Origin of the sequence: Acidisphaera sp. S103 (assembly GCF_009765975.1) — a bacterium.
Lineage (GTDB): Bacteria > Pseudomonadota > Alphaproteobacteria > Acetobacterales > Acetobacteraceae > Rhodopila.
This window is the reverse complement of the sequence record NZ_LMUJ01000063.1, coordinates 112,662-161,995: the sequence shown is the minus strand read 5'-3', so window position 1 is coordinate 161,995 and position 49,334 is coordinate 112,662. Positions and strand designations below refer to the sequence as shown.

Below are 49,334 nucleotides of genomic sequence, written 5' to 3'. Positions count from 1 at the left end.
CATCCACGCCTTGCTGTGTAGGTCTCGGAAAAGGCGTGGATGGCAGGCCTGCGCCTGCCATGACGGGACTGGGCGACAGTGCCAACATCAAAGCATTTGTTTATGCACGAAGCCTTAGACCGCCGGGACGGTGACGCCGATCATGTCGCCTTCCCGTACGATCGCGGTCAACCGCGCTTCGTCCCAGCCGTCCGTGCCCGGCGGCCGCATCGGCAGCACCATCCAGCGGTAGTCCGCTGTCGAATCCACCACCCGCAATTTTATCGTGTCCGGAACGACCGTCTTCCATTCCGATGCCAGCAATTCCCTGGGATCACGGATCGCGCGGGCGCGAAATGCGGCGGATTTGTACCAGAAGGGCGGGTAGCCCAGCACCGCGCGCGGATAGCAACTGCACAACGTGCAAACCACCAGGTTGTGCACCTCCGCGGTGTTCTCCAGGACGCCTAGCGGCGGCATGCCTCGCATCGGTATGCCCAGTGCTTCGGCCGCTTTCGCCCCGTCCTCCAGCATCAGGTCCCGATACTTCGGATCGACCCAGGCACGCGCCACCATCCTGGCACCTTGTCCGGGACTGGCGGCGTCGGTGATCGCCATGCGCTCCATAACCTCGGCCGTGGAAACGATACCCTTCCGTTCCAGCAGCGTCCGTACCGCGACCAGCAACCGCTCGCCGTCTGTTTCAAGAATATTCATGGCCGCTCCAGCCAATGTTCGAAAATCTCGATCAGCAGCTCGTCATCCGGCTTCGCTTCCGGCCAGATCGCGCCCTTGCGGAAGCGTACGTGGTACAGGGGCCGGGATTCGGCGGGGCGGGCGAAGGCGAGGTCCTCGGGATTGGGAAAATCGCCCAGATGGCGGACGACCTCGCCGACGACGCCGCGCACGTAATGCGGCGTGCGGATATGCACCGGACCGGAGGCTTCCGGCCATGCGTCCTTCACCCGCACCGGGGTTCCCGCCGCGAACATCACGACCCCTCCAACGCGGCACGCAGCTCGGTTTCCGTAATGACACCGTGGCGCAGCAAGGTGTCGGTGATGGAGCGGATCCAGCGCTGGTAGTAGCTTAGCCGGTGGTATTCGGCCTCGGGGATCGCCTCGATTCCGCGCCGCAGTTCATCCACCGTCATCAGCTTCTTCGCCGCCAGCATCTGGCGCAGGGCGTCCACCTCACGGTCGAACCCGGTGGGGGCGTGCGGCTCGATATCCACCGGCTCGCACATGAATTTCGAGGCACCGCCCAGGTCGTGGTGTGCCCGCTGCACTTCCTTGTCCATGGCGGGACGTTAGCGCATTGTGGGGTTGCTGCAACAGGGATGCCGATGCTGCTCACCGCCGAAGATCCAGCCCCCGTCCGTGTGCTGCGCGAAGCCGGCAAATCGGATTTGTTCCTGACCGCCGACCACGCCGGGCGGGTCTTTCCGGCGACCCTGAAGGACCTGGGCGTATCCGAGGCGGAGCGTCAGCGCCACATCGCCTGGGACATAGGCATCGCCGGCGTCACCGAATATTTATCCGGGATGCTGGACGCGACCGCCGTGTTGCAGACTTATTCGCGCTTGGTCATCGACTGCAATCGCGATCCGTCGTGGCCCTCGGCGATGCCGGCGGTCAGCGAATACACCCCGATTCCCGGCAATCAGGCCCTGTCGGCGGAGGCACGGCAGGCACGTGTCGCGGCGATTTTTACGCCGTACCACGACCGTATCCGCACACTGCTGGATGCGCGTGCCGGCCGCCGCACCGTGCTGGTCGCGATGCACAGTTTCACGCCGTCGTTCAAAGGCGAATCCCGAGCGATGCAGGTCGGCATGTTGTATAACAAGGACGCTCGATTGGCGCGGATCCTGTTGGATCTGTTGCGCCAGGAGGGCGACCTGACGGTGGGTGACAACGCGCCGTATGCGGTCACCGAGGAGAGCGACTACGGCATTCCGACCCATGGCGAGAAGCGCGGGCTGCCGCATATCGAGATCGAGATCCGCCAGGACCTGATCGCTACCCCGGAGACCCAGAAAGCCTGGGCAGGACGCTTCGCCGGATGGCTTACGCAAGCCGACAGCCTGCTGAAAGGTCGCTGACGTGCCGCGACCGCCACGCAAAACGCCGCCGATGACCAGGGCCGAGGTGCATGCGTTCATCGATGCCCTGGCAACACGCAATCCCGCGCCGGAGACCGAACTCAGCTTTGCCGACCCGTTCACCCTGCTGGTGGCGGTGGTGTTGTCCGCCCAGGCCACCGACGTTTCGGTCAACCGCGCGACGGAGACCCTGTTCCAGGTCGCCCCTACCCCGAAAGCCATGATCGCGCTGGGTGTGGATGGCGTCGCGTCCCACATTCGTTCGATCGGGCTGTGGCAGACCAAGGCGAAGAACGTCGTGCAACTCGCGCGGGACCTGGAGGACAAGCATGGCGGCCAGGTGCCGCCCGACCGCGAGTCGCTTGAAGCCCTGCCGGGAGTCGGGCGCAAGACCGCCAACGTCGTGCTGAACGTGGCGTTCGGCGAGGCGACGATGGCGGTGGATACCCATATCTTCCGGATTGGCAACCGCACCGGCCTTGCCCCGGGCATGACGCCGCGGGAGGTGGAGGACGGGCTGCTGAAGCGCATTTCGCCGGCGCGGCTGCGGGATTCGCATCACTGGCTGATCTTGCACGGGCGCTACGTCTGCAAGGCGCGACGGCCGGAGTGCTGGCGCTGCGTCGCGGCGGCGCCGTGCCGTTACCGCGACAAGACGCCGTCTCCGCAACCCGAGCTTCAGGCCACCTGACGCAGGCAGGGACGTGCGACGCGGGAGACGCTGCGGACGCCGATCACCTGCGAGAGATTGCCCTCGACCAGGTGAACGACCTCGGCGGGCATCGCTTCCATGGCGATTTCCACGTGGATGGTGTCGCCGGCGCGGTGCGACCACATTCGGTCGGGCACCAGGTCGCGCTTGGCATAGGGCTGCAGCAGCCGGGACAGCAGCCCCGGCGAGACATCGGCATCCAGCAGAAATCGGACAAAAACGACGCACGGTTGTTCAGGTGTCAGGTCGGCGGACATGGGAGGACTCTCCAGGCAACAGGTCGAAAAAGCGGGACAAACCCCGGCTGCTAGGCAGCCGGGCCGCTAATTCGCGTGCTCTGGAATCCGCGTGACATAGCCCCTTGTAGCACTATCGCACCGGCCAGTCTACTTCCGGCAACCGCAGCAGCGGTATTTGTCGCATCGACAGCGTGCGGTATTGCAGGGTCAGCGGCACATCCACCGACGACGGCTCATCCGCATCGCTGGTTCCGGCCATCAGCGACAGCACCGCCTTGGCCGCCGTCGCCGCGGATTTCGTCAACGTCCCGGCCGCCGCCAGCCGATCCAGAGTGTCAGCGTACCCGACGATACGAGCATTGCCGCTGCCCATCGGCTGAAGCTGGTCATCCAGCGCCAGCGTCGCCGAGGCGGTCAGCCCCAGCGGTCCCCAGCCCGTCGCCAGATGGGTGATCTCCAACGACCCGCCACCGTCCCGCCAAGCCTCGGCCGAACGCTTGATATCGCGGACACCCGGCAGCGGCCCGTGCAGCCGCCCGTCCATCGAGAGCGACGATATATTGGGACCAAGCGGCCACTTGATGCCGGCGGGAAGGGCGATGGCCTCCGAACTGATGGAGAATGTCGCCGCCGGTTGGGGTTGATGGGCGGGGGTAGCGGCGGCAACCGACGCGTCGGCGTTCAACAATCCGATCGTCACGTGCCAGGCCCCGGTGGCGGCCTCCAACCGCAGGTTTCTCGCAAACAGGACGCCGGACAGCGCATCGGTCTGCTGCAACGGCATGGACACCGAGGTCTCATCGCCGGTCACGATAACGTCCGGCATGTCGCCGACCCGCACGTGCATCGGGCCCGTCAGCAACAGATGCAGGGTGTAGGGATCGAACAGGGACACCGACAGTGTGATGCCGGCCGACGCCACATTCACGTCCCCGGGCACGGTTGGTCCGGCATGGCGCAACGTCAGGTTCGGCACGGTCACCGTCGCTGCCCGCGGCCAACCGCCGATGGACAGCGGGCCCGATCCCACTTGCCACCCCTCGGCGACGCGGTCAGCCGCCCAGTCGCGATACCCCGTTCGCAATTGTTCGGCGGCGATTCGCCAGTAGACGACCTCGGCCGCGACCAGAAGGAGGGGGATGGCGACGGCAATGACCCAGTATCTGCGGCGCATCATTCTTCTGTTCGGACGGTGGGATTTTCTACACGCATCGGGACCTCATGGCGAATCGCCGGCGGCCGGAGAAGCCGTCGCGCAACTGTTGTGGGTCAGATTTATCCCCAGGTCCGAAAAACCGATGTGAATATGTCATTTTTTTCACGAACTCTGGTCTTTTCAATATGTTGCAGGGCGTGATTTATGTGCTCTCGGAGCCGCGAACGTGAAGCGCGCACAGAGTTTTCCACAGCGTTATACGGTGCGGAGCGCCTCGCCTTCGGGGCTGCGATCGACTGCCTGCATAGCGTGTTCCAAAGCCTGCATGAGCGTCTTTCGGTCTGTCCGAGCGGGGATCGGCGATCCGATCACGATCCGGATGGTTCCCGGCCGCTTGCGAAACGCCCGGCGGCCCCAGAAGCGGCCTGAATCGGTGGATACCGGGATTACCGGCAGGCCGGTGCGCGATGCCAGGGCGGCGATTCCCGATTGCAGGGTCCCCGGACGGCCCGGCTCGCTTCTGGTGCCCTCGGGGAAGATGACGATCTGCCGCTGCTCCCGCACCGCTCGTTCCGCCTGGCGCAGCAAGGCGCGAATCGCGGCGCCGCCGGCGTCCCGATCCACCGCGATCATGCCGGCCACGCTGATCAGCGGCCCGAACAACGGGATCCGCAGCAATTCGTCCTTGAACACATAACAGCAGCGCGGCAGCAGGGTCAGCCACACGAAGGTGTCGAATGCCGACTGGTGGCGTGACGCGATCAGCGCGGCGCCCGGGGGGATGTGTTCAAGCCCGCTGACCTCCAACCGGATGCCGCAGATGACCCGTACCATCACGATCAGGATGCGGGCCCATAGCATCGCCACGTTGATCACGCGGCCGGGGGCCACGACACGCACGACGGCCGCAAACAGGGCCAGCGCGAAGCCGATGGTGAAGAATACGATATTAAACAAGGCGGAACGCAGAACGATCATCCTCCGGCACTCGACAGCGTGCCGGACGCGGAAACCGGCTCCCGGGACGGGAACCAGGCGGACAGCCCTGACGCGGTGAGAAGATACTTTGTGTACTCCTCCGCCTCCAGCCGCAATCCCAGCCCATTTTCGGTGCCACCCGGATGCACCGGCATCGGATAGAGGCGGACGTCCGGCAACGCCTGCTGCAGTTCGGCCAGGGCCCGCGGCATGTGATAGGCGGCGGTCACCACGATCAGGGTATGGATGCTGTTCTGCTCCGCCCAGGCCGCCGTCTCGACCCCGTTGCCGCGGGTCGAGGCGGCGTAGCGGCCCAGCGTGATGCGATCCTGCAAGTCCGTGGTGCCGATCCCGGCAAGGTGGCCGAGGGTGGCGAGTTCGGTGCCGCCGCCGATGCCGCTGAGCAGCAGCTTGTCCGCGCGGCCGCTCGCCAGCAGGTGCAATGCAAGCTCCACCCGTCCGCCTCCGCCGGTCAGGGCGACGATCCCGTCCACGTGCGGGGGCGCTGGTGCGGCAGGGCGGCGGGTGACCTGCAGGAACCAGAGAAAGCCGCCGATCCAGCACACGGCGCCGGCGACAAGAATCGCCGCCACCAGGCGCGCGATCGATCGGCGCCGGGTCATGGCAACCGCCGCAACCAGCGGCGAACCGCGCTGTGGGCGGTGGCGAAGCCGATCGCGCCGGCGCTGACCGGCAGGCACGGCAAGGCCAGCCACAGCGCGACCGGCAAGGCCCCCAGCGCATCCTGCAACGTGTCGCCCGCCGTCCCCGCCGGCTGGCCCACGAACGGCGCCGCCAGCCGGGCGAGCGCCAGCAGCACCGGCAATGCGACCAACGCGCCGCCCGCCGCACCGGCCGCCGCCAGCAATGTCGCCCTAGCTGCGAACCGGCCGGCGATGTAGGCATCGGTGGCGCCGAGACCGTGGACGATCTCGATCGCCTCCCGCCGGGTCGAAAGTCCCGCCCGGGTCGCCACCGCGATGACCGAGGCGGCCACGCCGGCGACCAGCAGCAGCGCCAGGCCGGCACAGGCTTGCAAGCTGCGGACCAGCACCGCCAGACGCCCGATCCACCGGTCGTGATCCTCGACCAGCGTGCCCGGTGCGGCATCGTCGAGGCGGTGTGCCAGCGGTGCCAGATCGGATGCAGTGCCGGTCAGGCGAACCGCGATCACCGCTGGGATGGGGATCGCCAGCCGATCCGCCCCCTGCCCCAGCCACGGCTTGAGCAGGTCGGCGAGTTCCTGGTCGGACAGCGCGTGCGCCGAGGCGACTCCCGGCGTGCCGGTCAGCAGAGCCAGCACCGCCGCCAGCCGCGTCTGCCCGCCACTGGCCGCGGGGTCGGTCGCCTGCGGCACCTGAACGGTCAGGGATGCCCCCGCGCCCTGCTGCCAATGCCGCGCCAGGGCCGCCGTCCCGAACCATCCGGCCATGGCGAGGGCCGCCAGGAATGTCATCGCCCCCACCAGCACCGGCAGCATCCGGTCGGACAGCGCCCGCCGCAAACCCAGTTCATCGAAACCCGACGGACGCAGCGAGATCACGAGACCCACCCGTCGTCGCGTCCGTCGCTGGCGGCGAGACGGCCGTTGGCGATGTGCAGCGTCGGGGCGGGATGCCGCTCGACCAGCATTTCATTGTGGGTGGCGACGATCACCGTGGTGCCGATGCGGTTCATCTCCTTGAACAACTGCATCAGCCGTTCCGCCTGGCCGTCATCGAGGTTGCCCGTCGGCTCATCCGCCAGCAGCAGCGCAGGGCGAGTGATCACCGACCGGGCGATGGCGACGCGTTGTTGCTCGCCGCCCGACAACTCGGCGGGACGGGTGTCGAGGTGTTGGGACAGGCCGACCCAGCGCAGCAATTCGCCGACGTCGGCTCGTATCTGGCCTTCCGGCCGGCCGGCGATGCGCAGCGGCAGGGCGACGTTGTCGAACGCCGACAGATGCGGCAGCAGGCGGAAATCCTGGAACACCACGCCGATGCGGCGGCGCAGCACCGGCAGCGCACGGCGCGGCGCGGTGGCGACGTCGGTGCCCATCAGGGTCAGCCGCCCGCGGGTCGGCCGCACGGCGAGGTAAAGCAGCCGCAGCAGGCTGGTCTTGCCGGCACCCGACGGCCCCATCAGCCAGCGGAACGCGCCCGGCCTGAGGTGAAAGCTGATGTCATGCAGAACCTCCGGCCCCGCGGATGCGTCCGTTCGGACGCCGCTTCGCTCATAGCGCAACCCGACCGCTTCGAATCGTAGCATGGTGGCAATTTACCCGGACTGGACCGTTCTTGCCATTTCGCCGGGTCCGCCGAAAGGCTTTTGCCGGTGCGCCTGCCGTGGCGCGGGACACTGATGTCATATTACAGGTCCGGGACACTGAAAGGCTTTTGCAACACAAGCCGTCCGTCGCATTATGATCCGTGCTTTTTGATAACGGGTTTTCATGCGAATCACCTGCCCAAGCTGCGCCGCCACCTATGACGTGCCGGAATCCCGGCTGACACCACGCAAGAAGGTTCGTTGCACGCGCTGCCAGGGCGAGTGGGTCCCCGTTCACACGGATGATGACGCCGGATCGCTGCCGGAGACTGTCCAGCACCCCTCATTGGACTCGCTTGCCGCATCCTTGCCGCCGGTGACCGCCATGGACCGGCTCGCGGCCGCGGCGCCGCCTGACCGGCCATCGCACGCCCTTCTGGCTGCCTGGGTGCTGACGGTCGTCGTGCTGCTGGGCGCGGTGGCCGCGACGGTGACGTGGCGGGAGGCGGTCATGCGGGCCTGGCCGCCAAGCGCGCTTTTGCTGGCGCCGTTCGGGCACACGACGCCGGAGCCTGCTCGGATCACGGGCAAAACGACCGGACGAGCCGCTGTGAGGCACCGTACCGCCCTTATTTTGGCCACATCGATTTGCGATTGGGGTCAAATCGCTCTGGAAACTCGTTCCTGTTCGTCACTATTCGATGCAAACCGTTGAATCCGACGGTTCAAGCGTGCTTTCGTGACGGGAATCGGGATCGCGAAAGGGTAATGCAGCGTGGAGCTTGAAACGGACGTGACGGGCCGGGTCGCTTATGAGACGGATCACCATGAGCCGGAGCGCAACGACGACGACGTAGCAGCGTTGCAGGCCGCGATCCTCGGTAAGCTCACCTATCGTGTCGGCAAGCGGCGGACGATCGCCACGGATCACGACTGGCTGATGGCGACATCGCTGGCATTGCGCGACCAGATTGTCGATCGCTGGCTGGCCGGGATCGATGCGGCGTACCAGAACGGGTCCAAGCGCGTCTATTACCTGTCGCTGGAGTTTCTGATCGGCCGCCTGCTGTTCGACAACCTGAACAACCTCAACAAGCTGGACACGATGCGGGCGGCACTGGCCGGCCTGGACGTCGATCTGGACAAGCTGCGCGCGCTGGAGCCTGACGCGGCGTTGGGCAACGGCGGCCTGGGCCGGCTGGCGGCATGCTTCATGGAGAGCATGGCAACGCTCGACATTCCCGCGCACGGCTACGGCATCCGCTATGAGCATGGGCTGTTCCGCCAGAGGATGAAGAACGGCTGGCAGCACGAATACCCCGAGGACTGGCTGGCCCTGGGCAACCCGTGGGAATTCTATCGGCCGGAGGTCAACTACGAGATCGGCTTCGGCGGTGCGATCGAGGCCGTGGCGATCTCCGAAGCCGCGGTGCGGCATGTCTGGCATCCAGCGGAAACGGTGGAGGCGGTGGCTTATGATACGCCTTCGGTCGGTTGGCGCGGCCGCCGGGTGAACACCCTGCGACTGTGGTCGGCACGAGCACCCGACCCGCTGCGGCTGGATGCGTTCAATCATGGCGACCATGCGGGTGCGTTGGCTGCCCAGGTCAAGGCCGAGTCGATCTCCAAGGTGCTGTATCCGTCGGATGCCACGCCGGCGGGCCAGGAATTGCGGCTGCGGCAGGAGTATTTCTTTGTTTCGGCGTCGTTGCAGGACCTGGTGCGCCGGCACATCAAGGCGTTCGGGCATGTCGCCAGCCTGCCGGACAAGACCGCGATCCAGTTGAACGACACCCATCCGGCGATCGCCGTCGCCGAACTGATGCGCATCCTGCTGGATCTCCATCAGGTTCCCTGGGAGGACGCCTGGCGGATGACGCGGGCGACGCTGAGCTACACCAATCACACCCTGCTGCCGGAGGCGCTGGAAGTCTGGCCGGTGCCGCTGATGGAGCGTCTGCTGCCGCGGCACATGCAGCTTATCTACCTGATCAACGCCCTGCATCTGGAGCAGGTGCGGAAGGCACATCCGGGGGACGACGAACTGCTGTCGAGCGTGTCGTTGATCGACGAGCACCAGGGCCGGCGGGTGCGCATGAGCCACCTGGCGTTCCTGGGATCGCATCGGGTCAATGGCGTCTCCGCGCTGCATACCGGGCTGATGCGGGAAACCGTGTTCCACGACCTGCACAGCCTGTTTCCGGATCGGATCGTCAACGTCACCAACGGGATCACCTTCCGCCGCTGGCTGCACGAGGCCAATCCGCGGCTGACGCGCCTGCTGGTGGAAGCGGCGGGGCCGGAGGTGCTGGACAACGAGAACGCCCTGACGAAATTGCGCCCGCTGGCGAACGATCGCAGCTTCCAGACCCGGTTCGCCGCCGGGCGCTATGCCAACAAGCTGGCGCTATCCAATTTGATCCGGCGGGACCTGGAAATCCGCGTCGATCCGTCCGCCTTGTTCGACGTCCACATCAAGCGCATCCATGAATACAAGCGCCAGTTGCTGAACATCCTGGAAGCCATTGCGCTGTACAATGCGATACGAGCGCGTCCGACGGACAACTGGACGCCGAGGGTGAAGATTTTCGCTGGGAAGGCCGCGGCCAGCTATCAGCAGGCCAAGCTGATCATCAAGCTGATCCACGACGTGGCAAAGGTGGTCAACAGCGACCCCACCGTGCGCGACATCCTGAAGATCGTGTTTCTGCCGAACTACTCCGTCAGCCTGGCGGAAGTGGTCATTCCGGCGGCGGACGTCTCGGAGCAGATTTCGACCGCCGGCATGGAGGCGTCGGGCACTGGCAACATGAAGTTCGCGCTGAATGGCGCGCTGACCGTGGGCACGCTCGACGGCGCCAATATCGAGATCCTGGAGCGTGTCGGGGCGGACAACATGTTCATCTTCGGGCTGACCGCGGAGCAGGTCGCCGCCAAGCGTAGCCTGGGGATTGATTCGGCCGATCTGATCGCAGGGTCGCCGATCCTGGCGCAGGTGTTGTCCAGCGTCGAGGATGGGGTGTTTTCGCCGGATGAGCGCGACCGGTATCGCGGCCTGGTGGATTCGCTGCGCCACCACGACTACTTCCTGGTCTGTGCCGATTTCGACGATTATTACGCGACGCAGCGGCGGATCGCCGATCTGTGGCGCCGGCCGGAGGCGTGGTGGCAGGCGTCGGTGCTGAATACCGCGAATGTGGGATGGTTTTCATCCGACCGGTCGATCCGGGAGTATGCCGATCTGGTTTGGAACGTGCCTACGTATGTAGCGCCTTAGGCTTCGTGCATAAACAAATGCTTCGATGTTGGCACTGTCGCCCAGTCCCGTCCTGGCAGGCGTAGGCCTGCCGTCCACGCCTTTTCCGAGACCTACACAGCAAGGCGTGGATGGCGGACCTTCGCCCGCCATGACGATGAGAGGCCGGCGGCGTTCGCCGGACAATTCGCTTATTCCCCGGCGAGCCCTAAGGGTGGGGGCGATCCTCGATCAGCACCTGTCAGAGTAATTTATCCTGGGGCCGTGGCCGGTCTTGTCCAAATGCCGGTGGGGCGTCGTCGGACTTCGTAGCCGGTGTCCGGACATAGTCCGCTTTTGACGCAGAGCGCGCAGGGCGGAGCGCAGGGTGCACAGAGAAGAGCCTTTGCGGCATTTATGGGGATTTTCGGGTAAAAATTATATTTATCGTGTTCATTGTTGTTCGTGTTCCGAACGCACGGGGCGACCGGTTCGGTCAGACAATTCTCCGCCCATCGCACATCCTGATGCATATGGGGACACGCCGGGCCTTGGCGGTGAGAGCGGCGGTATGCGCATCACAACGCCTCGTGATTGGCGGCTTTTGGCCCGGGAGTGTTCTGGCGCGTTCTTGAACGCGTGCGTATTGTGACGGAATAACAAGAACCGCCTATGTGGGAGACGGCTCGATGCCCCAACGCCCCGGATTGCAGGCCCCGATCGTCCGCGATGCAATGGCTTACGTCCTGGCCGGCGGACGTGGGTCGCGGTTGTTGGAACTGACTGACGTACGGGCCAAGCCGGCGGTGTATTTTGGCGGCAAGAGCCGGATCATCGACTTCGCGCTGTCGAACGCGGTGAATTCCGGCATCCGCCGCATCGGCGTGGCGACGCAATACAAGGCGCACAGCCTGATCCGCCACCTGCAGCGTGGCTGGAACTTCTTCCGCCCGGAACGGAATGAGGGTTTCGATATCCTGCCCGCATCGCAGCGGTCCGGCGACAGTTGGTATGCCGGCACGGCCGATGCGTTGTTCCAGAACATCGACATCATCGAGGGCTACGACCCGGAATACATCGTCATCCTGGCCGGCGACCATGTCTACAAGATGGACTACGCCCGTATGCTGGTACAGCACGCCGAACAGGGCGCCGACGTGACGGTGGGCTGCATCGAGGTCCCACGGATGGAGGCGACCGGCTTCGGCGTCATGCATGTCGATACCACCGACCGGATCATCGCGTTCGTCGAAAAGCCGGCCGATCCGCCAGCGATGCCCGATAACCCGGCGATGGCACTGGCCAGCATGGGCATCTACGTGTTCAAGACAAGCTTCCTGATCGAACAGTTGAAGCGAGACGCCGCCGATCCCGCATCCAGCCGCGATTTCGGCAAGGACATCATTCCGTATCTGGTCAAGCACGGCAAAGCCGTTGCCCACCGCTTCACCACCTCCTGCATCACCTCCGGCGCCGAACGTGAGGCATATTGGCGCGACGTCGGCACGCTGGACGCGTATTGGGAGGCCAATATCGACCTGACGGCGATTATTCCGGCGCTCGACCTGTACGACCGGGACTGGCCGATCTGGACCTATGCGGAAATCACGCCGCCCGCCAAATTCGTGCATGAAGAGGTTGGCCGCCGGGGGGAAGCGATTTCCTCCCTGGTGTCCGGCGGGTGCATCGTTTCCGGGGCGTTCCTGCGCCAGTCGCTGCTGTTCACCGGTGTGCATGTTCACTCCTATTCGCGCGTCGAAAATGCGGTCATCCTGCCGGACGCCAATATCGGCCGCGGCGCCAGGCTGCGGAATGTGATCGTGGAGAAGGGCGTGCGCATACCGGCCGGACTGGTGGTGGGTGAGGATGCCGTGGACGATGCCCGCCGGTTCCGACGGACCGAACGGGGGATCTGCCTGGTCACCCAACCCATGATCGATCGCCTGGACCTCTGATTTGATTCGCATCCTGGCTGTTGCGTCGGAGATTTTCCCGCTGGTGAAGACCGGCGGGCTTGGCGATGTCACGGGCGGCCTGCCGCCGGCACTCAACGCGGCCGGCGCCCGAACCACGACGATCGTGCCAGGGTATCCGGCGGTGCTGGGCGCCCTGCCCGATGCCGTCGCCGTGCATCGCTTCCCGGACCTGTTTGGCGGACCGGCCACGATACTTCGCGGCACGTTCCCACAAGCCGCCGGCGCCTCGCTGGATATACTCGCGGTGGATGCGCCGCATCTCTATGCGCGGGCCGGCAATCCGTATCTTGGAGCGGACGGACGGGAATGGTCGGACAACGGATTACGCTTCGCCGGCCTGGGCGCCGCGGCAGCGGCGATCGGGACCGGCATCGTGCCGGACCTGGCGTTCGACATCGTGCATGCACACGACTGGCAGGGGGCGATGGCCGTGGTCTACCTGCATTTCCATGATGGTCCGCGGCCTGGCACGGTCCTGACGGTCCACAACCTGGCGTTCCAGGGCCGTTATCCGGCGGCGCTGTTTCCTCGGTTGGGATTGCCGGATTCGGCGTTCATCCTGAACGGGCTGGAATACTACGGCGATGTCAGCTTCCTGAAAGGCGGCCTGTCCTATGCCGACCGGATCACCACCGTGTCACCGACGTATGCTCGGGAGATCACCGGGCCGGAGAACGGGATGGGCCTGGACGGGTTGCTGCGCCATCGCGCGGGGGTGCTGTCCGGCATCCTGAACGGCATCGACGACGCCACATGGAACCCGGCGACCGACACACTGATTCCCGGTCGGTATGGCCGCGGCCGGCTTGGCCGGCGCGACGCCAACAAGACGGCGTTGCGGCAGCGGATGGGGTTGGACGAGGTGCCGGATGCGTTGCTGATCGGTGTGGTCAGCCGGCTAACCTCGCAAAAAGGGCTGGACATGCTGGTGGACCAGATCGACGGCCTGGTGGCGGCGGGTATGCAGCTTGCCGTGCTGGGATCTGGCGACCCTGATCTGGAGGACGCTTTTGTCTCGGCGGCCGAATGGCATCTTGGGTCGGTCGGCTGTGTCATCGGATACGATGAGACGGTGGCGCATCTGATCCAGGCTGGCAGCGACGCGCTGCTGGTGCCGTCGCGGTTCGAACCCTGCGGCCTGACTCAGCTTTATGCCCTGCGGTATGGCGCGATCCCGGTTGTGGCCCGGGTGGGGGGATTGGCGGACTCGGTGATCGACGCGAACGAGGCGGCTTTGGTCGCCGGCGTCGCCACCGGCATTCAGTTCTGGCCGACCACGGCCGAGGGCCTGCAGGCGGCCCTGCACCGGCTGCTGGCGCTGTGGCGCGACCGGCCTGTCTGGGACCGGGTGCAGCGGAACGGCATGGCCGCCGATGTATCGTGGCGCGGATCGGCCAGCCGCTATGTCGCGCTGTACCAATCGCTGCTGGCGGAACGCCCGGCTCGCGAGGAAGCGTCTTGAGCGGGGCCGCCGTGGGGTCGCCGGAGACGCTGGGCGTCACGATCGTCGGGGATGGGATCGACGTGGCGGTGCATGCGCCCGACGCGGAGGCTGTCGCGATCTGCCTGTTCGACGCGGACGACCAGGAAATCGACCGGGTCCGGTTGCCTGGCCGGACCGGGCCGGTGGTCCATGGGCACGTCGCCGGGGTCGGCACGGGTGCGCGCTATGGTTTGCGCGCCTATGGCCCGTGGAACCCCGCGAATGGCCTGCGGTTCAATCCGTCCAAACTGCTGATGGATCCGTGGGCGACGGCGATCGACCGGCCGTTCCGTCTGGACCCTCGGCTGTTCGATCGGGACGGTCCGCGGTCCGACGATACCGCCGCGCTGATGCCCAAGGCGATCGTCGGTGCGCCGGTGGTGGCGGCGGGCGGGCGCCCTGTATTCGATTGGGACCGTCAGGTGATTTATGAGCTGCATGTTCGCGGCTTCACCATGACCCACCCGGACATTCCGCCGGCGATCCGGGGGACGTTCGCAGGCCTCGGGCACCCGGCCAGCATCGGGCATCTGGCGCGGCTGGGTGTCTCGACAGTGGAACTGATGCCGAGCGCGGCGTGGGTCGATGAGCGGCATCTGCCGCCGCTGAGCCTGTCCAACTATTGGGGCTATAATCCGATTGCTTACCTGGCGCCCGATCCTCGGCTGGCGCCTGGCGGCTGGGCCGAGGTGCGCGCCGCTGTCGATGCGCTGCATGGCGCGGGGATCAGCGTGATCCTGGATGCGGTGCTGAATCATTCGGGTGAGAGCGATGAGCTTGGTCCGACGCTGTCGATGCGGGGCCTGGACAATGCGGGTTATTACCGGCTGGCGGCCGATCGATCGCTGTATGTGAACGATGCCGGCTGCGGCAACGTGCTGGCGATGGACCGGCCGGTCGTGCTGCGCCTGGGCATGGACGCGCTGCGGGCGTGGGCGTTGTACGGGGGCGTGGACGGGTTCCGGCTGGATTTGGCCGTGACCGTGGGACGGCGCGATACGGGGTTCGATCCGCAGGCTCCGTTTTTGTCCGCTGTCGAGCAGGACCCGGTCCTGTCCCGTTGCGTGATGATCGCGGAACCCTGGGATATCGGTGCCGGGGGCTATCAGCTTGGTGCGTTCCCGTCGCGTTGGGGGGAGTGGAACGATCGGTTTCGGGACTCGGTGCGCCGCTTTTGGCGTGGTGATGGCGGGATGTTGGGCGAATTCACCACGCGGTTCGCCGGATCGGCGGACGTGTTCGCACGACGGCCGCTGTCCCGCAGCATCAACTTCATCACGGCGCATGACGGGTTCCCGCTGGCCGATCTGGTTTCCTATGAAACGAAGCACAACCAGGCGAACGGTGAGGACAATCACGACGGGTCCGATGGAAATCTGTCGTGGAACAATGGGGCGGAGGGGCCGTCATCCGATCCCGGTGTCTTGGCGGCTCGGGGGCGCGATGTACGGGCGCTGCTGGGGACGCTGCTGCTGTCGCGCGGCACGCCGATGCTGTCGATGGGGGACGAACTGGGGCGGACGCAGCGGGGCAACAACAATGCCTATGCCATGGACAATGCTTGTTCGTGGGTGGACTGGCCGGCTGCCGATGAGGCGCTGATCGGCGACACGGCCGCGCTGATTGGGGTGCGCCGGTCGTTGGCGCCGTTGTTTGATGGGCGAGCGTTGCGGGGCCAGCCGGCGGATGCGGCAGTGCTGGCGGATGTCGTTTGGTATGCCCAGGACGGCCGGATCATGGCCGAGGCGGACTGGAACCGCGACACCAACCGCACGCTGATCGCCGTGCTGTTCGCGGAGGATGTGCGGGCGGCGCTGGTATTCCATGCCGATGCGGCTGGGGTTGACGTCGTGCTGCCGGCGGTTCGGCCGGGATACCGGTGGGCGTGTGTGCTGGGTAGCGGGGGAACGGTCGTCGAGGGTCGGTCGGTGGCGGTGTTCCGGGAGGAAGTGACTGGTGGTCGGATGCCCACCGCCCTTCCGATCGGCACGACAGAGGAAATGCCCGGCCGGCACGCTGCCACCGTCATGGCCGGGACGTGCGCGGCCGTGACGGATGGGGCGGGGTTGGCGATTGGTGTCTCCGACGCGGAACTCGACCGCTTGGCGGGACTGGCGGGGATCGATTCGATCTGGTGGGACATGGATGGCGGCCATCACACGGTGCCGGCCGATACGAAACGGGCGTTGTTGGCGGCGATGCGGCTACCCGCCGCCTCGCGGGCCGATCTGACTGACAGCCTGGCTCGGCTGACGCTGGAACCTGTTCTGCCGCCGGTCCTGACGGGTCGGGTGGGGCAGGCTATTCCGGTCGGGCTGGGGCGGCCGCGGCCCGCCTGGGTCTCGCTGCTGCGCGAGGACGGCAGCCTGGAACGATTTCACACTGGCGGCGGCGATTTTGTGCTGCCGCCGCAGCCGATTGGGCGGCACCGTCTGCTGGACGAGGACCGGCCCGAACATGGCTGTCATCTGACCGTCGCGCCGGACGCCTGCTATCTGCCGCCGGTGCTGCTGGGGGGCGGCCGCCGGTTTGGCATAGCCGCGCATCTGTATGCGCTGCGATCCGCGGGGGACCAGGGTATTGGCGATTTCAGCACTCTGAGGTGTCTCGCCGCCAAAGCGGGCCGTTCGGGGGCCGCTGTGATCGGACTCAATCCGCTGCATGCGCTGTTTCCGCACGATCGCGGCCGGATCAGCCCTTATCAGCCGTCGGACCGGCGCTTTCTGGATCCGATCTATATCGACGTCTCTGGTTTGCCGGGCGGGTCCGGGCTGCCTTCCCTGCCGGGGCCGGTCGATTACCGGTCCGTCTGGGACGCCAAGCGGGCCGTGCTGCTTGCGGCTTTCAAGGCATCGAGCGGCGGCGAGCCTATTCCTGCCGGGCTTCTGCGTTTCGCGACGTTCGAGACGATCGCGGAGACGCTGGGAACCTCGGACTGGGCGAAATGGCCCGCCGAACTGCGCCATCCTGACGATCCCGGGGTCGCGGCCTTTGCCGCCCGGTATCGGGACACCATCGAATTTCATGCGTTCCTGCAACGGCTGGCGGACCGGCAGCTTGCCGAGGCCGCTGCGTCGGCCACCAAAGATGGATTGTCGCTAGGGTTTTACCGGGACCTCGCGGTGGGGGCCGCGCCGGATGGGGCCGAAGCGTGGTCGGCGCAGGATACGCTGATGCATGGCGTGTCGGTGGGCGCGCCGCCCGATCCGATCGCGACCCAGGGGCAGATCTGGTGCCTGCCGCCGCCGGACCCGGTGGCAATGCGCCGTGACGGCTACCGGGCGTTCCAGGAGCTGCTGGTCGCCAACATGCGTCATGCCGGCGCGCTGCGGATCGACCATGTGATGGGGTTGCGCCGGCTGTTCGTCATTCCCGACGGGGCAAGCGGCGCGGACGGCGCCTATCTGACCTATCCGATGACGGATCTGTTGGCTCAGGTCGCGCTGGAGAGTCACCGGGCGCGCTGCCTGGTGGTCGGCGAGGACCTGGGTACTGTCCCTGAAGGCATGCCAGCGACGCTGGCCGCCGCCAACATCCTGTCCTACAGCGTGCTGTGGTTCCAACGCCGCGACGGCCACATCCGTCCGCCGGCGGAATGGCGCCGGCTGGCCGCGGCCTGCGTGTCCACGCACGATCTGCCCACGTTGGCCGGATGGTGGGACGGTTCGGACATCGCCGAGAAACGCGTATTGTCGCTGCTGGACGATCCCAGCGCCGAGCAGGCGCGCACCGAGGAAAAAACCGAGCTGATCGGGGTGCTTCGGAGCGAGGGACTGCTGACGGATGATGTCGATCCGGCGGCGCCGATGCCGCTGGCCTTCGCCGCCGCGGTGCATGCGTTGGTCTCCGCAACGCCATCCCTGCTGGCGTTGGTGCAGGCCGACGACCTGGCCGGCGAGACCGTCGCGATCAATCTGCCGGGCACCGACAAGGAGCGGCCCAATTGGCAACGGCGGCTGACGATGGATGTCGCGGCGTTGTGTCGAACGCCACTGTCCCGGGCGATCCTGGACGCCATGCGGCCGCGTGCTGTCTCGGAAGATGATTCGCGTTCGCGGTAACGGATGTCGTTGTTATCGGATTATGTTGAGGTCGGCTCTCGGTTAGCGTGGCCCGAACGAATGGCGAGGTTGGGGCGCACCGCCGGTCCGGAATCGCGCTTCCCGGCAAAACCGCTATGCTCCACCGCGGCAACCGGGGAGCAAGCACAATGGCCACGATCCAGGCAAAATCCGTCAGACGGCGGGAAGACCTCCGGCTGTTGACCGGCCAGGGTAACTATGCCGCCGACGCCGCACCGGCCGGGATGGCGGTCGCAATTTTCCTGCGGTCTCCCCATGCCCATGCACGCATCGAACACATCGACATCACCCCCGCCAGGGAGGTCGCCGGTGTCATCGCTGTCTATACCGAGGCCGATCTGACGGATGTTGCCCCTATTCCCGGCGGTATCGGGTTCCCGCGTCCTGATGGCGGCCCTGCCCCGAAGACCGACCGGAAACTGCTGGCCTCCGACCGTGTACGCTTCGTCGGCGAGCCGGTGGCGCTGGTGATCGCCGAATCCCGGGCGGCCGGGCTGGAGGCAGCCGAGGCGATCGTCGTGGATTATGAGGCGTTGCCGGTCGTCATCGAACCGGTTGCGGCGATGCGGGCGGGTGCACCTCCGGTTTGGGACGATGTGCCGGACAATATCGGATTTCTGTGGAAGCGCGGCGACGCGGACGGCGCCGATGCCGCCCTGTCGGGATCGGCACATGTCACGGCTCTGGATTTCACCGTCTCGCGCGTCACCGCGAACTCGATGGAGCCGCGCGGCGCCTGGGCCTGCATCGCCGGCGACGGACGGATCGAGGTCCATGCGTCGCATCAGTCGCCGTTTGCTCTGCGCAACGGCATGGCCAACGGGAATTTCCAGATTCCGCCCACGGATATCCGTGTCGTGCCGGGCGATGTCGGTGGATCTTTCGGGATGAAATCCGGGGTTCACCAGGAATCGGTGCTGGTGGCGTGGGCGGCACGCCGACTGGGACGTCCGGTGCGCTGGATCGCGGATCGAACCGAGGGTTTCCTGACCGACGAACAGGCCAGGGAAATGCGGATCAGCGCGTCGTTGGGGCTCGACGCCGACGGCAAATTCACCGCGCTGAAACTGCGCTGGGATGTCAATCTGGGGGCCTACGTGTCCGGCCGGTCCGGCTGGGGCGTGGGCAATATCGGCGGCATCGCCGGCGTTTACCACATCCCGTTCATCGCCGCTCAGGTCTGTGGCGTGCTGACCCACACCGTGCCGACGGCGGCCTATCGCGGGGCCGGACGGCCGGAGGCGACCTATGCCATCGAACGGCTGATCGACGTAGCCGCGCGGGAACTGGGGATCAGCCCTTACGAACTGCGCCGCCGCAACCTGATCCCGCCCGAAGCGATGCCCTACAAGACCGCGCTGACCTTCACCTACGACTGCGGCGAATTCGAGGGAAACATGGAAGAGGCAACCGCACTTGCCGCGTTCGACACGTTCGAGGAACGGCGCGCGGATGCGGTTGGACGCGGCAGGCTGCGCGGCATCGGCCTGTGCAACTGTATCGAGGTCGCCGGCGGCCCGTTCCTTCGCCCGGCTAAGGACCAGTCCACGTTGCGCCTGGCCGAGGACGGCACGCTGATCTTGCGCTCCGGTTCCATGTCGACAGGACAGGGGCTTGAAACGACCATGACCCAGCTTGTCGCCGAACGCTTCGACGTCCCCATCGAGCAGGTCCGCTGGGAAGGCGGCGACACCGACTACCTGTCCGGTGGCAAGGGCAATGGTGGCTCCGGCGCGCTGTGCATCGGCGGTTCGGCCGTGATGCTGGCCGTGGACAAGGTCGTCGACAAAGCCCGCAAAATTGCCGCCGAATTGCTGGAGGCCGCGGTCGTCGACGTCGAGTTCTCCAGTGGCCGCTTCACCATTGCCGGCACCGACCGTTCGGTTTCGCTGCTCGACGTGGCCAGAACCGCGCACGATCCCGACCATATCCCGCCCGGTGAGGAAGGCGGTTTGGTCGAGTCCGGCGAATTCACCCCGACCGCTGTTACCTTCCCGAACGGCACGCATATCTGCGAGGTGGAAATCGACCCGGAAACCGGCGTCACCGAGATCGTCCGCTACAGCGCGGTGGAGGAGCTCGGGCGTGTGCTGAACCCGATGATCGTCGCGGGCCAGATCCATGGCGGCGTCGTCCAGGGTGTCGGGCAGGCGTTGGGTGAGGCGATCATCCATGACGCGGAGTCGGGGCAGATGCTGACCGCGTCGTTCATGGACTATCAAATGCCGCGCGCCGCCGAATATCCGCCGTTCCGGCTGGCGACGCGGGAGGTGCCGACCGCGGTCAACCCGCTGGGTGCCAAAGGCGTCGGCGAGGCGGGCACCGTGGGCGCGCTGGGTGCGGCGATGAATGCGATCAACGACGCCTTGGCGCCCCTGGGAATCCGGCATTTCGACATGCCGGCCACCCCCGCCAGGGTTTGGGCGGCGATACGCGCCGCCCGAGCCTGATTACGGCGCCGCCTGCCAGCTCGCCTTCTGGGTCAGAAGCCAGGAGAAGTCGCCTGTGAGCTGGCCCGATTGCGCGTTCGCGGCCTGCTTCGAAGGCGGAAGCTGCGGATTGTAGCTGGTCCACACGCCGGCCGAGGAGTGGCAGCCCATGCAGCTCTCGGTGGCGAGGACCTGGGTGGAAATGCCGGGCAGGACGGGCGCGGACCCGTTGTTGAGGGTCGATGTCCAGAACGGCGGCGCCGGGGTGTAGGCGGGGATCGCCGTTCCCGGGGCCTGGCTGTTATAGACCGGCGGGCAGTTGGCACTCTGCGGAACGCCTTCCTCCTGGTGGCAGGCCGGCTGATTGCCAGCCTGGAAGTAGGTTTCCATGGTGATGTTGGTCAGGAAGACCGGGGTGGGCTGGCCACCGGGCTTGTTGGAGACAGCCTGGGACAACCCGCTATTCCAGGCGGGCGGCGCCGAAGTCGGATCGGTCGGCCATTGGGTGTCGATCAGCTCGTAGTACTGCCAAACCGACTTGCCCTTGCCGAGGGCAGCTGCGACCTGGGCATTGAGGGCGGCCTTGTCTTTGGGGATCGGGATGGTGCGGGCGACCTGCACCGGGACTCTTGGGTAGACGCCGTTGGTGGCGACCGGCTGGATGTTCGTGGCGCAGATCGGGCAGTTGGGATCGTTGAATGAGGCGTGCAGGTTGGGATGCGCGACCGGATCGACATCCAGGTTATCGACCTGCTCGAAGGTCGCCCAGATCCATTGCGGCGACGTCTCGCTCTTGTGGCCGATATGCATGCCGACCAATCCGACCTTGACCGACCGTTGCAGCGGCTTGCCGTCCGGCCCCTGGTCCATGACCAATGCGTCCTGGACGAAGAACCGGCTGGTGTCATCCTTCGGTCCCAGGATTTTCCAGGCGAATTTCAGCTCGAACGACCCGCTCCAATCCTGGTTCGGATGGCCGATGGGCATGTCCACCTTGCCGCCGTTACCGGTGAACGCGACCTGGCCGTTGATGTTGTACAGCTTGTTGGCGCAGAGATAGTTGACCTCATTCGGATCGATCATGATTTCGTAGAACACGAAGTTCCCGTTCTGATCGATCAGCGGGCCGGTGAACGCCTGTTGGATGTCGCTGCCCAGGTTGGCGGCGTTGAGTTCGCCGACCGCCGAGACGACGCCCAGGTAGCGGGTCGTGCGCGGGTTCGGGGCGGCGTTGGCGGTGAGCCGGAATGGCGGGAGGCCTCGGCTGACCGGCCGGGCCAGATTACGGGACAGGGTCAGCCCGAGCGCCGCGATCGATTGGCCGCAGGTCTGGGGCACAGCGCCGTCATCTTGGAAGATCGCGCTGCTGTTGTGCCAGAGGGTCCAGTGCGGCGGGCCGAAACTGGTATCCTCCAGGGTTGGTGCCGCCTTGCCTTGGTTGTTGGTCGGCCAGTTCAAAGCGAGGAACATCTGCCAGGCGTTGAGATCGAACTCCCGCTGGACCTTGGCGAATTGCTTCGCCTTCTCCAGCCGGGTCTTCAGCGCGATGTCGACGTCGCCCGGCATCCGGGGGGTTACGGCGGGGGCGAAGTTCGGGAAATTGGCCAGGTATGGCGGCATCGGCATGACAACCTGGGCGTTGGCGGGCTTCGTGACGGGTGCGAATGCCACGGCGCATTGCAGTATGACTGCCATGGCGCCCAATCCGAGCACGCGTCTGAGGAATTTGGGTTTGTACACCGGCGTTCTCCTTGATTGGTTTTGGGGGCATCTTGCGCCCCGGCCAACAGACCGTTGTTTTCATGAAGCACGACCCGGACCGGGTAAGCAACTGGAAAACAGCGGCTGGCCGGGGCAATCATTTGGATGAAATATTGTATTCGGGCACTAACGAAAAGAAGCGGTGCGGTTTTGGGTTCTGAAAATAAAATGAGCAACTGTGCAATGGAAATTAAACGATCAAAGAATGAAAATGAGATATTCGCCTGTGCGTCATGGCGGCGCACGTTCCAACCATCCGCGCTTCGTCCACCGGTGCGAAGATGGCCGGAACACGTCCGGCCATGACGGTGAGAGTGTGCCGGCCAGACCGATCTCCACCCACCTCCTGATGCCTGTGGGGACACACCCGGCCACGATAAATCACCTCGAACCATGCTGCCACGCCGCGGGCAATGAATACCCCGAGCCGGCCCCAACATAACCGGGTATTGCAGACAAGCCTCTTACCGCGACAGCCGCCGGTCGCTATACGGAACGGGGATCAACCGGCCTTGATGCAGCCAGACGGATAAACGCCTCCATGTCGCAAACAGCCTTCCAGATGTGCCCATGCGGAAGCGGGCTTCGCGCTGCCCGTTGCTGCTCGATGAATCCCGCAGCGATGCCGCCGGCCGAATCCTCCCGCCATCTGATGCCGCTGGTGGAACGGGCAGTGACCGCGCATCGCCAGGGCGCCACGGAGACGGCGGAACGCCTCTGCCTGGATGTCCTGGAACTCGCCCCGGACCGGCCGGGCGCGCTGACCGTGCTGTACCAGATCCGCAAGGATCAGGGGAACCACACCGCCGCCGAAGCCCTGATCCGCCGCGTTGTCTCGCTGGACCCGAACAACTTTGCCGCCACCAACGAATTCGCCCTGTTGCTGCTGGGCAAGGGTGCGATCCAGGAGGCGGAGGTCCAGGCCCGCAACGCCGTCCGCATCGCACCGCAAAACCCGCAGGCGCACAACCTGATGGGCATGATCCTGACCGAGGCGCAGCGTCCCCCTGTGGGTGAATTCCATTATCGGAAGGTCATCGAACTCAGCGGTAACCGCGACCCGATCCTGCTCGCCAACCTGGCCTGGAACCTGAAAAACCAGGGCCGGATGGAAGAAGGCCGGACTCTTTACCAGGAATCCGTCGCCGCCGCGCCGGACATCCGCCAGACGCTCCTCGGCTGGGCTCGTTTGGAGGAAGCCGATCGCAAATTCGAAGCCGCCGGCGAAATCCTCGACAAGATGGAAGCGAAATGGCCGAACGATCCCGGTTTGCTGTTGTCGCGCGCGGTGTTGCTGGGCCGGATGAAGCGCTACGACGACGCGCTGGCGGTGCTGGATGATATGGCCAAACAGGCGAGCAACGGGCGCCTCGGGCCGAACGAACTGGCCGAGAAGGGCCGTTTGCTCGACCAGATGGGCCGCTACGACGACGCGTTCGCAGCGTTCGAGGAAGGTAAGAAGCTGTCGCGGGAACTCAGCGGCAACGCCTACCTGGACGGCGCGGCGGAGAACCTGCTGAACCGGCTGGGCGGGTTTTTCACCGCCGGGCGGCTGCAAACCCTGCCGCGCGCCAGCGTCCGCACCGATGTTCCGCAGCCGATTTTCGTGCTGGGTTTCCCTCGGTCCGGCACCACGCTGATGGAGCAGACGCTGTCGGCGCATCCGCGCATCGTTGCCGGTGACGAGCTGCCGCTGATCAACGACCTGACCGGCCTGATGCCCCGCATGCTGAACAGCCCGCTGGGCTATCCGGAGGCGCTGGCGGAACTATGGATGGGCGATCAGCGGGCGGGGTTGGACAATCTGCGCGACTACTACCTGCAAAAAGTGGCGCAGATGGGCATCCTGACGCCGGAGGCCGCTTGGTTCACCGACAAGATGCCGTTGAACGAGACCCATCTCGGCCTGATCGCGCTGCTGTTCCCGGACGCACCGCTGATCCATGTCATTCGCCATCCGCTGGACATCATGGTTTCCGCGATCTCCAACCATTTCACCCATGGGTTCTTCTGCGCCAGCGCGCTGGAAACCGCGGCCAAGCATTATGTGCGGGTGATGGACCTGGTGCAGAAATATCGCGCCGAAATGGCGCTGCGCTACCTGCCGGTGCGGTATGAGGACATGGTGACCGACCAGGAGGCGACGGTCCGTTCGGTGTTGGATTTCGTCGGCGAACCGTTCGATCCGAAGTGCCTGCAATTCCATGAGAATCAGCGCTACGCCCGCACCGCCAGCTATGCCCAGGTGACGGAGCGGCTGTACGACCGCTCCCGCTTCCGCTATCGCCATTACCGCAAGCACCTGGAGCCGGTGATCCCTATCCTGCAATCCCACATCGAGCGCCTCGGCTACACGGTCGAGTAACGAAATGGACGAAGCCACTCCCCCGCCGGACGCGGCGGCCGTCGAAACATCGCAGTTGGCGCGGCCCGAGAGCCGGTCGTTGCAACGCGCGGCCGACGTGATGGTGCCGGTTCCGTTTTCGGAACTGTTCATGATCGCCGTTCGCCAGGAACGCGCCGGTAGCCTGGACGAAGCCAACCGGCTGCTGAGCTACATGCTGTCCGTCGCGCCTACTCAGCCCGACGCGCTGCACATGTCCGGGATCGTCGCGTTTCGACAGGGCCGTCAGGAAGAGGCGGTGGCGAAGATAGAGCGGGCGATCGCCAATGGTGTGGATATCGCGCTGTACCTGCGCAACATCTGTGAAGTTTACCGCACACTGAATCGCCTGGACGACGCAGTTGCGGCAGCGAAACGGGCCGTCTCGCTGGCCCCGAGCGATCCGCTGTGCCTGCACAACCTGGCGGTCATTCACTACGAGCGGGTGGAGATCGACGAGAGCATCGATTGCGCCGAACGCGCCCTGTTGATGAGCCCGGACCTGCCCGGCGCGCATTTCGCCCGAGCGGAGGCGTTGCTGATCAAGGGGGATTGGGCGCAGGGGTGGGAAGAATACGAATGGCGGTTCCGCATCGCCGACGCGGCGAAGTTGATGCCGACCACAGACAAGCCGCAATGGGACGGCAAGCCGTTCGACGACGGCGTGCTGCTGCTGGTCGCCGACCAGGGCTTCGGCGACGTGATCCAGTTCAGCCGCTACATCCCCTGGGTGCTGGAACGCTGCCCGGATGTGGCCATCGCCTGCTCGCCGGAGATGGTGCCGGTGCTGCGGCACTTTCTGCCCGAAAACCGGATATTCTTTCGTTGGGAATCCTGCCCGCCGTACAAGGCATTCGCCGCGCTGTCCGGCCTGCCGCGGCTGCACGGCACGCGGGTCGATACCATGCTGGCCCCGATCCCCTATCTGCGCGCCGATCCGGCCCGTGTCGCGACCTGGACGGAGCGGCTGCGGCGGCTGGCACCGCGGTCCCACCGCAAGGTCGGCATCGTGTGGGCGGGACGGCCGACGCATAACAACGACCGGCGCCGGTCATCGAAACTGGCGGATTTCGCGCCACTGGCGGCGTTGCCCGGTGTGGCACTGGTTTCTCTCCAGAAAGGACCGTCCGCCGATCAGGCTGGCGGCTATTTCGGCCGAGCACCGCTGATCAATATCGGCGCCGAGGTGCGCGACTACAACGATACGATGGCGCTGCTGGAGTGCCTCGACCTGGTGGTGACCGTGGATACGTCCGTCGGGCACCTGGCCGCCGCGATGGGCAAGCCGGTGTGGATCCTGCTGGCGACATCGCCGGACTGGCGGTGGTTGCTGCAACGCGAGGATTCGCCCTGGTACCCCACCGTGCGGCTGTTCCGGCAAACGGTGCCACGACAGTGGAGTGATGTGTTCCAACGGGTGGCTGCTGCGTTGAAGGAAGGCGAGGATTCCGCTCCTCATAAAAAGCCGCTTTGATCCCGGCTTCCCGGAAGGCTTCGTATCCGGCACCGGTTCCTGATGTGTCGGCGGCCTATGGTCGAATCGCTGTCAAGTTGGATAATGGTCTATAGTTGATAGGACACCGCGGCCCTATTGCCAAAGCGAAATTTGCCTTACTATAATAAATCAATGCATCGTCGTAAGACGAGCGATGTGGTCACGGCCGGACGCAGCCACCAATGAATATTGGGGAGTTCATCATATGCGCAACCTGATTGTTCTGATTGCCGGGCTCGTTACCGCATGTGGACCGCCCGCGCGTTACATTCCACCGCCGGAGGCAACAGCCGCGGACTTTTCCCGCGAGGTAAACGGCTCATTTGATGCCGTCTGGTCGCGGGTAACCAATGTCGCCGGTGCGACATTTTTCAATATCAGGAATTTTGACAAGGGATCCGGCCTGATGACGCTGGACTACAGTAATCTGAAAAGCGTAGGGCCTTACGTATCTTGCGGTACGGTATCCGGGGGCGTACGTCTGGTATCCGTCCCGAATACACAATCAAACTCGGTCTTCAACTATACGACTATCAAACGAATAGCACTGCAAGGGACCGGCAATATAACGATTCGTTCGCTTGGACCAAGGCGGACTCTCGTTCAGATGAACAGCTTATACACGTTAACGGCTTACGACCTTGATACAAACGGCGAGTTGCAGCCTTTTGTGGAATGGAAATTTACGACACAGGAACCGGATGCTCAGGTGGTGCCTGTGGACTTTTTGACGACGCAGGTCACCTGCCTTCCCTCATATCGGCTGGAAAAGCAGTTTCTGGATGCCGTGTCGGCACCACTGTAAGTCTCGGTTCGAAGAACACGGGGCAACTCAGGACGCCCCCTTCCAATGGCGGGCTGGTTGACAGCCTGTGCTACGTCGCTGCGATCGCCAGCCGGCTCGCGGCCCGCGGCCGTCCGATCAGCGGCAGCAGGTGGGCAAGGTCGGGGCCACTGTCCTCCCCGGTCAATGCCAATCGCAGCGGCAGCAGCAGGGCTTCGCCGGTGCGATGGGTGGCATTTTCCAGGGTCGCGATCCAGCGGGTCCAGACGGCATTGTCCCACGGTTCCGGCGGCAACAGCGAACCTGCAGTCAGCAGCAGCTCGCGGGCGCCTTCCACCACCGGCGGGATGATCGTGCCGGCGACGACATCCCACCAGCCGCGTGCTTCCTTCAGCAAGTCCAGGCTGCCGCGCACCGCCAGCCAGAACGTCTCGGTCGCACCGCTTGGCAGGCGGTCGGCGACGGAGGCGAAATCCATCGTGCCGAGGACGCGCCGGTTGATCGCCAGCATCTGCGTCACATCGAAGCGGGACGTGGCCACGTCGGTCAGGTCGAATTCCCGAGCCAGTTCGTCGAGCGGCAAGGGGACGCTATCCACCGGGGCGAGACCGGTCATGGAGGCGGCAATGGCGCGCGGCTCGATCCCGTCATTCCGCAGGGCGCGCAGCGCCAAGTTGCCGGTTCGGCGTCCGCCGGGCGCCGTCTTGCCGCTGTCGCTTAGGGCCGGCAGGTGGCCGAAGTGGATCGGGGTGCGGCCGCCACGCAGTGTTTCGAACAGCTCGATCTGGACGGCGGTGTTGCCGGCGTTGTCCTCGCCGCGGATGATGTGGGTGGTGCCGTATTCGACGTCGTCGGCGACGCTGGCGAGGATCGGCGTGGGACTGCCGTCGGCGCGCACCAGGATGGGGTCGGAGACGGTGGACAACGTCGCCTCACGCGGGCCCAGGACCAGGTCGTTCCATGCCAGCGTCCGGCCGGACAGCTTGAACCGCCAGTGCGGGCGCTTGCCGCCGGCTTCCGCGTCCTGCCGTTGTTTGTCGGTCAGCTTCAGCATCGCCCGGTCGTAGATCAGGGACTGGTTGCGTTTGCGGCGGAATTCCTGCTTGGCCTTCAGTTCCTCCTCCGATTCGAAGCAGGGGTAGAGGAACTTGTCGCGCTGCAATTGCGCGATCGTGGCCCGGTACAGATCCTGGCGTTCGGACTGACGGAACGAGGTCTGCCAGTCGATGCCGAACCAGCGTAGATCCTGCATGATCTGGTCGGCGTGGGCAGGACGCGCGCGTTCCGGGTCGAGATCGTCCAGCCGCAGCAGCATCTGGCCATTGGTGTGCCGGGCAAACAGGTGGTTCGCCAGGGCCACGCGCGCGCCGCTGAGGAACAGGTTGCCGGTCGGGGTCGGGGCGAAGCGGACGCGGGTCATGCGTCGTCCTCGTCCAGATCGGGATCGAGGTCGTCGCGCCGCGGGTCCAGCGAGCGCCAATCCCGGTCTTCCCGGCTGGCCATGTTGTCGACGAAGTCCCCCAGTTCGGTGGCGCTTTTCCAGCCGCCCTCGCCCGCATCGACGACGACCGCGTCCTCGCCGAAGGCGAACCAGGATTCCAGAAGGTCTTTCGCGGACATGCCCGGGACCCGGCAGCGCTCGACAGAGTCGCGCACGTAGCGGCGGGCGAAGGCGTTGGCATGCATCAGCGTGTCGAAGCCACCGATTTCCTCGGTGATGTTGTCCTGGGCGCCGCCGGACAGGTCCAGGATACGGACCCGCCAGCCGCCGTCGGGGGCGAAGAGGTCACTCATCGTGTCAACAAGTGGAAATGCGTCTTTTTGTTCATCGGCGCAAACTATGGCGGGAAGTGTTGCAAATCAACCGCACCGCGTGAGACGCCGACCGATCGCGGCGGGTTCAGCGGCCGCCGTCGACCTGCAACACCTGCCCGTTGACGAAACCGGCGAGATCGGAGGCGAAAAACACCACCGCGTTGGCGATGTCCGCGGCCGAACCCAGGCGCTTCATTGCGATCCGTTCCACCAGTGCCGTTTGCCCGTCCGGACCATAGCTGTCCCATTGCGCCTCGGTCGCGGCGTTGGTGCGGATGAAACCAGGCGCCACCGAGTTCACCGTGATCCCGAACGCGCCAAGTTCGTGCGCCAACTGGCGGGTCAGTCCGACCACCGCATGCTTTGCGCTGCAATAGGCCTGGATGCCGGTCAGCGACGGCTGCAGGCCGGCGCCCGAACTGATGTTCACGATCCGCCCGCTGCCCGCCCGTTTCATGCCGGGCGCCGCTGCTCGGCACAGGGTAAACGCGGCATTGACGTTGATATCGAAAATTATGTTCCAGTCATGATCGGAGACATCTTCCAGCGGCAGTGGCCCCTGCCCCGCAACGCCGCCGGCATTGTTCACCAGAATATCGATCGGCCGCCCCGTTTGGGCTTCGATCCGAGCGATCCAGGCGGTCGCCGCCGCCCTGTCCCGCAGATCCACCGCCTGCACCGTGATCCCACCGGTCGAGGCGGTTTCCGCCAGCGCATCGGCGTGCAGGTCGGTGGCAAACACGTGTGCCCCGAGACGGGCGAAGCCACGGGCGATTTCCCGGCCGAAACCATGGCCGGCGCCTGTGACAGCGACAATTTTTCCATCGAACCGGATGATCATGGCGCACGTCCCCTCCGGCGAAGGTTTGCCCGCGACGCAGCGCCCGTCAATGCGGGCCGTTCACCGAAACATCGCAATAATGGCGTCCGGACATCAGGCAGTCCTGCAGCATCGCGGCGGCTCGCAGTTGCTGGACCAGGAAGAGACCGCTCACGAGCAGCAGCAGGACGACCGCGATACCCACAAGACCGGCGGTCTGCCGTTGGGCGATTTTGTCCTCGGCATCCTCATCCAGCCAATGGTGATGTCTATACACAGAAATCCTCCCATTGGGACGTATCCCTTCTAATCCATTAGGGGGCGATATGAAAGGAAGACAAGAGGTCGTCACGCCCGTCATGTTTCGATAAGCATGCGACCGCGATCACGGAAACGGGAAGGAATACGGGGATGGAAGGCGTGCGGCACCTCAGCAAGGATACGCGGTTCGCCGCGCTGATCAGCCGGGTCGGGCCACCGCGCCTGGACATCCAGCGTCAGCGCAGCCCGTACGAGGCGCTGATCCGCGCTATTGCGCATCAGCAACTGCACGGACGGGCGGCGGAGGCAATACTGGCACGCTTCTCTGCATTGTTTCCGGGGGATGGCTTTCCGGTGCCAGACGCGGTGATGGCGACGGCGGAAACCGCCTTGCGCGGCTGCGGCTTTTCCGGCGGCAAAATCGCGGCGATCCGGGATATCTGTGCCAAAACGCTGGATGGGACGGTTCCCACTCGCCGTCAGTCACACCGCCTGACGGATGAGGCGCTGATCGAGCGCCTGACCTCTATTCGTGGTGTCGGCCGCTGGACGGTGGAGATGCTGCTGATCTTCACCCTGGGGCGGCCCGACGTGCTGCCGGTGGACGATTTCGGCGTGCGGGAGGGGTATCGCGTGCTGCACGGGCTGGAGGCGCAGCCCAAGCCGAAAGTGCTGAGTGAGATTGGGGCCGCCTGGGCGCCGCACCGGTCCCTGGCTACCTGGTATCTGTACCGCGCCTCGGAGGAGGCCAGGCGCCAAGGGCCGACGAGCCGAGCGTAAGGGGGCGGGACGGCTTTTCATGGCCGATGCATCGTCTTATGGAGGGCCGGCTCCAAGGTGGCAGGTCGGGATCGGGATGCAGCGCATTTTCAAGGCTATCGAACTATGGGCATCGGAAAGCGATGACAGGTCAAGGCTGCTCATCATTTTCGTGTGGATCGCGTTCGGAATTTTGGTCCTTCTGTCCATTCTGACCACGGCATGGATCATGGTGCCGCACCTTTTCAGGATGTCCTGACGCATCCGGTCAGTGAAACGTCCGGCCGCCATCGACCGGAAGCGCGATCCCGGTGACGAAAGAGGACTCGGCGGAGGTCAGGAACAAGATGGCGGCGGCGAGTTCCTCGGGGGCCGCGGCGCGGCGTAGGGCATAGCGATTGGCGATCGTCGGGTCGACCGAACCGGAGGCGTCGCGCAGGAAGCTTTGCGTCATGGGCGTGTCCACCGCGCCGGGACAGACGACGTTGACCCTGACGGATGGGGCAAGTTCCATTGCCAGCGCCTTGGTCATGGCGATGACGCCGCCTTTCGAGGCGACATAGGCGGTGCTGCCGGGACCGGTCGGGGTGATGCCGACTCCCGATCCGATATTGACGATGGTGGCGGCCGAACCGGATGCCAGCAGGATGGGTGCGGCGGCCTGGATGACCAGGAAGGTTCCCATCAGGTTGACGGCGAGGGTCCGGCTGAACAGCTCGGCGGTGGTGTCCGCCAGGCCCGCGGCCGAGAAGATGCCGGCGGCGTTCACCACGCCGTCCAGGCCGCCCAGCGCGGATTCGGCGGCGCGGACCGCCTGCTGGACCGAGGCTGGGTCCGCGACGTCGACGGGCACGAAGGTGCCCTGCCAGTCGCCGGCGCCGCGGTCCAGGACGGCGACGGCGGCGCCTTCGTGCTGAAACAGCGACGCCGTTGCGCGTCCGATCCCGGATGCCCCGCCGGTGATCAGGATTTTTCGTCCAGCCAAACGTGCCATGACCGTTTCTCCCTTTTTTCCGATGTTATCTGGTTCGTTTGCACCAAGTCTTAATTGCCGGCGCTGTCAGACCGGTTTCCAGGACCGGTCCACCTCCACATCGATCAGCGTCGGGCCGTCCTTGGCCAAGGCCTGTTCCAGCAAGTCGCCCAGATCGGCCAGTGTCGCGGCCTTATACGCGGTCAGCCCCAGGCCGCGCGCGACCGAGACGAAATCGACCCGCGGTTTGTCCAGGTCCATCGCCACGTAATTGTCGGCCTGGGCCGCCAGGCCCTTCATCGCGTTCGTCCGCTGTTTGAGAATGCGGTATGAGTAGTTGTTGATGATGACGAAGACCATTCTCAGGTTTTCGCGTGCCGCCGTCCACAGGCCCTGGATGGTGTACATCGCCGATCCGTCGCCGATCAGTGCCACGACGGGACGATCCGGCAGTGCCAGCTTCACGCCGATCGCCGCCGGCAGGCCCCAGCCGATGCCACCGCCACGCAAGCCATAGAAGCTTTGCGCGTCGTCGCTTTTCAGGAAACGCCGCAAACCGTTGCCGGAGGATACCGTTTCGTCGATCACCACCGCATCGTCCGGCAACAGCCGCCCGATCGTCTGCATCAGCGCCAGTGGATGGATCGGATGCCGTTCCGCGAGCGCATCCGCCATCGTATGCAGCTTGTGCAGGCTGGCGACGCCTTCCGCCTTCACATGCTGCAGTCGCTTCCCCGCCGCTTCGGATTCGGCGGCGGAACGGGCCTGGCGCACGGCTTCGGTCAGTTCCGGCAGGGTCACCTTGGGCTCGCCGAGGATGGAGACTTTTTCCGGGTAGTTCTTCCCCAGTTCCCAGGGATCGGTGTCCAAGTGGATGACGGGATAGGATTCCGGCATCGAATCGACGTCGTCAGGCAGCGACAAGGTGAACAGATCGGCGCCGATGGACACCAGCAGGTCGTGCTGCGTCAGCAGGCCGCGGATCGCCGCCGGCAGCCGCACCAGTGCCCCGCGATACAGCGGATGCGACGACGGGAACATCGCTCGGCTGGCCATGCCTTCGTCGTAGACAGGCGCGCCGAGGGCTTCCGCCAGTGCCACCAGTTCCTGGAGCGCGTTGCCCTGCGGCACGGCATCGCCGGCGATGATGACCGGGCTGCTCGCCTTGGCGATGATTGCCGCCGCCTGGCGGATGGCGCTGCTGTCACCCCTGATGCCGGTTGCCACACGGCTGGGGGCGCCGAGATCGAGATCGGCGCTGTCGGTCAGGATGTCCCCGGGCAGCGACAGGAACACCGGCCCGGTCGGCGGTGCCAACGCGGTCTTCACCGCGCGATGGATCGCCCGCGGCAGGTCCTGCAGGCGCCGCACTTCCTCCGACCATTTCACGAACGGCCGGGCGATGGTGGGCAGGTCCGCCCACAGCAACGGTTCGGTGAAGTTGAAGCGCTGTTCGTGCTGGCCGGCGGTCACCAGGATCGGGGACCCCGCCTTCTGCGCGTCATACAGCATGCCCATCGCATTCCCGAGGCCCGGCGCGGCGTGCAGGTTGACCACCGCGCACTGGCCGGACGCCTGGGCATACCCGTCCGCCATGCCCATCGCCGGCGCCTCCTGCAACGCCAGGATGTAGCGAAGCTCCTGCTCCGCCGCCAACGCATCCATAAGTGGCAATTCCGTCGTGCCGGGATTGCCGAACATGATTCGCACCCCTTCCTGCTTCAATAATTCCAGCAGAGCGGTCTTTCCTGGCATCATCGGCATCGATATTGTCTCCAACGGGCAGCGTATGCTGTTCCGCTACAAGGCAAGGCGCCGCGAAGCAAGCGGACGCCACTCAACAGGGCTGGGAGTCGGAATTCATGTCGAGGTTATCGCGTCGCGTTGTTATCGGCGGACTGGCTGCCGCTCCATTGGCTCGTCCCGGGATCATTCGGGCGCAATCCAGTTCCAAGCCGGTGAAGATCGGCCTGCTGTCGGACATGAGCGGACCGTACCGCGATGTCGGCGGGCCGGGGAACCGTGTCGCGACCGAACTGGCGATCGAGGATTTCGGCGGCTCCGTGCTCGGACGGCCGATCCAGATCCTGCAAGGGGACGACCAGAACAAGCCCGATATCTCGACGTCCCTGGCGCGCCAGTGGATCGACGACCAGGGTGTCGACGTGTTGGCCGATGGCGCGGCGAGTTCCGCCGGCCTCGCGATCCAGCAGGTCTGCCGGGAAAAGAAGAGAATTTACCTGGTCACCGGACCGGCCAGTTCAGACTTCACCGGCAAACAATGTTCGCCGTACAGCGCCCATTTTTCTTACGATACCTACGCACTCGCGCATGGCACCGGCGTCGCGCTGACCAAGTCCGGCGGCGATAGCTGGTTTTTCGTTACCGCCGACTACGCCTTCGGCTATGCGTTGGAACGTGACACGATGGCTGCCGTAAAGGCCGCTGGCGGCAAGGTCCTGGGTGCAGTCCGAGCGCCGTTGGGAACCGCGGATTTTTCGTCCTTCCTGCTGCAGGCGCAGGCATCGGGTGCCAAGGTGATCGGCTTGGCCAACGCCGGCACCGACCTGCAGAACTGCATCAAGCAAGCCGCCGAATTCGGCATGACCAAGGGCGGCAAGCAGATCGCCACGCTGCTGATGCAGATCAGCGACGTGAATTCGCTGGGCCAGAAGGTCTGCGAAGGCCTGAACTACACCGATTCATTCTACTGGGACATGACCGACAAGACGCGTGCGTGGTCGAAACGCTGGGGCGCCAAGATGGACGGCATGGTGCCCGGCCTGCTGCACGCCGGCAGCTACTGTGCCGCATATCACTGGCTGAAAGCAGTCAAGGCGGCGGGTTCGACCGACGCCGAGGCCGTAATGGCCAAGATGAAGGCAACGCCGGTCAATGATTTCTACAATGACAACGTGCAGATCCGCGAGGACGGGCGCGTCATGCACGTCATGTATCTGTGGCAGGTGAAGCCGGCCGCGCAGGCGAAATACAAATACGATTTCTGCACCAAGGTCGCGACCATTCAGCCGGCCGACGCGTGGCGGCCGATGTCGGAAGGCGGCTGCCCGCTCGTCAAGGCGTAAGCGCCACGTTCGCCATGGTTCGGGTTGCGCCGGACCATGATCGATAAAGGCTTCGACTTTGACACTGGCGCCCGACCCCGTCATAGCGGGCGAAGGCCCGCTAGCCACGGCTTGCAGTGCGAGCCCCGGAAAAGGCGTGGATGGCGCGCCTTCGCCCGCCATGACGATGAGGGGCTGGTGCGCCGCCCAAACGTTTCGATTATTTCGCCGCGAGCCTTTCAGGCGGCCCGCCAAAGCTCCCCATCGCGGACCGCCATGCCCTCGGCTTCCATTTTCAGCAGATGTGCGAGCACATTGCGTTCCGCGGCCTTGCGCAGGCGTGGGTTCAACTGTGAATACAGCGTGTCCATGATCGTGTAGGTATCGAACGCGCCGGTGGTCAGCTTCTTGGCGATCGCCTGCTCCCGGATCATGCGATGGGTCAGCATTTCCCGCACCAGAGTTTGCGGGTCGCGCAACATCGGACCGTGGCCAGACAGATAGATGTCGTCGTCCCGATCGATCAGCAACTTCAGGCTGGCGAAATAGTCGCGCATGTCGCCGCCGGGCGGGCTGACGATGCTGGTGGACCAAGACATCACGTGATCGGCGCTGAACAGCACTTTTTCACCGGTCGAAGCCGGTAGCGCGAAACAGAGATGGTCAGACGCATGCCCCGGCGTGTGCAACGCCACCATCCCGGCGAACGTATCGCCATGGCTCAGCTTGATGTCGGGATCGAAGTCCGGAATGGCACTGTTGCGGAACCCGACCGTCGGCGCGTTGGTGGCCGCCTGCAAGGCCGGAACGGCCCCGACATGGTCGTGATGGGTGTGGCTGACCAGGATGTACGCGATCTGGCCGCCGGTGTGGCGCAGGATCGCCTCCACATGCTCCGGATGATCTTCCGGTCCCGGGTCCAGCACGACCAGGCCATCCGGCGTGTCAATGAGATAGGTGTTGGTGCCGAAATAGGTCATCGGGCTGGGATTGTTGGCGACGATCCGGCTGATCCCCGGCATCACCGGAAGATTAGCGCCGCGCTCTGGTTCCGGCTCAGTCAGAAAGGGCATGGTGTGCGGTCTCCGTTCGGTCTTCCTGCATGCCGCAAACCGGCCGCACTGGCAACGCCGGCGCTTTCCATGCATGCTGGGGGCAACCACCAAACGGAGGAAAATGAACATGGCCAAAGGCCTGCTGTTCATGGCGTTCGACTTTTCGACGGCCCATGAAGATGAGTTTCACGACTGGTATGACCGCGAGCATGTGCCGGAACGTCTGCGCGTCCCCGGCTTCATCAATGCGGAACGCTGGATCGACGACCAGAACCCGAAAATCCATGTCGCCACCTACGATCTGGACAATGTCGACGTGCTGGTCAGCCCGCCTTACCGGGCTGTCGGCGGCAACAACCAGTCGGTCTGGACCAAGCGTGTCACCGGCATGTCCCAACGGATCATGCGCTACGAGGGTGAGCAGCTTGTGCCCGGCGATCTGACCGGGACGCCCGATGCCGGCGCATTGCTGGTGGCATCGATGAACATCGATCCCGCCCAGGAAGCCGAGTTCACCAAATGGTACAACACCGAACACCTGCCCCAGCTCGCCGCCGTCCCCGGTGTCCTGACCGCTCGGCGGTTTCGCGCCACGGATACGGCATCGGAACGGCGGTATCTGGCGCTGTATCATCTGCGTGACGGCAGCGTGTCCCGCTCCGACGCATGGGCGAAGGCCGCGAACACGCCTTGGACCGAACGGATGCGCCCGCATTTCCGCGACATGCTGGTCCTGCGGATGAACCGCTATCAACGGAAGGCCTGAACACCGATGCCTATACTGACACGCCGCCGAGCGCTGGCTCTGGCGGGCACGGCGCTCGCGACCCCGGCGATCGCCCAGACCAAACAGGCCCCCGGCGTCACCGACACCGAACTGCTGATCGGCCAGACCATGCCGTATTCCGGCCCGGCCTCCAGCTATGCCCCGATCGGCAAGGTGGAGGTCGCCTATTTCGACATGATCAACAGCCAGGGCGGGATCAACGGCCGCAAGATCAAGCTGCTGTCGCTGGACGATGGCTACAGCCCGCCGAAGACGGTGGAGCAGACCCGCAAACTGGTCGAGGAAGAAGGCGTCGCCTGCATCTTCCAGCAACTCGGCACGCCGTGTGCGACGGCGACACGCAAATACCTGAACATGAAGAAGGTGCCGCAGATTTTCGTCGCGTCGGGCGCCACCCAGTTCGGTGATCCGAAGGCCTATCCATGGACCATCGGCTGGCAGGTCAGTTACCAGGTCGAGGGGCGGGTCTATGCCCGCTATATCCTGGAGTCCAAGCCCAACGCCAAGATCGCGATGCTGTATCAGAACGATGATTCGGGCCGCGATTTCATGAAGGGCCTGAAAGACGGGCTGGGCGACAAGGTCGGGCAGTTGGTTGCTTCCACGAGCTATGAAACGACCGACCCGACGGTGGATTCTCAGGTCGTGCAGTTGCAGGCGTCGGGTGCGGACGCGCTGTTCGTGGCGGGCATTCCGAAATTCAATGCCATGACACTGCGAAAAGTCCGCGACCTGAAATGGGATCCTCTCTACATGATCGCAACGGTCGGGTCGTCGGTTTCCTCCGGCCTGGCGCCGGCGGGTTTGGACAAGGCGGTTGGGCTGGTGACCGGTGCCTATATGAAGGATCCATCCGATCCCCAGTGGAAAGACGACCCGACATACAAAGACTGGTTGGCGTTCATGCAGAAATACATGCCGGGATCGGACCTTTCCGACATCAACAACGTTTACGGTTACTGTGCCGCCCAGACCGGTGCCCAGGTGTTCAAGCAATGCGGCCAGGATATGTCGCGTGAGAACATCATGCGGCAGGCGGCCAACCTGGATATCCAGTTGCCCATGTTCCAGGCCGGCATCCGCTTCCAAACCACCGCGACCGACTACCTCGGCATCAAGCGCATGCGGCTGCAACGGTTCGACGGAAAGGCGTGGGTGCCGTTCGGGGAGCCGATCGACGCTTAGGCCAGCGGAACGGTCCAGGCGTCGTAGCCATAGACCAACTCATTGGCCGCCTTGAAGCGGTTCATGTCGTTGGCCCGCGACAGCGCCTGGATCTCCGAGGTGCGTGGTTTCCGTGTTGTCTCGTAGCGCCGCAAAGCCGTTGCGACGCCATCCGGATCGACGCCGTCCAGACAGCGGGACAGCACCGCCGCGTCCTCGATCGAGGTGCCGGCGCCTTGCGCCATGTAGGGGGTCATCGGGTGGCAGGCGTCGCCGAGCAGGGCGATGTTGCCCTCGGTCCAGCGGGACAGCGGATCGCGCACGACCAGGGCCCATTTGTGCGCCGACGGCGCCGCGTCCAGTACCGAACGGACGGTGGGGTGGAAATCGCGGTAGGCATCCCGCAGTTCCGTCATGTCGCCGGTCGCGGACCAGGATTCCTGGGTGAAATCAGGCTCCGGCGTGCTGGTGACGAAGTAGACCTCGGATCGTTGCGGGTTCACGTAATACATGACGATATGGCGGTCCGGACCCCACCATTTGGCCTGGTCGTCGATAGGGGCGCCGTTCAGTAGTGCTGCGGGGAAGACGGTTCGGTAGGCGACACGCCCGGTGAATGACGGCCGTTCCGCGCCGAAAAGAGCCTCCCGCACGACGGAATGAACGCCATCGGCGCCGATCACCACATCGGCCTCCGCGCTGCCGCCATCGGCGAAATCCAGCCGCACCGCGGACCCGTGCTGCGCCAATCCCACCAGCTTGCGGCCACGCTGGATCACCGCGTCCGGCACGGCGGAGGCCAGGACGGCATGCAAATCGCCCCGGTGCAACACCAGGTAAGGCGCGCCGTATTTCTCTTCACTGGCCGCGCTCATGGCGCGTTCCCACAGTAACTCCCCTGTGTCGGACTGGCGATTCAGGGCAGCGGCCGGTTGGAACGCGATGTCCCGCAACTGCTGTTCCAGGCCCAGGCGACGCAGCACGCGTACGGCGTTGGGGCTCTGCTGGATACCGGCACCGACACGGGCAAACCGTTGCGCCTGCTCATAGATCGTGACGTCGATGCCGACGCGCCGCAGACACGCCGCGGCGGCAAGGCCGCCAATGCCGGCACCGACGATCGCGACAGATAACCTATCCATGGATAGCTCCCCTCAATGGCCGGCCCACGGCACCAGGCGACGTTCCGCCAACGATCCCAACAGGACCGCGACGCCGCCGATGGCGGTCACCACCGCCAGCCCCACGAACATGCGCGGGATCGCCAGCACCTGCCAGGAATCCCAGATGTAGTGGCCGATGCCGTCGTCTGCCGACACGAATTCCGCCGACACCACCAGGATCAGCGCCTGATCCAGCCCCAGTTTCAAGCCCGTGACGATGGCCGGCATGGCCGACGGCAGGACCACATGCAACCACCCCGTCACCCGTGGAATGCGGAACGCCTTGATGACATCGCGATGAATCGGATTGGCATACATCACGCCGCTTAGCGTGTTGATGCAGGTCATGTAGAACACGCCCATAATGACGAGCGCGGTCTTGCTGCCCTCACCGATGCCGAACAGGGCGATCAGCAGCGGAAAGATCGCGATCTTGGGCATCGGGAACGTGCCGTAGACCACCGGGCTGAACGCATATCGCATCGGGGCATACAGGGCCATCGCCAAGCCCATCACCACGCCGGCGGACGCCCCCAGCACATAGCCGATCCCAAGCCGGCGCAGCGTGATCAAGGTATCGGCCATCAGTTCACCACGTTGTTCCGGGTTGCCCAGAATGCCGATCCCGTCGGCGAAAACCCGTGTCGGCGGCGGGAAAAAACGCGGATCGATCACGCCGGTCACATCCAGCAACTGCCATATCGCCAGCAGCACCAGCGGGCAGGCCACACCCAGCGTGTAGCGGACGACGGTCTGATTACGCCGCCGGCGCAGGCTGCGCTGAGCCATGGCTTCCGCGGAATCATGCATCGGCGGCAAGGCTGTCACCAACCTCCTCCGTCACCATGGTCCACAATTCGGCTTCGAGTTCGCGAAAGACCGGTTCTCGGCGCAACGCGATCACATCGCGATCCCGTCCGAACGGCACCGAACGCACCGCCTTGATCCGGCCGGGCCGGCTGGTCATCACCACAACCGTATCGGCAAGTGTCACCGCCTCGGCGATGTCGTGCGTCACGTAGACGACGGTGGAGTTGGTTCGCTGCCAGATGTTGATCAGTTCCTGCTGCATGACGATCCGGGTTTGCGCATCCAATGCGGCCAACGGTTCGTCCATCAACAGCAACAGCGGATCGGTTGCCAGCGCTCGGGCGATCGAGACCCGTTGCCGCATCCCACCCGACAATTCGTGCGGATAAGCCCGCCGGAACGCCGCCAGGCCAACCAGGGCAAGGTTACGGGCGATACGTTCCTCGGCCACCGAAGCCGTCAGCTTCAACCCCGACAGACCGATACGCAGGTTCTTCTCGACGGTCATCCACGGCATGGTCGAATCCGCCTGGAAGACGGTCGCAGCCAGCAACCGATCAGGCAAACCGCGAGGGTTGGCCAGCGACCAATCGATCTGGCCCTCATAGTCCTCGTCCAGCCCCGCCAGAATGCGCAGCAGGCTGGATTTGCCGCAGCCGCTGGGACCCAGGATCGCAACGACCTCTCCTGCGCCGATGTCCAACGATACGCCGCCGATCGCTTCCACCACCGCGTTCTGGCGGGTGATGAATACTTTTCGCAACCCGGCGACCTGAAGCGCTGTTTGCCGCCCCTGCGTCATCCGAACTTGTATTCCCCCAAGCGAGCGACAGTGCTGTCGGCGAACGATGTATCGACCAGTTTCTTCAGGTCGATCGGGGCCTGCAGGTAATGCTGCTGCACGAAGAAATCCTGGCATTGTTGCAGGAACCGCACGCTGACCTTGCCGTTCGGGTCAAGCCCGGCCGGAAATCCATTGCGGATCACGCCAGCATCCAGCTTGGCTCGTGTTGCCAGGATGCTAATGATCTTGTCCTTGTCGATGCCACGCGCAAAGGCGTCATTGTACAGCCGGACACCGCGCAGATACGCATCCATGAAACCTTGTGCGGCGGCATGATCGCGGGCGAACGTTTCGCTGTACACCAGCGGCACGCTGGTGCTGGCCTCGGTGGCGGTACCGCCCGACGCGGCCACCAGGTCGTTCACCTGCCGGGCAACCCCCATCTGCAACGCCTCGGACAAAAACGGCTCCAGCACCACCGCCGCATCCACCGCCCCGCTGCCCAGAGCGGGAACCATGCTGGGATACGACAATTCCACCATGCGAATATCCGTCGGCTTCAAGCCGAACCCGGCCAGATAATTCCCCAACACCATCGCGACCGACGCCGCCTTGGAGGAGATCGCAACCGCCTTGCCTTTCAGCGCCGCCACCTGCGCCGCTTCCGTGCCCGTTGGGAAGCCACTGCGCACGACAAGCCTGGTGGCTGAAAACCCCGGCCTGACGCTCTGCTTATCCCCGACAATGCGGATCTGCACGCCCTGCGTGATCGCGCTGAACAGCCCCGGCGTCACGGATATCCCCGCGACATCCAACTGGCCCGTCGCCAGGGCGGTCAACAGTGACGGCGCATTCGGCATGCGCAGCATTTGGACGCCAACGCCGGCCGCCGAGAAATAGCCCTGATCGTCCGCCAGGTACACACCCGCGTCGGTCAGTCCACCAACCGATCCGAACCGCACAACGGAAGCCGCCCGCGCCCGACCGGACAAGATGAACGGCGCAGCCACCCCGGCCCCCAGCACATGCCGCCGGTGGATCATCATCGGTTTCCCCCTTTTTACCGGCCCCTGCTATAACACCGGTCAGGCTCGGGCAAGTCGACGCTACAGCGCGATCTGGCGGACGATCTCGAGAAACTTCTCGGGCGGAAGATCGAAACGATCGGGCGACCGGACGGCGTTGCGGTACATCGCGGCGAACAGCACGCGCCGCCATGCGGCCATCCGCGGTCCGCGCTTGCTACGCACAACCTGATCGTGGGCGGCGAAATAGACGGCGTCATCCAGATTGATCATGCAGCCCTTTTCCTTGGCGCAGGCCAGCGCGGCAACGACATTGGGAACCTCGATGAAGCCAAAGCGCACCGTGACGTGCCAAAACCCCTCGGCTACCGGCTCGACCGAGGCGCGTTCGGACAGCGGGACACGCGGATAATCCTCGAAACGCACGGTCAGGCTGATGACGGTTTCCTGCACCGCCTTCATCTGGGCGACGTGACCAACCAGGACCGCCGGAACCGCCGCATCGCCGCGACTGAAGAACACCGCGGTTCCGGGAACCCGAGCGATCGTGCCGCTCTTCAGTGTCGCCAGGAATTCGGCGATCGATTCCGGCCGCTGCACCAGGGACCGGCGGGTCGCCTCGATGCCCCGGCGCCAGGTCGTCATCACGATCAAGATCAGCACACCCAGCAGCAGCGGTATCCATCCCCCTTCCCGTATCTTCAGCAGATTGGCGCCAAAGAATGCCAGGTCGATCAGCAGGAACAGCAAGCTGACCGGTGCGGCGACCACGACCGGCCAGCGCCACACGTCTCGCATGGCGTTGAACAGCAAGGCGGTGGTCAGCAGCATCGTCGTGGACACGGCGGTGCCGTACGCGCCGGCCAGGCTGTCGGAGCTGCCGAAGCTGTAGGTCAGCAGCAGCGTGCAGACCATCATCGTCCAGTTCACCGCCGGCACGTAGATCTGGCCGTATTCTTCGTCCGAGGTCTGCCGGATGTTCAGGCCCGGGAACCAGCCAAGTTGCATCGCCTGCCGCGTCAGGGAGAAGGCGCCGGTGATGATGGCCTGGCTGGCGATAACGGTGGCAAGGGTCGCCAGCACCACCAGCGGGACCACCGCCCAGGTTGGGGCCAGCTTGAAGAAAGGATTGCCATCCAGACCGGGATTTTCCAGCAGCAGGGCGGTCTGCCCGGCGTAGCACAGCAGCAGCGCGGGCAACACGACGGTGTACCAGGACGACCGGATCGGATTGCGGCCGAAATGGCCCATGTCGGCATACAGCGCCTCACCGCCGGTGATCGCCAGGAACACGCCGCCCAGGACCACGAAACTGTGCCAGCCGTGCGTGAGGATAAACCGGATCGCGTGCAGGGGATCGATCGCCACGATCACCTCGGGCCGCCGCACGATGCCGGATACGCCGAGGATCGCGATGGTCACGAACCAAAGCAGCATGATCGGGCCGAATACGCGCCCGATACTGGCGGTACCCTTCATCTGCGCACCAAACAGGGCCAGCAGCACCAGCAGCGCGGCGGGTACCACGTAGGGCTTGAGCACGTCGGTGACGACGTTGACGCCCTCCAGAGCGCTCAGGACGGAGATTGCCGGCGTGATGATGCCGTCACCGTAAATCAGCGCGGCGCCGAACAGGCCGGCGACGATCAGCGCGCCACCCGAACGGCCCCGGGTCACCAGCGCCATCAGGGCCAGGATGCCGCCCTCACCGTGGTTGTCGGCGCGCATCACGAAGACGCAGTATTTGACCGAGACGGTGATGATGAGCGCCCAGACCACCAGCGACAGCAGGCCCAGAGCGTCCTGTGCCGACGGGTGGCCGCCGACGGTGCCGACGATGGCCTGGTAGGTGTAGAGCGGACTGGTGCCAAGGTCGCCGTAGACGATGCCCAACGCCGCCAGCGCCCCCACGGCGGTGACCGGCCGGTCGGCGGGCGAGGTTTCCGCCGCCGCACCGCTTGTCGCGGTTGCACTCATTTGCTGTCTCCAGGCGTGGGTGGTGTGGCAGATGACCACCGTATGATGTCATTGCAAGAAGCCTGGCGATGCCGCGATCCCACGGGCTGGGGGGGTTTGAACGGACACATTGCCGTTCCCGGTGTGCCCCTGACGAGAAAACAGGTCCGTGGACGCGTGGTCAGTGGTCGTGAGCCCAGGTCTCAAAATCGGTTAACGCGAAGCCGGAGAATTCTGTATCGTATGAGGTGGATAGTATCCTTGACATACTACGTGTGGTATATTATGTTTTTTCCGCGGGCGTAAACCATTCCTTAACCTCCGGCGCCCATCGTCGGGGGTGGAAGGGGATACGCATGATCCGCTCGATCAAGGGCTCCGCGACGCGGCAGTTCGTCGAACAAGGAAAGTCCAGGTTTTCCGGCATGGATGTCACGCTCGCGCATCGTCGGCTTCGGCAGATCAATACGGCGTCCAACCTTCAGGCTTTGGCCGGGTTGAACAGTGTGGGACTGCATAAGCTGAAAGGTGACAAGCGGGATTTCTGGTCGGTCGACGTGAACGGGCCCTGGCGTATCCATTTCCGCTTCAAGGACGGGGACGCCTATGACCTTCACATCCTGGACCCGCACTGACCCCCGGGACAAACGCCCGAGGGCAAGCATGGATCAGATGGTCATGGCACGCGCTGTCCCTCCGGCTTCCCGTCCGGATGACGAGGAGGGCTTCCACTACCCCGATGGCGTGGCCCTGCCGCCGTCCCATCCTGGGGAAACCCTTGCCGACGAACTGACGGCACGCAATCTGACCGCCAATGCGCTGGCGTTGAAGCTGCGGGTGCCGGCCAATCGCATCACCGATATCGTCCGCGGGCGACGGGCGGTGACGGCGGAAACGGCGCTGCGGTTGGGGCGATATTTCGGGACGGGTGCGAAGTTCTGGGTCGATTTGCAGGCCAGCCACGACCTGGCCGTTGCGGAACGCGACCTGGGCGCGACGATCGAAAGGGAAATTGATCCGGCATAGGCAACGTCTCACGGGAACGTGCGCCGCACCGCCACAATTCAGAGGCGTTGACATGCCATCTCGGTAACATTCCCTTACGGAGGTTGCCATTGCTTCGCCGCATGTTCCTGGGTGCCAGCGCGTCCCTGCCGCTGCTGGCCGTCGCCGACCATGCGTCCGCCGCCGATCCGGCACCGGCGCCGGCACCCTCGCCGTTCGACAGCGCGACGGTGCGGAACATGGCGCGCCAACTGGCGCTGCAACCGTATAAGGCACCGCAGGACACCCTTCCCGCGCCGTTCAAGAATTTGGATTTCTCCGCCTACCAGGGAATCCGCTTCGTTCCAGCCAAGGCGCAGTGGCACGGCCAGGGGCGGAAGTTCACCGCCGAATTCTTCCACCGCGGCTACATCTATCACGATCGCGTCGATATCTTCGAAGTCGCCGACGGCAAGGCGGAGCCGATCCGGTACAGCCCCGACATGTTCACTTTCGACAAAGTGCCACCCGCCACCGGCGATATGGGATTCGCGGGATTTCGCATTCACTACCCGTTGAATCATGCCGACGAGGCCGACGAAGTGTGCGCCTTCCTGGGAGCAAGCTACTTCCGCGCCGTCGCCAAGGGCCAGGGCTATGGCCTGTCGGCTCGCGGCCTCGCCATCAAGACGGCGGATTCCGCGGGCGAGGAATTTCCGGTGTTCCGGTCGTTCTGGCTGGAGCGCCCTGCGCCGGGCGCCGACATCATCGTCATCCATGCATTGCTGGACAGCCCGAGCACGACGGCGGCGTTCCGGTTCACCATCCGGCCCGGCGAGGATACGATTTTCGATACCGAAACGGCTACCTACCCGCGCGTCGACATCACCGAGGCCGGCCTGGCGCCGTTGACCAGCATGTTCCTGTTCGATGCCAACGATCGGGTGCGGTTCGACGACTGGCGGGCGGCGGTGCATGACTCGGACGGGTTGCAACTGCACACCGGGCATGACGACGCGATCTGGCGCCCGCTGGCCAATCCGCACGACCTGCAGGTCAGTTCCTTCGAAGACGCCGGCCCGCGCGGCTACGGCCTGATGCAGCGCAAGCGGGCGTTCGTCGATTACCAGGACCTGGAAAGCCGTTACGAGCAGCGGCCGTCACTCTGGGTCGAGCCGATCGGCGATTGGGGCAAGGGCGTCGTGGAACTGGTCGAGATTCCGAGCGACCGTGAGGTCAACGACAATATGGTGGCGTTCTGGCGGCCGCATGATCCGTTGCACGCCAAGGGTGAGTATTTGCTGAACTATCGGCTGCACTGGTGTTGGGCGCCGCCTGGCGTGGTGAAGCTGGCGCAAACGATGCAGACGCGGTGCGGCCTGTCGTTCGATCAGAAGCACCGGCAGTTCATCGTCGATTTCGTCGGTGATTCACTGAAGGCGTTGAAAGCGGATGCGCCGCCTACGCTGGATGCCGGTGCGAACAAGGGCAAGATCGTCAGCGCCGTCACGCAGTCGAACCCGGAGGTGCACGGCTGGCGTGTGAGTATCGAACTCGACACGCAGGATAATAAGCTGGTGGAACTGCATGCGCGGCTGATGCAAGGCGACCAGCCGCTGACCGAAACATGGGTCTACCGATGGACCCAGGGGTAATTTTTCGCTCGCTGCCGGCGGAGGCGCCCTTGGCGATGCCGACGCAATCTTTGCGTCAGGCCCCGAAGCGGGTGCGCCGGTTTGCATCGTCACCCGCGGCCATGGGATTGCGGCGTCTGCTGGTGATCGGCGGCGCCATTGTCCTGACCGGGTTTGGCGCGCGGGAGATGTATCGCGTCCTGGCGGTCAATGGGGTGACGCCGCTGGCGGTGTTCATGCTGGCGCTGTTCGTAGCGCTGTTCGCCTGGATTGCGTTGTCGTTCACCAGCGCGATTGCCGGGTTCGTTTCGGTGATGGCGGGCGGCGGACGCCGGCTGCTGGCGCCGGGGACCTTACCTGCCAGCCGTACCGCGCTGCTGATGCCGACTTACAACGAATCGCCCACGCGCATCATGGCCGGGCTGGAGGCGATCGACGAGGAACTGCGCGGCCAGAACGCCAGCGACTGGTTTGACATCTTCATCCTGAGCGACACGACCAACCCGGAAGCGTGGATCGAGGAGGAGAAGGCGTTCCTGGGCCTGCGCGAGCGGACGGGCGGGGCGGGGCGCGTCTTTTACCGGCACCGCGCGAAAAACACGGCGCGCAAGGCCGGCAATATCGCCGATTGGGTCGGGCGGTTCGGCGGGGCTTATCCTCAGTTCCTGATCCTGGACGCCGACAGCGTGATGCGTGGCGACACGCTGGTCGCGCTGGTGCGCGCGATGGAGGCCCATCCGGACGTCGGCCTTGTCCAAACGCTGCCCATCATCACCGGCGGCACCACATTGTTCGCCAGGATGCAGCAATTCGCCGGGCGGGTGTATGGCCCGGTGATCGCACACGGCATCGCCTGGTGGCACGGCGCCGAGGGCAATTACTGGGGCCACAACGCGCTGATCCGCACGGTCGCGTTCGCCGAACAGGCGGGGTTGCCGGAGCTGCGGGGCCGCAAACCGTTCGGCGGCCACATCATGAGCCACGATTTCATCGAGGCCGCCCTGATGCGCCGCGGCGGCTGGGCCATCCACATGATGCCGGGCCTGGAAGGCAGTTACGAGGAGAGTCCGCCGTCGCTGATGGACCTGGCGGTGCGCGACCGGCGCTGGTGCCAGGGCAACTTGCAGCACATGGCGGTCTTGCCGGCGCGCGGCCTGAACTGGGTCAGCCGGATGCATCTGATGACCGGCATCGGTTCTTACATCACGGCTCCGCTGTGGTTGCTGTTCCTGCTAAGCGGGGTCCTGATCGCATTGCAGGCCAGGTTTATCCCGCCGGACTATTTCCCCTCCAACGGCAAGTCATTGTTTCCCCAATGGCCGGTGATCGACCCGATCCGAGCGATGTGGGTGTTCACCGGCACGATGGGATTGCTGCTGGTGCCGAAGCTGCTCGGCATGTTCTCGGTCATGGTCCACCGCAATCTGCGGCGCGGCTGCGGCGGGATTTTTGGTTTGGTGGTCAGCCTGGTGCTGGAGACGCTGATCGCGGGATTGCTGGCGCCGGTGGTGATGATCACTCAGTCGATCGACGTGGTGGCTATCCTGCTGGGGCGGGATTCGGGCTGGAACGCGCAGCGGCGCGACGATGGCGGGGTGCCGTTGGGCGATGTCGTCCGGCTGTACCGGCGGCATACCATCCTGGGCGTGCTGTTGGGCATCGGCGCCTGGGCGGTGTCGCCTTATTTGGCGCTGTGGATGCTGCCGGTCGTGCTGGGCCTTGCGCTGGCGGTGCCGCTGGCGTCCCTGACCGGGCGGCGCACCTGGGGTTTGGCACTGCGGCGTGCCGGATTGCTGCGGATACCGGAGGAGATGCATCCACCGGACGTGCTGCGCCGCGCCGTGGCACTGTACCAGCAAGCATGGGGCGAACCCGTGGCCGACAGCGTGACGGCGCTGTTGAGCGACCCGGTCTTGCTGGCCGCGCATCGGCAAATGCTGCCGCCGGGACGCCGGCCTGGGATCGATCCGCTGAACGTTCCGCTGTTGACGGGGTCGGCGAAACTGGCCGAGGCAACCTGTCTGGAAACCGCGTGGCCGGCGCTGGATGCGGCGGAAAAGGCCGCGATCCTGTCCGATGAGCAGGCATTGAAACGGATGATGGCGCTGTATTCCGGCGACCCGGAAACCGTCTCTATCCCGGCAAGACGTGCCGGGTAAATCCTGCCGATGGGCAGGTTTTGCCGAGCCAATGAGGGGTAATTCATTAACGAATCAAGGCACTTAGGTTGGCACGCGGTTTGCTTTTTCATGAGGCGGTATCGAGGACCCTCAGATGGGATTACGAACATGTCGTCGAGCGCCATATCTGGAATAGGTGGGACCGTTCCGGCGCCACTGACTCCAGCCCTTGCGGCGATTCAGACCTCCGCGCAGACACAGGCCAAGCCTAGTCCGCCCACCGCCAACGGTGAGCAACCGATCCTGCTGATTCCGACCAAGCCACCACTGTCCGCCGCGGTGATGGCGGCGTTGCTTGGTCAGCAGACGTCGCTGTACGGCTCCGCTGTCGGGGACTACACCCAGGATCAGAAGCCAGGGGACAACGGGTCGGCGACGGCTGGTGGCCAGGGGATTCCACCGTCGCGGTCATCTTGAATGGCGTTCCAGACCCCGGTTCGCAGGGTTTGCGGCGCATAGGTCTGGAACGACCATCGCAGGGGCAAAGCGCCGCGGCGGCGCCAGCCGTCGGTGATCGAAATCCGCCACAGACGCTCCGCTCCATCGAGGCCGCCATCCTGGTTCCATAGGATTTCGACCGTGCCACGGAGATGCAGCACGGTACCATCCGTCCAGTCCACGAACAGCAGCGCGACACGCGGGTCCAGCAGCAGGTTGCCGAGGGTGTTGAAGTAGCCGTTGCCGTGGAAGTCGGGGATGGTCAGGGTGTCGCCGGCGATGCCGACGAAGCCGGGCCGGCCGCCGCGGTGGCTGATGTCCATGCCCCCCATGCTGCCTGCGCCGCCGCCGCTGTTGGTGGCCACAAAGAACGTATCGGCGTTGGCGATCAGGCTGCGCGCGGCGGGATCGAGGCCGGTTAGATACTCGACCGGGAGGGCTGGCGTGGCGGCTCCATCTTGCCAGAGGCGGGTCTGGATATACTGCGGGCAATTGCCGAAGCTTTGGGTGACCGAGATCGTCAGCCCATCGGGATCGCTGGAACGCAATATGCCGTTGGCGCGATTGCGGCGCCGTGTCGCCAGGTCGATACCAAGCAGGCCAACCGGTGCACCC

Annotated in this window: 42 protein-coding genes (1 of these 42 only partly in view); 19 read left to right on the top strand and 23 right to left on the bottom strand. The window is 64.9% G+C overall.

Annotation, left to right across the window (positions count from 1 at the left end; translation table 11 throughout):
- Positions 1–114: 114 nt before the first annotated feature.
- From GSQ89_RS21540 to GSQ89_RS21530, 3 genes are read right to left on the bottom strand one after another with little or no spacing between them, the layout of a single operon-like run.
- Positions 115–696 carry a nitrile hydratase subunit alpha gene (locus GSQ89_RS21540; RefSeq protein WP_158929055.1) on the bottom strand — a complete coding sequence of 194 codons (582 nt, stop codon included), beginning with the start codon at positions 694–696 and terminating at the stop codon, positions 115–117.
- Positions 693–971 (bottom strand): SH3-like domain-containing protein, encoded by a 279-nt coding sequence (locus GSQ89_RS21535; RefSeq protein ID WP_158929053.1) that lies wholly within the window; start codon positions 969–971, stop codon positions 693–695. Before GSQ89_RS21535 ends, GSQ89_RS21540 begins: the two co-directional genes overlap by 4 nt.
- The gene (locus GSQ89_RS21530) at positions 971–1,267 is read right to left on the bottom strand and encodes an SH3-like domain-containing protein (RefSeq protein ID WP_254073305.1); all 297 of its coding nucleotides are present in this window, start codon (positions 1,265–1,267) and stop codon (positions 971–973) included. The genes GSQ89_RS21535 and GSQ89_RS21530 overlap by 1 nt, the downstream gene beginning before the upstream one ends.
- A 57-nt stretch (positions 1,268–1,324) precedes the next feature.
- On the opposite strand from GSQ89_RS21530, the gene GSQ89_RS21525 reads away from it, so the two are divergent.
- Positions 1,325–2,083, top strand: a complete 759-nt coding sequence (locus GSQ89_RS21525; RefSeq protein WP_254073304.1) for an N-formylglutamate amidohydrolase — start codon at positions 1,325–1,327, stop codon at positions 2,081–2,083.
- Positions 2,084–2,114: 31 nt separating this feature from the next.
- Positions 2,115–2,774 (top strand): endonuclease III, encoded by a 660-nt coding sequence (gene nth, locus GSQ89_RS21520; RefSeq protein ID WP_158929047.1) that lies wholly within the window; start codon positions 2,115–2,117, stop codon positions 2,772–2,774.
- On the opposite strand, the gene GSQ89_RS21515 is transcribed toward nth, so the two are convergent.
- The 6 genes from GSQ89_RS21515 to ftsE all read right to left on the bottom strand — a co-directional run bounded on the left by GSQ89_RS21515 (position 2,762) and on the right by ftsE (position 7,418).
- Positions 2,762–3,052: a hypothetical protein gene (locus GSQ89_RS21515; protein ID WP_158929045.1), complete on the bottom strand. Its 291-nt coding sequence runs from the start codon at positions 3,050–3,052 to the stop codon at positions 2,762–2,764. The genes nth and GSQ89_RS21515 overlap by 13 nt on opposite strands.
- Positions 3,053–3,164: 112 nt before the next feature.
- Complete coding sequence (locus GSQ89_RS21510; protein WP_158929043.1) at positions 3,165–4,211, bottom strand: DUF2125 domain-containing protein; 1,047 nt, start codon at positions 4,209–4,211, stop codon at positions 3,165–3,167.
- Positions 4,212–4,445: 234 nt separating this feature from the next.
- Positions 4,446–5,168 carry a 1-acyl-sn-glycerol-3-phosphate acyltransferase gene (locus tag GSQ89_RS21505; protein WP_158929041.1) on the bottom strand — a complete coding sequence of 241 codons (723 nt, stop codon included), beginning with the start codon at positions 5,166–5,168 and terminating at the stop codon, positions 4,446–4,448.
- Entirely contained in the window at positions 5,165–5,791 is a 627-nt protein-coding gene (locus GSQ89_RS21500; RefSeq protein ID WP_158929039.1) for a YdcF family protein, read from the bottom strand. Before GSQ89_RS21500 ends, GSQ89_RS21505 begins: the two co-directional genes overlap by 4 nt.
- Positions 5,788–6,711 carry an ABC transporter permease gene (locus GSQ89_RS21495; RefSeq protein ID WP_254073303.1) on the bottom strand — a complete coding sequence of 308 codons (924 nt, stop codon included), beginning with the start codon at positions 6,709–6,711 and terminating at the stop codon, positions 5,788–5,790. The genes GSQ89_RS21500 and GSQ89_RS21495 overlap by 4 nt, the downstream gene beginning before the upstream one ends.
- Entirely contained in the window at positions 6,708–7,418 is a 711-nt protein-coding gene (gene ftsE / locus GSQ89_RS21490) for a cell division ATP-binding protein FtsE (protein WP_158929037.1), read from the bottom strand. The genes GSQ89_RS21495 and ftsE overlap by 4 nt, the downstream gene beginning before the upstream one ends.
- A 184-nt stretch (positions 7,419–7,602) precedes the next feature.
- On the opposite strand from ftsE, the gene GSQ89_RS21485 reads away from it, so the two are divergent.
- From GSQ89_RS21485 to GSQ89_RS21460, 6 genes are all read left to right on the top strand, one after another.
- Positions 7,603–8,133: a zinc-ribbon domain-containing protein gene (locus GSQ89_RS21485; RefSeq protein ID WP_158929035.1), complete on the top strand. Its 531-nt coding sequence runs from the start codon at positions 7,603–7,605 to the stop codon at positions 8,131–8,133.
- A 78-nt stretch (positions 8,134–8,211) separates the two neighbouring features.
- A complete protein-coding gene (locus GSQ89_RS21480) occupies positions 8,212–10,695 on the top strand; it encodes a glycogen/starch/alpha-glucan phosphorylase (protein WP_216856326.1) in 2,484 nt (827 codons plus the stop codon).
- Between the two features lie 647 nt (positions 10,696–11,342).
- Positions 11,343–12,608, top strand: coding sequence for a glucose-1-phosphate adenylyltransferase (gene glgC / locus GSQ89_RS21475; RefSeq protein WP_158929031.1), 1,266 nt, complete (start codon positions 11,343–11,345; stop codon positions 12,606–12,608).
- Between the two features lie 4 nt (positions 12,609–12,612).
- On the top strand, positions 12,613–14,091 hold the full coding sequence (gene glgA, locus GSQ89_RS21470; RefSeq protein ID WP_216856325.1) for a glycogen synthase GlgA: 1,479 nt from the start codon (positions 12,613–12,615) through the stop codon (positions 14,089–14,091).
- Positions 14,088–18,173, top strand: a complete 4,086-nt coding sequence (gene glgX / locus GSQ89_RS21465) for a glycogen debranching protein GlgX (protein WP_158929027.1) — start codon at positions 14,088–14,090, stop codon at positions 18,171–18,173. The genes glgA and glgX overlap by 4 nt, the downstream gene beginning before the upstream one ends.
- Positions 18,174–18,322: 149 nt before the next feature.
- Positions 18,323–20,644, top strand: coding sequence for a xanthine dehydrogenase family protein molybdopterin-binding subunit (locus GSQ89_RS21460; RefSeq protein ID WP_158929025.1), 2,322 nt, complete (start codon positions 18,323–18,325; stop codon positions 20,642–20,644).
- Here the strand turns inward: GSQ89_RS21460 and GSQ89_RS21455 are convergent, their stop codons facing one another.
- Entirely contained in the window at positions 20,645–22,318 is a 1,674-nt protein-coding gene (locus GSQ89_RS21455; protein ID WP_158929023.1) for a hypothetical protein, read from the bottom strand. It abuts the gene before it with no gap.
- A 688-nt stretch (positions 22,319–23,006) separates the two neighbouring features.
- On the opposite strand from GSQ89_RS21455, the gene GSQ89_RS21450 reads away from it, so the two are divergent.
- The 3 genes from GSQ89_RS21450 (at position 23,007) to GSQ89_RS21440 (ending at position 27,067) form a co-directional block, all read left to right on the top strand.
- A complete protein-coding gene (locus GSQ89_RS21450; RefSeq protein ID WP_254073302.1) occupies positions 23,007–24,749 on the top strand; it encodes a tetratricopeptide repeat-containing sulfotransferase family protein in 1,743 nt (580 codons plus the stop codon).
- Between the two features lie 4 nt (positions 24,750–24,753).
- Entirely contained in the window at positions 24,754–26,241 is a 1,488-nt protein-coding gene (locus tag GSQ89_RS21445) for a tetratricopeptide repeat protein (protein ID WP_158929021.1), read from the top strand.
- Between the two features lie 226 nt (positions 26,242–26,467).
- Positions 26,468–27,067, top strand: coding sequence for a hypothetical protein (locus GSQ89_RS21440; RefSeq protein ID WP_158929019.1), 600 nt, complete (start codon positions 26,468–26,470; stop codon positions 27,065–27,067).
- A 70-nt stretch (positions 27,068–27,137) separates the two neighbouring features.
- Here the strand turns inward: GSQ89_RS21440 and GSQ89_RS21435 are convergent, their stop codons facing one another.
- From GSQ89_RS21435 to GSQ89_RS21420, 4 genes are all read right to left on the bottom strand, one after another.
- Positions 27,138–28,466 (bottom strand): glutamate--tRNA ligase, encoded by a 1,329-nt coding sequence (locus tag GSQ89_RS21435; RefSeq protein ID WP_158929017.1) that lies wholly within the window; start codon positions 28,464–28,466, stop codon positions 27,138–27,140.
- Positions 28,463–28,840, bottom strand: coding sequence for a hypothetical protein (locus GSQ89_RS21430; protein ID WP_158929015.1), 378 nt, complete (start codon positions 28,838–28,840; stop codon positions 28,463–28,465). Before GSQ89_RS21430 ends, GSQ89_RS21435 begins: the two co-directional genes overlap by 4 nt.
- 106 nt (positions 28,841–28,946) lie before the next feature.
- Positions 28,947–29,702: an SDR family NAD(P)-dependent oxidoreductase gene (locus GSQ89_RS21425; protein WP_158929013.1), complete on the bottom strand. Its 756-nt coding sequence runs from the start codon at positions 29,700–29,702 to the stop codon at positions 28,947–28,949.
- Positions 29,703–29,748: 46 nt separating this feature from the next.
- Positions 29,749–29,958 carry a hypothetical protein gene (locus GSQ89_RS21420; protein ID WP_158929011.1) on the bottom strand — a complete coding sequence of 70 codons (210 nt, stop codon included), beginning with the start codon at positions 29,956–29,958 and terminating at the stop codon, positions 29,749–29,751.
- Positions 29,959–30,092: 134 nt separating this feature from the next.
- On the opposite strand from GSQ89_RS21420, the gene GSQ89_RS21415 reads away from it, so the two are divergent.
- Positions 30,093–30,722 (top strand): DNA-3-methyladenine glycosylase, encoded by a 630-nt coding sequence (locus GSQ89_RS21415; RefSeq protein ID WP_158929009.1) that lies wholly within the window; start codon positions 30,093–30,095, stop codon positions 30,720–30,722.
- Positions 30,723–30,969: 247 nt separating this feature from the next.
- Here GSQ89_RS21415 and GSQ89_RS21410 read toward each other — a convergent pair whose 3' ends face one another.
- The gene (locus GSQ89_RS21410) at positions 30,970–31,695 is read right to left on the bottom strand and encodes an SDR family NAD(P)-dependent oxidoreductase (RefSeq protein ID WP_158929007.1); all 726 of its coding nucleotides are present in this window, start codon (positions 31,693–31,695) and stop codon (positions 30,970–30,972) included.
- A 66-nt stretch (positions 31,696–31,761) separates the two neighbouring features.
- Positions 31,762–33,438 carry a thiamine pyrophosphate-binding protein gene (locus GSQ89_RS21405; protein ID WP_158929005.1) on the bottom strand — a complete coding sequence of 559 codons (1,677 nt, stop codon included), beginning with the start codon at positions 33,436–33,438 and terminating at the stop codon, positions 31,762–31,764.
- A gap of 98 nt (positions 33,439–33,536) precedes the next feature.
- Here GSQ89_RS21405 and GSQ89_RS21400 point away from each other — a divergent pair, with 98 nt between their 5' ends.
- Positions 33,537–34,760: an ABC transporter substrate-binding protein gene (locus GSQ89_RS21400; RefSeq protein ID WP_158929003.1), complete on the top strand. Its 1,224-nt coding sequence runs from the start codon at positions 33,537–33,539 to the stop codon at positions 34,758–34,760.
- Positions 34,761–34,978: 218 nt separating this feature from the next.
- On the opposite strand, the gene GSQ89_RS21395 is transcribed toward GSQ89_RS21400, so the two are convergent.
- A complete protein-coding gene (locus tag GSQ89_RS21395) occupies positions 34,979–35,812 on the bottom strand; it encodes an MBL fold metallo-hydrolase (RefSeq protein ID WP_158929001.1) in 834 nt (277 codons plus the stop codon).
- 109 nt (positions 35,813–35,921) lie between these two features.
- Between GSQ89_RS21395 and GSQ89_RS21390 the strand changes: the two genes are divergently transcribed.
- Both GSQ89_RS21390 and GSQ89_RS21385 read left to right on the top strand, forming a co-directional pair.
- Complete coding sequence (locus GSQ89_RS21390; protein WP_158928999.1) at positions 35,922–36,560, top strand: DUF4286 family protein; 639 nt, start codon at positions 35,922–35,924, stop codon at positions 36,558–36,560.
- A gap of 6 nt (positions 36,561–36,566) precedes the next feature.
- Positions 36,567–37,766: an ABC transporter substrate-binding protein gene (locus GSQ89_RS21385; protein ID WP_158928997.1), complete on the top strand. Its 1,200-nt coding sequence runs from the start codon at positions 36,567–36,569 to the stop codon at positions 37,764–37,766.
- On the opposite strand, the gene GSQ89_RS21380 is transcribed toward GSQ89_RS21385, so the two are convergent.
- From GSQ89_RS21380 to GSQ89_RS21360, 5 genes are all read right to left on the bottom strand, one after another.
- On the bottom strand, positions 37,763–38,887 hold the full coding sequence (locus GSQ89_RS21380; protein WP_158928995.1) for an FAD-dependent monooxygenase: 1,125 nt from the start codon (positions 38,885–38,887) through the stop codon (positions 37,763–37,765). The two genes, GSQ89_RS21385 and GSQ89_RS21380, sit on opposite strands and share 4 nt — an antisense overlap.
- 12 nt (positions 38,888–38,899) lie before the next feature.
- Positions 38,900–39,736: an ABC transporter permease gene (locus GSQ89_RS21375; RefSeq protein ID WP_158928993.1), complete on the bottom strand. Its 837-nt coding sequence runs from the start codon at positions 39,734–39,736 to the stop codon at positions 38,900–38,902.
- Positions 39,711–40,520, bottom strand: coding sequence for an ABC transporter ATP-binding protein (locus GSQ89_RS21370; protein WP_158928991.1), 810 nt, complete (start codon positions 40,518–40,520; stop codon positions 39,711–39,713). Before GSQ89_RS21370 ends, GSQ89_RS21375 begins: the two co-directional genes overlap by 26 nt.
- Positions 40,517–41,545 (bottom strand): ABC transporter substrate-binding protein, encoded by a 1,029-nt coding sequence (locus GSQ89_RS21365; RefSeq protein ID WP_158928989.1) that lies wholly within the window; start codon positions 41,543–41,545, stop codon positions 40,517–40,519. Before GSQ89_RS21365 ends, GSQ89_RS21370 begins: the two co-directional genes overlap by 4 nt.
- 63 nt (positions 41,546–41,608) lie before the next feature.
- Positions 41,609–43,504: a KUP/HAK/KT family potassium transporter gene (locus GSQ89_RS21360; RefSeq protein ID WP_158928987.1), complete on the bottom strand. Its 1,896-nt coding sequence runs from the start codon at positions 43,502–43,504 to the stop codon at positions 41,609–41,611.
- A 335-nt stretch (positions 43,505–43,839) separates the two neighbouring features.
- Here GSQ89_RS21360 and GSQ89_RS21355 point away from each other — a divergent pair, with 335 nt between their 5' ends.
- The 4 genes from GSQ89_RS21355 to mdoH all read left to right on the top strand — a co-directional run bounded on the left by GSQ89_RS21355 (position 43,840) and on the right by mdoH (position 48,260).
- Positions 43,840–44,118, top strand: a complete 279-nt coding sequence (locus tag GSQ89_RS21355) for a type II toxin-antitoxin system RelE/ParE family toxin (RefSeq protein WP_158928985.1) — start codon at positions 43,840–43,842, stop codon at positions 44,116–44,118.
- Between the two features lie 43 nt (positions 44,119–44,161).
- Positions 44,162–44,509 carry a HigA family addiction module antitoxin gene (locus GSQ89_RS21350; protein WP_158928983.1) on the top strand — a complete coding sequence of 116 codons (348 nt, stop codon included), beginning with the start codon at positions 44,162–44,164 and terminating at the stop codon, positions 44,507–44,509.
- Between the two features lie 89 nt (positions 44,510–44,598).
- On the top strand, positions 44,599–46,122 hold the full coding sequence (locus GSQ89_RS21345) for a glucan biosynthesis protein (RefSeq protein WP_174254904.1): 1,524 nt from the start codon (positions 44,599–44,601) through the stop codon (positions 46,120–46,122).
- Complete coding sequence (mdoH, locus tag GSQ89_RS21340) at positions 46,095–48,260, top strand: glucans biosynthesis glucosyltransferase MdoH (protein WP_158928981.1); 2,166 nt, start codon at positions 46,095–46,097, stop codon at positions 48,258–48,260. The genes GSQ89_RS21345 and mdoH overlap by 28 nt, the downstream gene beginning before the upstream one ends.
- A gap of 368 nt (positions 48,261–48,628) precedes the next feature.
- On the opposite strand, the gene GSQ89_RS21335 is transcribed toward mdoH, so the two are convergent.
- Positions 48,629–49,334: the 3' portion of a pyridoxamine 5'-phosphate oxidase family protein gene (locus GSQ89_RS21335; RefSeq protein ID WP_158928978.1), read on the bottom strand. 278 nt of this gene lie beyond the right edge of the window; the window shows 706 of its 984 coding nt (coding positions 279–984); the start codon falls outside the window, past its right edge — the gene reads right to left on this strand; the stop codon is at positions 48,629–48,631.

Coding starts and splice junctions, on each gene's coding strand:
- GSQ89_RS21540 (WP_158929055.1), bottom strand. CDS start 696: ATGAATATTCTTGAAACAGACGGCGAGCGGTTGCTGGTCGCGGTACGG.
- GSQ89_RS21535 (WP_158929053.1), bottom strand. CDS start 971: ATGTTCGCGGCGGGAACCCCGGTGCGGGTGAAGGACGCATGGCCGGAA.
- GSQ89_RS21525 (WP_254073304.1), top strand. CDS start 1,325: ATGCTGCTCACCGCCGAAGATCCAGCCCCCGTCCGTGTGCTGCGCGAA.
- nth (WP_158929047.1), top strand. CDS start 2,115: ATGACCAGGGCCGAGGTGCATGCGTTCATCGATGCCCTGGCAACACGC.
- GSQ89_RS21515 (WP_158929045.1), bottom strand. CDS start 3,052: ATGTCCGCCGACCTGACACCTGAACAACCGTGCGTCGTTTTTGTCCGA.
- GSQ89_RS21510 (WP_158929043.1), bottom strand. CDS start 4,211: ATGATGCGCCGCAGATACTGGGTCATTGCCGTCGCCATCCCCCTCCTT.
- GSQ89_RS21505 (WP_158929041.1), bottom strand. CDS start 5,168: ATGATCGTTCTGCGTTCCGCCTTGTTTAATATCGTATTCTTCACCATC.
- GSQ89_RS21500 (WP_158929039.1), bottom strand. CDS start 5,791: ATGACCCGGCGCCGATCGATCGCGCGCCTGGTGGCGGCGATTCTTGTC.
- ftsE (WP_158929037.1), bottom strand. CDS start 7,418: ATGCTACGATTCGAAGCGGTCGGGTTGCGCTATGAGCGAAGCGGCGTC.
- GSQ89_RS21485 (WP_158929035.1), top strand. CDS start 7,603: ATGCGAATCACCTGCCCAAGCTGCGCCGCCACCTATGACGTGCCGGAA.
- glgC (WP_158929031.1), top strand. CDS start 11,343: ATGCCCCAACGCCCCGGATTGCAGGCCCCGATCGTCCGCGATGCAATG.
- GSQ89_RS21460 (WP_158929025.1), top strand. CDS start 18,323: ATGGCCACGATCCAGGCAAAATCCGTCAGACGGCGGGAAGACCTCCGG.
- GSQ89_RS21455 (WP_158929023.1), bottom strand. CDS start 22,318: ATGGCAGTCATACTGCAATGCGCCGTGGCATTCGCACCCGTCACGAAG.
- GSQ89_RS21450 (WP_254073302.1), top strand. CDS start 23,007: ATGCCGCCGGCCGAATCCTCCCGCCATCTGATGCCGCTGGTGGAACGG.
- GSQ89_RS21445 (WP_158929021.1), top strand. CDS start 24,754: ATGGACGAAGCCACTCCCCCGCCGGACGCGGCGGCCGTCGAAACATCG.
- GSQ89_RS21440 (WP_158929019.1), top strand. CDS start 26,468: ATGCGCAACCTGATTGTTCTGATTGCCGGGCTCGTTACCGCATGTGGA.
- GSQ89_RS21435 (WP_158929017.1), bottom strand. CDS start 28,466: ATGACCCGCGTCCGCTTCGCCCCGACCCCGACCGGCAACCTGTTCCTC.
- GSQ89_RS21430 (WP_158929015.1), bottom strand. CDS start 28,840: ATGAGTGACCTCTTCGCCCCCGACGGCGGCTGGCGGGTCCGTATCCTG.
- GSQ89_RS21425 (WP_158929013.1), bottom strand. CDS start 29,702: ATGATCATCCGGTTCGATGGAAAAATTGTCGCTGTCACAGGCGCCGGC.
- GSQ89_RS21415 (WP_158929009.1), top strand. CDS start 30,093: ATGGAAGGCGTGCGGCACCTCAGCAAGGATACGCGGTTCGCCGCGCTG.
- GSQ89_RS21410 (WP_158929007.1), bottom strand. CDS start 31,695: ATGGCACGTTTGGCTGGACGAAAAATCCTGATCACCGGCGGGGCATCC.
- GSQ89_RS21405 (WP_158929005.1), bottom strand. CDS start 33,438: ATGCCGATGATGCCAGGAAAGACCGCTCTGCTGGAATTATTGAAGCAG.
- GSQ89_RS21400 (WP_158929003.1), top strand. CDS start 33,537: ATGTCGAGGTTATCGCGTCGCGTTGTTATCGGCGGACTGGCTGCCGCT.
- GSQ89_RS21395 (WP_158929001.1), bottom strand. CDS start 35,812: ATGCCCTTTCTGACTGAGCCGGAACCAGAGCGCGGCGCTAATCTTCCG.
- GSQ89_RS21390 (WP_158928999.1), top strand. CDS start 35,922: ATGGCCAAAGGCCTGCTGTTCATGGCGTTCGACTTTTCGACGGCCCAT.
- GSQ89_RS21385 (WP_158928997.1), top strand. CDS start 36,567: ATGCCTATACTGACACGCCGCCGAGCGCTGGCTCTGGCGGGCACGGCG.
- GSQ89_RS21380 (WP_158928995.1), bottom strand. CDS start 38,887: ATGGATAGGTTATCTGTCGCGATCGTCGGTGCCGGCATTGGCGGCCTT.
- GSQ89_RS21370 (WP_158928991.1), bottom strand. CDS start 40,520: ATGACGCAGGGGCGGCAAACAGCGCTTCAGGTCGCCGGGTTGCGAAAA.
- GSQ89_RS21365 (WP_158928989.1), bottom strand. CDS start 41,545: ATGATCCACCGGCGGCATGTGCTGGGGGCCGGGGTGGCTGCGCCGTTC.
- GSQ89_RS21360 (WP_158928987.1), bottom strand. CDS start 43,504: ATGAGTGCAACCGCGACAAGCGGTGCGGCGGCGGAAACCTCGCCCGCC.
- GSQ89_RS21355 (WP_158928985.1), top strand. CDS start 43,840: ATGATCCGCTCGATCAAGGGCTCCGCGACGCGGCAGTTCGTCGAACAA.
- GSQ89_RS21350 (WP_158928983.1), top strand. CDS start 44,162: ATGGCACGCGCTGTCCCTCCGGCTTCCCGTCCGGATGACGAGGAGGGC.
- mdoH (WP_158928981.1), top strand. CDS start 46,095: ATGGGTCTACCGATGGACCCAGGGGTAATTTTTCGCTCGCTGCCGGCG.